The organism is Mycobacterium sp. D16Q16 (genome assembly GCF_002013745.1).
In the GTDB taxonomy this organism is placed as follows: Bacteria; Actinomycetota; Actinomycetes; order Mycobacteriales; family Mycobacteriaceae; genus Mycobacterium.
On record NZ_MAEY01000030.1, the window covers coordinates 1 to 57671 of the forward strand.

At 64.6% G+C, this 57671-nt stretch carries 55 protein-coding genes, 4 tRNA genes and 2 pseudogenes (1 of these 61 running past the window's edge); 39 read left to right on the plus strand and 22 right to left on the minus strand.

Annotated features, from left to right (window positions below; all coding sequences use genetic code 11):
- Positions 1–230 precede the first annotated feature (230 nt).
- Positions 231–578 (plus strand): hypothetical protein, encoded by a 348-nt coding sequence (locus B4394_RS24145; RefSeq protein ID WP_078312936.1) that lies wholly within the window; start codon positions 231–233, stop codon positions 576–578.
- Here the strand turns inward: B4394_RS24145 and B4394_RS24150 are convergent.
- Positions 535–1191, minus strand: coding sequence for a TetR/AcrR family transcriptional regulator (locus B4394_RS24150; RefSeq protein ID WP_078312928.1), 657 nt, complete (start codon positions 1189–1191; stop codon positions 535–537). The two genes, B4394_RS24145 and B4394_RS24150, sit on opposite strands and share 44 nt — an antisense overlap.
- 74 nt (positions 1192–1265) lie before the next feature.
- Here B4394_RS24150 and B4394_RS24155 point away from each other — a divergent pair, with 74 nt between their 5' ends.
- From B4394_RS24155 to B4394_RS24165, 3 genes are all read left to right on the plus strand, one after another.
- A complete protein-coding gene (locus tag B4394_RS24155) occupies positions 1266–2282 on the plus strand; it encodes an oxygenase MpaB family protein (protein WP_078312927.1) in 1017 nt (338 codons plus the stop codon).
- 103 nt (positions 2283–2385) lie between these two features.
- Positions 2386–3369, plus strand: a complete 984-nt coding sequence (locus tag B4394_RS24160; RefSeq protein WP_078312926.1) for an oxygenase MpaB family protein — start codon at positions 2386–2388, stop codon at positions 3367–3369.
- A 65-nt stretch (positions 3370–3434) separates the two neighbouring features.
- On the plus strand, positions 3435–4109 hold the full coding sequence (locus B4394_RS24165) for a GAP family protein (RefSeq protein WP_078316509.1): 675 nt from the start codon (positions 3435–3437) through the stop codon (positions 4107–4109).
- A 10-nt stretch (positions 4110–4119) separates the two neighbouring features.
- On the opposite strand, the gene B4394_RS24170 is transcribed toward B4394_RS24165, so the two are convergent.
- Together B4394_RS24170 and B4394_RS24175 are read right to left on the minus strand one after the other, a co-directional pair.
- Positions 4120–4977: an SDR family NAD(P)-dependent oxidoreductase gene (locus B4394_RS24170; protein ID WP_078316493.1), complete on the minus strand. Its 858-nt coding sequence runs from the start codon at positions 4975–4977 to the stop codon at positions 4120–4122.
- Positions 4978–5016: 39 nt separating this feature from the next.
- Complete coding sequence (locus B4394_RS24175) at positions 5017–5514, minus strand: anthrone oxygenase family protein (protein ID WP_078312924.1); 498 nt, start codon at positions 5512–5514, stop codon at positions 5017–5019.
- A gap of 102 nt (positions 5515–5616) precedes the next feature.
- Between B4394_RS24175 and B4394_RS24180 the strand changes: the two genes are divergently transcribed.
- Positions 5617–6081: a DUF2269 family protein gene (locus B4394_RS24180; protein WP_078316510.1), complete on the plus strand. Its 465-nt coding sequence runs from the start codon at positions 5617–5619 to the stop codon at positions 6079–6081.
- 50 nt (positions 6082–6131) lie between these two features.
- On the plus strand, positions 6132–7034 hold the full coding sequence (locus B4394_RS24185) for a DMT family transporter (protein WP_078316494.1): 903 nt from the start codon (positions 6132–6134) through the stop codon (positions 7032–7034).
- 7 nt (positions 7035–7041) lie between these two features.
- Here B4394_RS24185 and B4394_RS24190 read toward each other — a convergent pair.
- Positions 7042–8003: pseudogene (locus B4394_RS24190) on the minus strand (AraC family transcriptional regulator).
- A gap of 111 nt (positions 8004–8114) precedes the next feature.
- Between B4394_RS24190 and B4394_RS24195 the strand changes: the two are divergent.
- Positions 8115–8810, plus strand: coding sequence for an alpha/beta hydrolase (locus B4394_RS24195; RefSeq protein ID WP_078316495.1), 696 nt, complete (start codon positions 8115–8117; stop codon positions 8808–8810).
- A gap of 56 nt (positions 8811–8866) precedes the next feature.
- Here B4394_RS24195 and B4394_RS24200 read toward each other — a convergent pair whose 3' ends face one another.
- Together B4394_RS24200 and B4394_RS24205 are read right to left on the minus strand one after the other, a co-directional pair.
- Positions 8867–10153, minus strand: a complete 1287-nt coding sequence (locus B4394_RS24200) for an MFS transporter (protein WP_078316496.1) — start codon at positions 10151–10153, stop codon at positions 8867–8869.
- A 69-nt stretch (positions 10154–10222) separates the two neighbouring features.
- Positions 10223–10298: transfer RNA gene (locus tag B4394_RS24205), tRNA-Lys, on the minus strand.
- A 140-nt stretch (positions 10299–10438) separates the two neighbouring features.
- Here B4394_RS24205 and B4394_RS24210 point away from each other — a divergent pair.
- The 3 genes from B4394_RS24210 (at position 10439) to B4394_RS24220 (ending at position 10729) form a co-directional block, all read left to right on the plus strand.
- A tRNA-Glu gene (locus tag B4394_RS24210) sits at positions 10439–10511 on the plus strand.
- Positions 10512–10541: 30 nt separating this feature from the next.
- Positions 10542–10618: transfer RNA gene (locus tag B4394_RS24215), tRNA-Asp, on the plus strand.
- A gap of 34 nt (positions 10619–10652) precedes the next feature.
- Positions 10653–10729, plus strand: a tRNA-Phe gene (locus B4394_RS24220).
- Positions 10730–10822: 93 nt separating this feature from the next.
- On the opposite strand, the gene B4394_RS24225 is transcribed toward B4394_RS24220, so the two are convergent.
- The 3 genes from B4394_RS24225 to B4394_RS24235 all read right to left on the minus strand — a co-directional run bounded on the left by B4394_RS24225 (position 10823) and on the right by B4394_RS24235 (position 14177).
- Positions 10823–11266 carry a DUF2628 domain-containing protein gene (locus B4394_RS24225; protein ID WP_078312933.1) on the minus strand — a complete coding sequence of 148 codons (444 nt, stop codon included), beginning with the start codon at positions 11264–11266 and terminating at the stop codon, positions 10823–10825.
- A gap of 401 nt (positions 11267–11667) precedes the next feature.
- Entirely contained in the window at positions 11668–13122 is a 1455-nt protein-coding gene (locus B4394_RS24230) for a PPE family protein (protein ID WP_139360433.1), read from the minus strand.
- A 164-nt stretch (positions 13123–13286) separates the two neighbouring features.
- Complete coding sequence (locus B4394_RS24235; RefSeq protein ID WP_078316498.1) at positions 13287–14177, minus strand: alpha/beta hydrolase; 891 nt, start codon at positions 14175–14177, stop codon at positions 13287–13289.
- 107 nt (positions 14178–14284) lie between these two features.
- Here B4394_RS24235 and B4394_RS24240 point away from each other — a divergent pair, with 107 nt between their 5' ends.
- From B4394_RS24240 to B4394_RS24260, 5 genes are all read left to right on the plus strand, one after another.
- On the plus strand, positions 14285–15028 hold the full coding sequence (locus B4394_RS24240) for a 3-oxoacyl-ACP reductase family protein (RefSeq protein ID WP_078312917.1): 744 nt from the start codon (positions 14285–14287) through the stop codon (positions 15026–15028).
- A gap of 28 nt (positions 15029–15056) precedes the next feature.
- Entirely contained in the window at positions 15057–15494 is a 438-nt protein-coding gene (locus B4394_RS24245) for an SRPBCC family protein (RefSeq protein WP_078312916.1), read from the plus strand.
- Positions 15495–15566: 72 nt separating this feature from the next.
- Positions 15567–16166: a TetR/AcrR family transcriptional regulator gene (locus tag B4394_RS24250; protein ID WP_078316499.1), complete on the plus strand. Its 600-nt coding sequence runs from the start codon at positions 15567–15569 to the stop codon at positions 16164–16166.
- Positions 16163–16933: an SDR family NAD(P)-dependent oxidoreductase gene (locus B4394_RS24255; RefSeq protein ID WP_078316500.1), complete on the plus strand. Its 771-nt coding sequence runs from the start codon at positions 16163–16165 to the stop codon at positions 16931–16933. The genes B4394_RS24250 and B4394_RS24255 overlap by 4 nt, the downstream gene beginning before the upstream one ends.
- The gene (locus B4394_RS24260) at positions 16930–17742 is read left to right on the plus strand and encodes an enoyl-CoA hydratase/isomerase family protein (protein ID WP_078312913.1); all 813 of its coding nucleotides are present in this window, start codon (positions 16930–16932) and stop codon (positions 17740–17742) included. The genes B4394_RS24255 and B4394_RS24260 overlap by 4 nt, the downstream gene beginning before the upstream one ends.
- On the opposite strand, the gene B4394_RS24265 is transcribed toward B4394_RS24260, so the two are convergent.
- From B4394_RS24265 to B4394_RS24295, 7 genes and pseudogenes are all read right to left on the minus strand, one after another.
- Positions 17739–18383: a TetR/AcrR family transcriptional regulator gene (locus tag B4394_RS24265; protein ID WP_078312912.1), complete on the minus strand. Its 645-nt coding sequence runs from the start codon at positions 18381–18383 to the stop codon at positions 17739–17741. The two genes, B4394_RS24260 and B4394_RS24265, sit on opposite strands and share 4 nt — an antisense overlap.
- Entirely contained in the window at positions 18380–19165 is a 786-nt protein-coding gene (locus B4394_RS24270) for an enoyl-CoA hydratase-related protein (protein WP_078312911.1), read from the minus strand. The genes B4394_RS24265 and B4394_RS24270 overlap by 4 nt, the downstream gene beginning before the upstream one ends.
- The gene (locus tag B4394_RS24275) at positions 19162–20316 is read right to left on the minus strand and encodes a thiolase family protein (protein WP_078312910.1); all 1155 of its coding nucleotides are present in this window, start codon (positions 20314–20316) and stop codon (positions 19162–19164) included. Before B4394_RS24275 ends, B4394_RS24270 begins: the two co-directional genes overlap by 4 nt.
- Positions 20313–21387: pseudogene (locus B4394_RS24280) on the minus strand (thiolase family protein). The gene B4394_RS24275 and the pseudogene B4394_RS24280 overlap by 4 nt, the downstream one beginning before the upstream one ends.
- Positions 21380–21856, minus strand: a complete 477-nt coding sequence (locus B4394_RS24285) for a Zn-ribbon domain-containing OB-fold protein (protein WP_078316501.1) — start codon at positions 21854–21856, stop codon at positions 21380–21382. Before B4394_RS24285 ends, B4394_RS24280 begins: the two are co-directional and overlap by 8 nt.
- Positions 21853–22308: a DNA-binding protein gene (locus B4394_RS24290; RefSeq protein ID WP_078312907.1), complete on the minus strand. Its 456-nt coding sequence runs from the start codon at positions 22306–22308 to the stop codon at positions 21853–21855. Before B4394_RS24290 ends, B4394_RS24285 begins: the two co-directional genes overlap by 4 nt.
- 113 nt (positions 22309–22421) lie before the next feature.
- On the minus strand, positions 22422–23387 hold the full coding sequence (locus B4394_RS24295) for an ABC transporter substrate-binding protein (protein WP_078316502.1): 966 nt from the start codon (positions 23385–23387) through the stop codon (positions 22422–22424).
- 229 nt (positions 23388–23616) lie between these two features.
- Here B4394_RS24295 and B4394_RS24300 point away from each other — a divergent pair, with 229 nt between their 5' ends.
- The 6 genes from B4394_RS24300 (at position 23617) to B4394_RS24325 (ending at position 29686) form a co-directional block, all read left to right on the plus strand.
- Positions 23617–24603, plus strand: coding sequence for a hypothetical protein (locus B4394_RS24300; RefSeq protein WP_078312905.1), 987 nt, complete (start codon positions 23617–23619; stop codon positions 24601–24603).
- A 163-nt stretch (positions 24604–24766) separates the two neighbouring features.
- A complete protein-coding gene (locus tag B4394_RS24305; protein ID WP_286142457.1) occupies positions 24767–25618 on the plus strand; it encodes a hypothetical protein in 852 nt (283 codons plus the stop codon).
- Positions 25615–26379: a hypothetical protein gene (locus B4394_RS24310; protein WP_078312904.1), complete on the plus strand. Its 765-nt coding sequence runs from the start codon at positions 25615–25617 to the stop codon at positions 26377–26379. Before B4394_RS24305 ends, B4394_RS24310 begins: the two co-directional genes overlap by 4 nt.
- Complete coding sequence (locus B4394_RS24315; protein ID WP_078312903.1) at positions 26376–27410, plus strand: hypothetical protein; 1035 nt, start codon at positions 26376–26378, stop codon at positions 27408–27410. The genes B4394_RS24310 and B4394_RS24315 overlap by 4 nt, the downstream gene beginning before the upstream one ends.
- 43 nt (positions 27411–27453) lie before the next feature.
- Entirely contained in the window at positions 27454–28545 is a 1092-nt protein-coding gene (locus B4394_RS24320; RefSeq protein WP_078316503.1) for a CaiB/BaiF CoA transferase family protein, read from the plus strand.
- Between the two features lie 70 nt (positions 28546–28615).
- The gene (locus tag B4394_RS24325) at positions 28616–29686 is read left to right on the plus strand and encodes an alpha/beta hydrolase (RefSeq protein ID WP_078312901.1); all 1071 of its coding nucleotides are present in this window, start codon (positions 28616–28618) and stop codon (positions 29684–29686) included.
- On the opposite strand, the gene B4394_RS24330 is transcribed toward B4394_RS24325, so the two are convergent.
- The 3 genes from B4394_RS24330 to B4394_RS24340 form a co-directional block, all read right to left on the minus strand.
- On the minus strand, positions 29675–30856 hold the full coding sequence (locus B4394_RS24330; RefSeq protein WP_078316504.1) for a pyridoxal phosphate-dependent aminotransferase: 1182 nt from the start codon (positions 30854–30856) through the stop codon (positions 29675–29677). The two genes, B4394_RS24325 and B4394_RS24330, sit on opposite strands and share 12 nt — an antisense overlap.
- Before the next feature lie 22 nt (positions 30857–30878).
- The gene (locus B4394_RS24335; RefSeq protein WP_139360435.1) at positions 30879–31286 is read right to left on the minus strand and encodes a hypothetical protein; all 408 of its coding nucleotides are present in this window, start codon (positions 31284–31286) and stop codon (positions 30879–30881) included.
- A gap of 105 nt (positions 31287–31391) precedes the next feature.
- Positions 31392–31826: a hypothetical protein gene (locus tag B4394_RS24340; protein WP_078312899.1), complete on the minus strand. Its 435-nt coding sequence runs from the start codon at positions 31824–31826 to the stop codon at positions 31392–31394.
- Between the two features lie 216 nt (positions 31827–32042).
- On the opposite strand from B4394_RS24340, the gene B4394_RS24345 reads away from it, so the two are divergent.
- The 6 genes from B4394_RS24345 (at position 32043) to B4394_RS24370 (ending at position 43131) form a co-directional block, all read left to right on the plus strand.
- Positions 32043–33251 carry an acetyl-CoA C-acetyltransferase gene (locus B4394_RS24345; protein ID WP_070936623.1) on the plus strand — a complete coding sequence of 403 codons (1209 nt, stop codon included), beginning with the start codon at positions 32043–32045 and terminating at the stop codon, positions 33249–33251.
- Positions 33252–33266: 15 nt separating this feature from the next.
- A complete protein-coding gene (locus tag B4394_RS24350) occupies positions 33267–35426 on the plus strand; it encodes a 3-hydroxyacyl-CoA dehydrogenase NAD-binding domain-containing protein (protein ID WP_078312897.1) in 2160 nt (719 codons plus the stop codon).
- 567 nt (positions 35427–35993) lie between these two features.
- Positions 35994–37385 (plus strand): condensation domain-containing protein, encoded by a 1392-nt coding sequence (locus B4394_RS24355; RefSeq protein ID WP_078316505.1) that lies wholly within the window; start codon positions 35994–35996, stop codon positions 37383–37385.
- 51 nt (positions 37386–37436) lie between these two features.
- Complete coding sequence (locus B4394_RS24360; protein WP_078312895.1) at positions 37437–38636, plus strand: serine hydrolase domain-containing protein; 1200 nt, start codon at positions 37437–37439, stop codon at positions 38634–38636.
- Complete coding sequence (locus tag B4394_RS24365) at positions 38633–39997, plus strand: condensation domain-containing protein (RefSeq protein ID WP_078312894.1); 1365 nt, start codon at positions 38633–38635, stop codon at positions 39995–39997. The genes B4394_RS24360 and B4394_RS24365 overlap by 4 nt, the downstream gene beginning before the upstream one ends.
- A gap of 2 nt (positions 39998–39999) precedes the next feature.
- A complete protein-coding gene (locus B4394_RS24370; protein WP_078316506.1) occupies positions 40000–43131 on the plus strand; it encodes an MMPL/RND family transporter in 3132 nt (1043 codons plus the stop codon).
- On the opposite strand, the gene B4394_RS24375 is transcribed toward B4394_RS24370, so the two are convergent.
- Positions 43058–43726: a TetR/AcrR family transcriptional regulator C-terminal domain-containing protein gene (locus B4394_RS24375; RefSeq protein ID WP_078312892.1), complete on the minus strand. Its 669-nt coding sequence runs from the start codon at positions 43724–43726 to the stop codon at positions 43058–43060. The genes B4394_RS24370 and B4394_RS24375 overlap by 74 nt on opposite strands.
- A gap of 65 nt (positions 43727–43791) precedes the next feature.
- Here B4394_RS24375 and B4394_RS24380 point away from each other — a divergent pair, with 65 nt between their 5' ends.
- The 6 genes from B4394_RS24380 to B4394_RS24405 all read left to right on the plus strand — a co-directional run bounded on the left by B4394_RS24380 (position 43792) and on the right by B4394_RS24405 (position 51210).
- Positions 43792–45273, plus strand: a complete 1482-nt coding sequence (locus B4394_RS24380; RefSeq protein ID WP_078312891.1) for an FAD-dependent monooxygenase — start codon at positions 43792–43794, stop codon at positions 45271–45273.
- Between the two features lies 1 nt (position 45274).
- Positions 45275–46276, plus strand: coding sequence for an LLM class F420-dependent oxidoreductase (locus tag B4394_RS24385; protein ID WP_078312890.1), 1002 nt, complete (start codon positions 45275–45277; stop codon positions 46274–46276).
- A 144-nt stretch (positions 46277–46420) separates the two neighbouring features.
- The gene (locus B4394_RS24390) at positions 46421–48166 is read left to right on the plus strand and encodes a PA14 domain-containing protein (protein ID WP_078316507.1); all 1746 of its coding nucleotides are present in this window, start codon (positions 46421–46423) and stop codon (positions 48164–48166) included.
- 42 nt (positions 48167–48208) lie between these two features.
- Entirely contained in the window at positions 48209–48694 is a 486-nt protein-coding gene (locus tag B4394_RS24395) for an SRPBCC family protein (protein ID WP_078312888.1), read from the plus strand.
- A gap of 23 nt (positions 48695–48717) precedes the next feature.
- A complete protein-coding gene (locus tag B4394_RS24400) occupies positions 48718–50067 on the plus strand; it encodes a PA14 domain-containing protein (RefSeq protein ID WP_170915080.1) in 1350 nt (449 codons plus the stop codon).
- A gap of 27 nt (positions 50068–50094) precedes the next feature.
- Complete coding sequence (locus tag B4394_RS24405) at positions 50095–51210, plus strand: acyltransferase family protein (protein WP_078316508.1); 1116 nt, start codon at positions 50095–50097, stop codon at positions 51208–51210.
- Here B4394_RS24405 and B4394_RS24410 read toward each other — a convergent pair.
- Positions 51207–52859, minus strand: a complete 1653-nt coding sequence (locus B4394_RS24410) for a DNA repair helicase XPB (RefSeq protein WP_078312930.1) — start codon at positions 52857–52859, stop codon at positions 51207–51209. The two genes, B4394_RS24405 and B4394_RS24410, sit on opposite strands and share 4 nt — an antisense overlap.
- A gap of 64 nt (positions 52860–52923) precedes the next feature.
- Here B4394_RS24410 and B4394_RS24415 point away from each other — a divergent pair, with 64 nt between their 5' ends.
- Positions 52924–53322 (plus strand): DUF2628 domain-containing protein, encoded by a 399-nt coding sequence (locus B4394_RS24415; protein ID WP_078312885.1) that lies wholly within the window; start codon positions 52924–52926, stop codon positions 53320–53322.
- Positions 53323–53340: 18 nt separating this feature from the next.
- On the opposite strand, the gene B4394_RS24420 is transcribed toward B4394_RS24415, so the two are convergent.
- Positions 53341–55566 carry a helicase-associated domain-containing protein gene (locus B4394_RS24420; protein WP_139360436.1) on the minus strand — a complete coding sequence of 742 codons (2226 nt, stop codon included), beginning with the start codon at positions 55564–55566 and terminating at the stop codon, positions 53341–53343.
- Positions 55567–55629: 63 nt separating this feature from the next.
- On the opposite strand from B4394_RS24420, the gene B4394_RS24425 reads away from it, so the two are divergent.
- The 5 genes from B4394_RS24425 to B4394_RS24445 form a co-directional block, all read left to right on the plus strand.
- Positions 55630–55803, plus strand: a complete 174-nt coding sequence (locus tag B4394_RS24425; protein WP_099051525.1) for a hypothetical protein — start codon at positions 55630–55632, stop codon at positions 55801–55803.
- Positions 55804–55805: 2 nt separating this feature from the next.
- Positions 55806–56318 carry a cyclic pyranopterin monophosphate synthase MoaC gene (moaC, locus tag B4394_RS24430; RefSeq protein WP_078312884.1) on the plus strand — a complete coding sequence of 171 codons (513 nt, stop codon included), beginning with the start codon at positions 55806–55808 and terminating at the stop codon, positions 56316–56318.
- Entirely contained in the window at positions 56303–56788 is a 486-nt protein-coding gene (locus B4394_RS24435) for a MogA/MoaB family molybdenum cofactor biosynthesis protein (RefSeq protein WP_078312883.1), read from the plus strand. Before moaC ends, B4394_RS24435 begins: the two co-directional genes overlap by 16 nt.
- Positions 56785–57213 (plus strand): molybdenum cofactor biosynthesis protein MoaE, encoded by a 429-nt coding sequence (locus B4394_RS24440; RefSeq protein WP_078312882.1) that lies wholly within the window; start codon positions 56785–56787, stop codon positions 57211–57213. Before B4394_RS24435 ends, B4394_RS24440 begins: the two co-directional genes overlap by 4 nt.
- A gap of 87 nt (positions 57214–57300) precedes the next feature.
- On the plus strand, positions 57301–57671 hold the 5' end (the start) of the coding sequence (locus B4394_RS24445) for a lipase family protein (protein ID WP_078312881.1). The gene runs 937 nt beyond the window's last position; the window shows 371 of its 1308 coding nt (coding positions 1–371); it begins with the start codon at positions 57301–57303; its stop codon lies off the right edge, out of view.

Below are 57671 nucleotides of genomic sequence, written 5' to 3' on the forward strand. Positions count from 1 at the left end.
GAATTCCTTCTGCATGGACACGTTCCTCAGGTCTCGACAGAGTTATCTGTATCTGGAAGTTGCAGTCAATATATCTGTAAACGGCGGTTGCACACAAGTGGACGGATCATGACGCACAAATACCCTTCCGCGCGCCTTCCGACGTGCGGATCGATGCGTTTCTCGCTCGGGCTGCGAGGGCGCTACACCCGCAGTATGATTGCCCACATTCCAAGGTGGAGGTGTATCCAGTGAAGTCGGTAGTCAACGCGACCATCGTCGCGGTTGCGGGTGCGGGTTTCTCGTTGGCGATGGCCGGGATGGCCCATGCCGGTGGCCCGACCGATACAACCGGGCAGTTCTACTCCGACGCCTCCTCCACTCTTAAGGGTGAGGGCTACACGGTCGTCGTTGCGGGTCGCTCTGGTGATCAAGTGGGCCTCGACAATTGCCTTGTCGCGCATCAGGAAGCGTTCACCGTCAAGAAGGGGCAGGACGACCGAGGAAAGATGGTCCACGTTACCCTGCGTTGTTACAAGGCAGAGGTCGCGGCGGCTAAGAAGGCTGCTGAGGATAAGGCGAAGTCCGCAGCGACGTAGTCGGCCCGGTCGCCCCGGTTGGTGGCGTCGCGGTAGCGCCCTGCAGCAGTATCTGCACGCAGTAGTCCACGAACCGCTGCCGACCCACGTTCAGCTCCTCGTTCAGGTATCCCCTGAAAAGGCTCGTCAGCGCGCCCACCAGGCTGGTTGCCACCAATTGCTGCTGCACCTCGTCGGCGAGGTTGGTACTGAGCTTTCCCTGTAGCAACGCGACGAATCGCGGCAGCCAGTCATAACCGGATTCCGAGAGCGTCGGCTCAAAGGTCGGCGCTATCAGCAGGACTCGCCCCATGGTGGGTTCGTCCACCATGAGCCGGACAAAAGCGTCGACACCCTCGTGTGCGGATCGGGCGCCGCTGAGCGCCTCGATCGCGCGAAAGCCCACGTGGTCGTAGACCGCACGGACAAACGTGTCGCGGTCGGAGAAGTTCTCGTAGAAGTACCGCTCGGTCATGCCCGCGGATCGGCATACGGCCCGGACGGTGACGGCCGGCCGGGGGCTGAGCCCCAGCAGTCGCACGCCGGCCGCCATGAGCTCGCGCCGCCGTTCATCTGCGCGCTCGGCCGCTGAGACGCCCGCCCAGCTACGCCGCTGCGCTTGACCGTTCGCCACGGGCCTCCTAATCTGATATCAAAGTTGACAACCTTGATTGTCACTATACGTCGAACTGCAATGGAGCGTTCCGAATGGTCAACGATATGTCCGAGGTCGCCCAGACGCAGCCTGTCGCCGAATCCGGCACCTTCGTGTCGGGCTGTCCGGTGAGTCACGGGTCTGGTTCGTCGGTAGCGGTGCCGCTCGGCCCTGAGTCGTTGACGTGGAAGTACTTCGGCGATTGGCGGGGGGTGTTGCAAGGCCCCTATGCCGGGTCCATGCAGAACATGCATCCACAGCTGGGCGCCGCCGTCGAGCAGCACTCCCTGTTCTTCCGGGAACGCTGGCAGCGGCTCCTGCGCTCGCTGTATCCGATCGGCGGCGTCGTATTCGACGGGGATCGGGCCCCGGCGACAGGCGCCGAGGTGCGCGACTATCACGTCAACATCAAGGGGGTTGATGATCAGGGGCGCCGGTACAGCGCACTCAATCCGGACGTCTTCTATTGGGCGCACGCGACCTTCTTCATGGGCACGATCGTCGTGGCGGACTGGCTCAGTGGCGGTATCGGCGAGGCCGAGAAGCGCCAGCTCTTCGACGAGCATGTCACCTGGTACCGGATGTATGGCATGAGCATGCGGCCGGTGCCCAAGACCTGGGAGGATTTCCAGGAGTACTGGGATCACATGTGCACCAACGTCTTAGAGGACAACAAGGCCTCGCGGGATGTGCTGGACCTGACCACTCTGGCGGTGCCGCCGTTTGCGCCCTGGATTCCCGAGGGCCTGTGGCGGCTCCAGCGACGGTTGGTGGCGCCGATGTTCGTGTGGCTGACCGTCGGGCTGTATCACCCTGCCGTCCGAGAACGCTTCGGCTACACCTGGTCTGCGCGCGATGAATGGTTACACCGCAAGTTTGGGCAGGGTGTCAACGTGCTCTTCAAGTTCGTGCCGGAGCGCAAGCGCCGTCACCCCCGGGCTCGCGCGGGGTGGGATCGCGCCGTCGGGCGTATCCCTGCCGACGCCCCGTTGCCACAGACCCCGGACCGCAACCTGCCGCCCCGGGATACTTGGGGCAGTCCCAACCATTACAACCCCAAGGTCTCCTGAACCCGGCTTTTTGGTGCTTGACGTCACCACATCGGTCCCCCTAGTGTCGGCGTGTAACTGAATCGCAATTCAGTTTCTGGAATGGGCGACAACGGAGTGGGTTATGACCGACGGCGAGGTCGATTCTCTGACGGCGGGGTGTCCGGTCACCCACGGCTCGGATCGGTCCATACCGGTGCCGCTGGGACCGGAATCGCTGACGTGGAAACTCACCGCGGACTGGTCCGGGATGTTGATGGGCTCCTACGCCACCGCGATGCAGAACATGCACCCGAAGCTCGGTGCCGCCGTCGAGCAGCACTCCACCTTTCTGCGTGAGCGGTGGGAACGGCTCCTGCGGTCGCTGTATCCGATCACCGGCGTGGTCTTCGACGGGGATCGTGCGCCGATAACGGGCGCCGAGGTGCGCGGATATCACGCCGGCATCAAAGGTGTTGACAGTCAAGGGCGCCGGTACAGCGCGCTCGACCCCGACGTCTTCTATTGGGCTCACGCAACCTTTTTCAAAGCGTTGTTGCTCTCGGTGGAGCGGTTCGGTGCGGGACTTACCGAGGGGCAGAAGCGGCAGCTTTTCGATGAGCACATCGTCTGGTACCGGATGTACGGGATGAGCATGCGGCCGGTGCCCAAGACCTGGGAGGAGTTTCAGGACTATTGGGATGACATGTGCGCCAACGTCTTAGAGGACAACAAGGCGACGCGTGATCTGCTGGACTTTGCCAAGTTGCCCAAGCCGCCGTTCCTGCCGCTGATGCCGACCTGGATGTGGCGCTTAGCGCTTCCCCTCTTCACCCGGTTCTCCGAGTGGGTGATGGTTGGGATGTTCGATGATCCAGTGCGAAAACGCCTGGGGTACACGTGGACCGACCGCGACGAGCGGCGTCTTGAGCTACTGGGGCGGGTAAACCACGCGATCTTCCGCCTGGTGCCGTTCCGGTGGAGGAAACATCCGCGCGCACGGGCGGGGTGGGACCGGGCGACCGGGCGGATGCCCGCCAACGCGCCGCTGCCGCAGACTTCAGCGCGCTACCTGCCTCCGGTGGCGCTGCGCGACAGTCCCCATCACTACAGCCCCACGGCGTCCTAACCGGCGGGCGGCCCTTCTTTACTTTTCGCCGGTGACATCGTGTTCAGGGTGCGAAGATGCTGCTCATGGCAGGAAGTTGGGGTTCTGTCCTCACCGGGCTTGTTCCGCTCGGGCTGGTTATCGCGCTGTCGCCGATCACGGTCATCCCGGCGGTGTTGGTCTTGCAGGCGCCGAGGCCACGGCCGAGCGGTCTCGCCTTCCTGGCCGGGTGGCTATTGGGCCTGGTCGCGCTGACGGCGCTGTGCGTCGCGGCCACCGGCCTACTCGGCGGGCTACACCGATCGGTGCCGAACTGGGCCTCGTGGGTGCGCGTGGTGCTTGGCTCGGCGCTGATCTTGTTCGGTATCTATCGGTGGCTGACTCGGCATCATCACACCGAGTCGCCGGGCTGGATGCGCTCGTTCGGCACGATCGGCCCGGCACGGGCGGCGATAACGGGGGCGGCTTTGGTGGTGGTACGGCCCGATGTCCTGTTCATTTGCGTTCCGGCCGGATTGGCGATCGGCGCCAGCGGGCTGGATATCGCAGATCGCTGGACGGCCGCGGCGTTCTTCGTCGCCGTCGCCGCATCGACGGTCGCTGTCCCGATACTGGCCTATGCGGCCGCGGGGCACCGCCTCGACGGCACCATGCGCCGGCTCAAGGATTGGATGGAGAAAAACAACGCGGCCTTGATGGCGGCAATCCTGGTGGTGATCGGTGTGATGGTGCTGTACAACGGAATTCACGCCGTGACGTGAGAAAGGCCTGCTATCTGCGCACCGGAAGCGGCTCGACGCCGACCAGCTCGCAGCTCTTGGCATACAGGTCATCCTGCGCCGCCAGCTTTTTCGTGTAACGCCGGACCGGGCTCGGCTTTTGTGCGGTGAGGTACTCCCCATTGTGCCCGCGGTGCTCCTCCGCCACCGCCATGTCGGTGATCAGCTGACTGGGCCGCTCCGGTGTGATCAGCGCCAGCATCACCAACGGCCGGATGGGCTGCGGTATCTCACGCCAGATCTCGGATCTGACGTTGCCGGGATGTAGCGCGTTCGAGGTGACTCCTTCGGGGAGTCGTCGGGCAAGGGCATTGCTGAACATCAGATTGCCCATCTTCGACTGGGCATAGGCGGAAAAGGTGAAGTAGAAACGCCGTCCACGCCAAGTCTTTTCATTGATCCTGCCCACGCTGTGGGCGACGGAGGCCAGGTGGATGACGCGGGCATCGCCGGTTCGGGCGGCCTGCAGCTGCGGAAGCAGCAGGTGCGTCAGCAGGAAGGGTCCTAGATAGTTGGCCCCCCACTGCAGTTCGAAGCCGTCCTCGGTGCTGGACTGGCGCATTGGTGAGGCGCCGGCATTGTTGATCAGCACGTCAACCTGGGGATGCTGTGCGGCTAGCTCACCGGCGAAGCGGTGGATGTGCTCGAACGAGGACAGATCCAGTGACATGACGTCGACGGGAGCGCCGGGCGTTGCGGCCAGGATTTCATCGCGGGCTGCCCGGGCCTTCTGCTGATTGCGGCAGGCCATCACGATGGTGTGCCCATCGGCGGCCAGCCGGTGCGCCGTGGCCAGGCCGATTCCGGCGTTCGCACCGGTGATGACCACTGTCCTTGGGGTGCTGGACATGCAGATCTCCTCGTTGAGACGTTCGGAACAGGGGAAGCTTCACACGGTGGCGGTCGGGTGTCGACCGGAGGACTGCCAGACGAGGCGCAGGGCTCTCATGGCGAACAGTAGCGCGATCGCGGTGAGAACCACGCGGACGAGGTTCAGCATGTTCCATTGCAGCGCGAGCTGATGTAGCTCGCTGGGGGATTCGCCCAGAGCGCCGAAGAAGAGTGTCATGTTGAGCTTGACGATGACATAGACGGACAGGACGACGGCCGCGATCTCGACGAGGCAGGCCAGGAACAGCGAGAGTTTCTCGGGGGCTCTGCGCGGGGTGCGCACGAACCAGACGATCAGGGTGATGGCGGCGATCTGGGTGAGCGGGATGTAGTAGTACACGGGATTGGTCACCTCGGTGAACTGCTGAAATGCCTTCAGCTGCTCCTTGGTGTCACCGGCGATGTTCGGTCCTATCACGATGGCCTCGTAGAGGTTTCCGAAGAACCACATCGCGATCCCGAACACGGTGAAGTACATCAGTATTCGACGGCCCATCGGCACATACTCCCAAGATTGGGGAACGATACGGCCGAAAGTCGTCGAAATATGGCCAGCGGCGGGCTTTCGGCGCCGCGGCGGGACCGATACCGTCTGCGCGTGACCAAGGTATTGCTCTCGATCCACGTGCTGGCGGTGATTCTCGCGGTGGGCCCAATCGCCGTGGCAGCCAGCATGTTTCCAGCGTTCGCACGTCGCGCTGCGGCCTCGCCCGACGGCGCTGGTGAGTTGGGAAGCTTGCGCACCCTGCACCGGGTCTGCCGGGTGTACGCGGCGGTGGGGATCGCGATTCCGATGTTCGGTCTGCCGCTGGCAGATTTGATGGGTGTCCTGGGCACCCCCTGGCTGATCGCATCGCTGGTGCTCACGGGGGCGGCCGCGGCGGTGCTGGTGTTTGTGGTGTTGCCGCGACAGCAGCGGGTGTTGGCCCAGCTCGGCGAAGGTGAGTCGCTCGATGGGCGGGTGTTCGCGCGGTTAGCGATGTTCACCGGGATCTTCAACCTGCTGTGGGCGGTGGTCACCGTGCTGATGATCGTGCGCCCCGGGTCTAGTACCGGGGTGTGACGGCGGAAAACCGCTAGCGCCGGTGGCCGGTAGTCCTGTGCAATTGCTCGGTGGATACCGCGACCGTCGCTCCGGCCCGTAATCGCTGGCTCCCTCTTCAGTTCGCAGCTCTCGCCCTGGTGTGGGGCGCGAGTTTCCTCTTCATCAAGATCGGTCTGCAGGGGCTTTCGGCGCTGCAGGTGGCGGCAGCGCGCCTGGATTTCGGCGCGCTTACGCTCGTCTCCCTGGTTCTGCTGCTGCGAGTTCCGCTGCCGCGCCAGGCCAAGGTGTGGGGACATATCGGCGTGGTCTCGCTGACGCTGTGTGTTGTTCCGTTCGTGCTGTATCCGTGGGCCGAGCAGACCATCGACTCCGGGCTGGCGAGTATCTACAACGCGGCAACTCCCTTGATGACCACTGTGGTGACACTGGTGGCGCTGCGGGCCGAGCGCCCCGGCCGGATGCAGCTGCTCGGATTGGCGGTCGGGTTCGTGGGTGTGTGCGTGGTGCTGGCTCCATGGCAGCTGCTCGGTCACGGGGGCCCGGTGCTCGCACAATTCGCCTGTCTTGGAGCGACTCTGAGCTACGGGATCGGTTTCGTCTACATGCGCAAGTACGTCACGCCGCTGGGTCTGCCCGCGCTGGCGGTCGCCGGTATCCAGGTAGGTGTGGGGGCGGTGCTGATGACCGTCGTGGTGGCGCTCGTGGACCGTCACCGGATGGACGCGACTCCGGCGGTGGTGTCGAGCATGGTGGCGCTGGGGGTGCTGGGGACCGGGTTGGCCTACGTCTGGAACACCCGCATCATCAACGGATGGGGTGCCACCGCGGCCTCGTCGGTCACCTACTTGACCCCGGTGATCGGGGTGCTGCTGGGCGCCGTGTTGTTGGGCGAGCGCATCGGCTGGCATGAACCACTGGGCGGGGCGATCGTGATCGCCGGAATTGTGCTGAGCCGCAGGGGTAGTCGCTGACCTGAGGTCATTGAGGCCGGTGTCGCATGCGCCAGCGTAAGGGCGGCTCGCCGAATCGGCGCTGGAACGCCCGGCTGAAGGCGGCATCCGAGGTGTAGCCGACGGCCCTGCCGACCTGGCTCACCGCCTCGGTGCTGAAGCGCAGGAGATGGGCTGCCCTATCGAGCCGCCGCTCGGTGATGTAACCGGCGGGCGGCTGTCCCAGCAGTGCGGTGAACCGCTGCGTGAAGGCCGAGCGTGACTGCTGTGCGTGCTTGGCGAGCTCTGCGATGGACCAGGGGTGCTCCAGATTGTTGTGTATCGCGGTGAGCACAGGGGCCAGGCGCGGATCCATGGACGCGGTGAGCCAGCCGGGTTCGGCGCGATCGGAAGTCGACCACTCCCGCAGCGCGTGGATGAACAGGAGGTCCAGGATCCGCGACAGCATCACCCAGGATCCAGGGCTGGGCGTGACGACCTCGGCCAGCACGAGCTGAAGAGACAGGGAGAGCCATTCATGGCCGGGCTGGTCGGCCCGAACGACGATGGCCGGCGGCAAGACCGACAGCAGCGGATCGGCGGCTGTCTTTCCGCGGTGAACCGCCCACTGACCCAACGGGTTGCCGTCGAGGTGTCGCGCGCATCGACGTGCCCGTCCGCCGCAGACAGGCTTCGCACGCAGCAGGGCTCGCCCTTGGCGAGGCGGTGTGCGGTACCGCGTGCCAGGAGCACCATGTCTCCTACGCCGAGGGTGTACTCAGGGTCTCCGTCGATATGCACGCGGAGCCCCGGGGTCTCCGCGATGTGGAGTACGCGATCGCTGGACGGAAGGGCGATATCGAAGGGCGGCTCGGAGGAGCAACGCATCACAGTTTCGCCCCTCAACCCTATCGCGGAGAGGACGCTGGAGAAGGCGTCGATATCTGTCGAGTCTGAGAACCAGCTGTGCGATTTTGGCCGATCGGCAAAATATTCAGGATGATCGGTCATACCACTTGCTCCATAGTCCAAATATGTTGGAGGAGCCCCGGTAAGTCAACAGTGCCGCCGACGGCGGACACGACGGGGTTGGGCTCGTCCAACATCTACTGAGAGGCAGATATGTCCAGCAAACCGGCCATCGTCTTGGTCCACGGATTCTGGGGTGGCGCCGCACATTGGGGGAACGTGATCGTCGAGCTGCATAAGCGCGGCTACGGGGAGCTCTACGCGGTCGAGAACCCATTGACGTCATTGGCCGATGACGCCGCCCGCACGCGGCAGATGGTCCAGCAGATCGACGGGCCGGTGCTTCTTGTCGGGCACTCGTACGGCGGCGCGGTGATCACCGAGGCCGGCGATCTTCCGAACGTGGTCGGCTTGGTCTATGTCGCAGCGTTCGCCCCCGATGCCGGTGAGAGCCCGGGGCAGCTGACCGAACAGCTGCCGCCCGCCGCCGCGGCCAATCTGGCACCTGACAGCGATGGTTACCTGTGGATCAAGCAGGACAAGTTCCGCGAGAGCTTTGCTCAGGACCTGTCCGAGGACGCGGCACTCGTCATGGCCGTCACTCAGAAGGCGCCGCTGGCATCGACATTCGGGGACGCCATCACCGCGCCCGCATGGCGGGTCAAGCCCTCCTGGTATCAGGTATCCACGCAAGACCGGATGATCAACCCGGAGAACGAACGCAAGATGGCGCAGCGGATCAACCCCCGCAAGACCATCGAACTGGATGCGAGCCACGCCTCGCTGGCGTCGCAGCCCGTTGCCATCGCCGATCTCATCTCGGAGGCCGCTGAGGAACTCGCTGGCTGAGAGATGGCGCGAGTGGGGGCATCGGCACATGCTGCCGGTGCCCCCATTGGTGTTCGTTAGGGGGCCAGGTCTTCGGTAAAGGCCTCGTCGGCAAGGTCTTCGAGCTCCTTGCCCTTGGTTTCGGGTCCCAGGAGGTATCCGATAATTGTCAGGATCCACAGGCCGCTGAGCGCCAGATAGGGCGTTTGGATTCCGTACTGCGTTATGGCCCAGCCCACCAGGGTGGGCGCGGCGATGGAGACGACGCGGCCACCACCGACTGCGATACCGAATCCGGTGCCGCGCAACACGGTGGGGAAGAGCTCGGCTACGTAGGTATCGCCGACGCCCCACAGCCAGCCGAGTGTGGCGATAGAGATGGCGCCGAACACCAAATACTGCGAGAGCGAGTCTGAGGTGGCTCCCAATGCGGTGGAAGCGATTTCGATGACCGCGGCGAGGATGGCCGAGGGGCGTCGCCCTATCCAGTCGGCCAGCGCGGTGCCGATGAACACGAACACGGCTTGCAGCAGAAAGAAGATCAGGGCATAGCGGATCGCTTCTACCGAGGTGGCGTGGAATTTCTTGACGATGTAGGTGGTCAGGAAGAGTGTCATGCCCCAGTAGCCGACCGCGTTGGCGGTGTAAACCAGCCATCCGACCATGAGGCGCCGTCGCACGCCGGGCAGATGCCACAGCGTGGGTTTGGTGGCGCTACGTTCGACCTTGGCCCGGGTCGCTGTGTAGCGGTGTGATTCCTTGATGCCTTGCCGGGCAAGGAAAAGCACGATCGCCGGGACGATCGCGACGATGAAGGCCGCCTGCCAGCCGAAGCGAGGAACCAGCACCAGGGCAACACCGGCGGCCAGGACGTAGCCCAGCGAGAAGAGTGAAAAGATCACGCCACCAACGCCTATGGCTCGGGTCTTGGCCGGCCATACCTCGGCGGTGTAAGGGGCCCCCACCGCGAGCTCACCGGCCCCGCCGACACCCGTGAGAAACCGCAACCCGGTGAAAGCGGCGACGTTCGTCGTGAGACCTGCCAGGGCGGTCGTGATGCCGTACAGCAGGATCGAGGCCCCGAGCGTTGTTTTGCGCCCCCATCGGTCGGCGGCAAGGCCGAATCCGATGGTGCCGATCGTGTAGCCGAGGAGAAAGATCGAGCCGATGTAGCCGGCTTGAGCCTCGGTGATGTGCAGGGTCTTCTTGATCTCGGGCAGCACCAGACCGTAGATGTTCACCGCGTACGAGTCGAAGCCGTACCCGAGCCCCGCCGTCACGGCGACGAAGAACGCCTGCCGGAACGTCACGGGCTGGGACTGAGGCGCTGCTGTCTCGGTGGTGTTCTGGGCCGTCGACGTCATTTTCCGAACGGTAGGCAGCGGGAGAGGGCCTGATAAGGCTCCTGCTCCCGCTGATCGCAACCGGCGCGCTGGTGCCCCCCGTAGGGCTCGAACCTACGACCTGCGGATTAAAAGTCCGTAGCTCTACCAACTGAGCTAGAGGGGCGTGCCGAGACAGAATACTGGTCGGAGCGGCGAGCCAGCACCGAGGTAATCCGGTTTGGGTTCTGGGGAGGTTGTGCCCTAAGCTAGGCGAGCTCCCAACGTGACCACGTTGACGAGTACCCCGGAGTGATTCGGACATGGGCCCCCATCGTCTAGTGGCCTAGGACGCCGCCCTTTCACGGCGGTAGCACGGGTTCGAATCCCGTTGGGGGTACGCAACCAGTTCATACTGGGAGCAGAGTAAGGCCCTGTGGCGCAGTTGGTTAGCGCGCCGCCCTGTCACGGCGGAGGTCGCGGGTTCGAGTCCCGTCAGGGTCGCCAGTACGGCGAGGCAGTTTCTGTGGATCTGCCGTCCGGCCAGGTAGCTCAGTTGGTACGAGCGTCCGCCTGAAAAGCGGAAGGTCGCCGGTTCGATCCCGGCCCTGGCCACCATGAGAGCCCGCTGGTGACAGCGGGCTTTTCCGTATTCGGGGCACGCGCGTCCATGCCGGGGGCGTACACGGTCCCATTCCGCTGTGGACAGACCTACTTGCGGCGCTGCGCCCAGGCTTCGCGCATCTCACGGTTGAACCGCCAGCCGATGCCGTCGAGCGGATTCCACGACCGGCTGCCCTTGGCCCGATGCCGGTAGTAGGCCGGGCCCGCCAAAATCATGTACACGGCGCCGTTGGTGCCGAATCCTCCGAATCCCAGCCCCGGGAAGGCGAGGTACACCACCACACCAAGGAGTAGGCCTAGCAGCATGATGGTTACGGCTTTCCGCCACATGCCTTTCACGATGAAGTAGATGGGCCCGAAAAACAGTGCAGGCAGATTGATGGCCGACCGCATCCTGACCGCGAAGGGTCTGGCTTTCGCGGCGGCGACCGCTTCCGGCGTAAATCTCGTCCCGTAACGGTCATAGAAATCGAACTTCAGCCGCCAGTACGCTGACAGGTCGCTGCGGTCATCGATCGTTGCCACGGCCAGCAACCTAGCAAATTCGTAAAGGCGGTGTTGCATAGTGCCGCGCGCTGCCCTGACGCGGGCGCGCCGACTCGGGTCAATTAGCCAAGTCCAGGTTGGCCGTCGTGCGGAATGCCCATAATTCCGGTGCCTTTTGGCATGACCCAGGCCAACGATGTTTGCTGCTGCGTTTGAGTGAACTCGGTGACGGTATCGAGCTCGCAGCGTGGGGCGCCATGCCAGTAACCGTCGTGGAGCTCGATGGCTCGATGAAGCGGTTCTCGGAGCCGGTGTTCGCGGGGATCGCTGCGCCTGGAGCCGTTGCCGGGGCGCTGAGCGTGTGTGGGGTGTCTCGTGGCGGCTGCGATTATCGAGACTGTTCCGCCACGGATCATTCTCAATGACCGCGGCCGCGTCGATGGTAGTCAGCGCGGATCACTGCCATCCGGATCCCAGGTGTTCGGAATCATCGGCGCACGAGCCCCCTCGCTGAGATCGTCATTGCGACCCAATGTCGCCAATCCCGCTGCCGCCGTGTCTTGTCTGGATGCAGTACCGGTGAACCCCATCGGTCCGGCACCGCGGCGTGAAGCCGTTGCGGAAGGCTCGTCCCAAAAGGTCGCGGTGGCGTCCATATCCATGTATTCGACAGCGCGGCCTTCGTCCTTGCTCCGATCCCGTCGTCGGCGTGCCTGCCGTGCTGCCGCTGTCGCGGCCGTTGCTGCCCGTTCTGATGCTGAATTCCATGCTGTAGCGCTCGACCTCGTGCGAACCCGGCTCGTCAATGCCAATCCCGCGCCGATGCGGGGTCCGCCACCCACGGCATACGGGAAGGAGAAGCCTGGGTCGCCGACAGGCGGCGGAGGCGACGGCGCGGGCGCAGTGCTGGTGACGGTCGGCGCTGGTGCACCGGAAGGGGCCGATGCCGGAGCTGACGGAGATGGACTGCTCGTCGGTGCCGACCCTGCGGCCGCCGCTGTCGGAGGCTCCTGAATGGGATCCGGTTCCGCGGCAAGAGCATCAGGCGATGGTTGAATCCCGGACAGGCCGGCGAGCCCGGCCACCGAACCCAGGCTGGCGATCGCCAGAGCCAGCGCGGGCTGGATCAAGGCGGGGGCGAACTGGCCGATTGTCGAAGCCAGTTGTGCGGCATGAAAAGCCACGTCCGCCAGCACCAAAGGAAGGTTGGTCAACAGTGCGGCCGGATCGGTCAGCAGGTTGTTCCACAGCAGCTCAATATGCTCGACCATCTCACCGGCGACGTGCACCCACCACTCCGGGTTGGTGGGGTCCAGGTCCCCGTGACCGTGGTCGTCGCCGTGCTCGTGGTCGTGATCGTGGCCGTTCAGGATCGGCGGTGGCGGCGTAGCGGGCGGTGTGGACGCCAGTGCGACATCGGAGGCCGTTTGGTACGTCGCCATCGTGGTGGCGGCCTGCACCCACATGCGGACGTAGTCGGCCTCGGTGGCCACGATGGGAATGGTGTTGATACCAAAGAAGTTTGTGGCCATCAACGCCGCGTGTGTAGCGTGATTGGCGGCTAACTCGGCAAGGGTAGGCATGATCGCGAGTGCCGAGCTGTAGGCGCCCGCCGCGGCCCCGTGCTGAGCGGCCCGGCCACTACTTTCGACGGCACCTTGGGTCAGCCACTCCAGGTATGGAACGTGCGCCGCCACATACATGTCCGCGCTGGGGCCCTGCCACGCTGCGGCATGGGTAGCAGCCAGAATTGCGCGAAGTTCGTCGGCAGTGGCGGTGTAATGCGCACTCAGCGAAGACCATTCGGCAGCGGCTGCGAGTAGCGGTCCGGGGCCCGGACCTCCGCTGAGCAGGGCCGAATGCACCTCCGGCGGAGACGCCATCCACACCGGCATAGCCATTCCGCACCCTCCGCAGCACTAATGACAACGATAACGATATTCATTTACATTAGCGTGTGAGGTTCTAGGTCGTGCCGGTACCCCGTAGGCGTTCGGTGCATTCGGTGCACGCTCGACAATATCGACGCCTCAGAATTCGGAGATATGTTCTCGGCGAACGCAGTTCAGATGAGCGCATGCTGCAGGCTGCGGCAGGCCCTGGCCACGAAGTCCTTCGATACCTGCGCCCACGGCGCGAATCTGCCGAAACCGTGGAAGGCGCCCTCGACCACTTCCAACTCGCACGGCACCCCGGCGGCTTGCAGGCGTTCGGCGTAGGCGAGGTCTTCGTCGTGGAACAGGTCGGCGGTCCCGATGCCCAGCCATGCCGGCGCCAACCCCGCCAGATCGGGGCGGCGGCCCGGCACCGCGACATCGGGGTCTGCGTTGCCGAGATACGAATCCCAGCCGAACCGGTTGCTTTTGTTGCTCCACATCCGCAGCGTGGTTTCGTCGACATCGGTGCGCGCGGCGGTGCGGTCATCGAGCATCGGATAGACCAACAGCTGCATGGCGGGGGCCACCTCGCCGCGATCGCGTGCCAGCAGCGCCAGTGCCGCGGTCAGTCCACCGCCGGCGCTGGCACCGCCGATGGCGATGCGGGTCGGGTCGATCCAGCCCTGCACGGATAACCAGCGCAGCGCGGCATAACAGTCCTCGATGGGGGTGGGGTAGGGATGTTCGGGCGCGAGGCGGTAGTCGACGGACACGACGGGAAGTCCCGTCTCCCGCATCACCTTGCGGCAGAAGAGATCGTCCTGGCGGGCGGTGCCCATCACATAGCCGCCGCCGTGAATCCACAACAGCGCTGGGGACGGTTCGTTGAGGTTCTTGGGAACGTGTGCGCGTACGGTCACGTCGTCGTTGACTGCCATGGTCCGTATCCCGAACCTCGGGAGCAGCCCCGAGGCGCGGATAACCGCGCGCAGCGTCGACAGCGTTCGCGGAAGGCCGACCTGCCGTGGAAAAACCTTGGCGGCCAAGCGGAGACTTGGATGAATGTCAGCGGACGACACACAGCGAGTATGCCGGGGGTACGGGCATACCGTGCGCGAATCGGACAGGTGGGAATGTTTCGGACCCCGGTCCCCTTGTCTTCTGAGTACCGACCGAAGGGATTGACATGACTCAGCCACTCACGGGCCGCCGCGCGTTCGTCACCGGTGGATCGCGCGGAATTGGCGCGGGCATCGTGCGCAGGCTTGCCGCCGACGGCGCACGTGTTGTCTTCACGTTTTCAAGCTCAGCGAAACAGGCCGCCGATGTGGTGGCTGATGTGAAGGCAGCAGGTGGGTGGTCGCTGGCTATCAAGGCCGATGTCGCCGACCCCGATCAGCTTGCCGCCGCCGTCAACGAGGCGACGGAACACCTTGGGGGACTGGATATTCTGGTCAACAACGCCGGGATTGCCAGTTTCGGCGATGTCGAGACAGCCAGCCTGGAGGACTTCGACAAGATTGTCGCGGTGAATGTGCGCGCCGTCTTCGCCGCGATCAAGGCGGCCTCCCCGCATCTGCGGGATGGCGGCAGGATCGTCACCATCGGAAGCATCAACGGTGACCGCTCGCCCACGGCCAATGCGTCGCTGTACTCGATGTCGAAGGCCGCCGTCGCCGGCCTCACCCGGGGGCTGGCACGCGAGCTCGGGCCCCGCGGCATCACCATCAACAACGTTCAGCCGGGCCCGGTGGCCACCGATATGAACCCCGAGGACGGCGCGCTGGCCGAGATTCTGCGTCCCAACATCGCGGTCGGACGCTATGGCCACCCGCGCGATGTCGCGAGCCTGGTGAGCTACCTGGCGTCCGAGGAGGCGTGGTACATCACGGGAACCGCCATCAACATCGACGGGGGATTCACCGTCTAGCAGTAGGAGGGTCGCTAGGGTCAGATCCATGGCCACTAGCGACAGCCGGGAAATCGTCATCGAAGCGACCCCCGAACAGATCATGGACGTCATCGCCGATTTTGGGGTGCTGCCGAAATGGTCTTCGGCGCATCAGAGTTCGACGGTGTTGACGACGGGGGCGGACGGGCGTCCGCATGAGGTGAAGATGAAGGTGAAGACGGCGGGTATCACCGACGAACAAACCGTTGCCTACAGCTGGGGTCCCGACACCGTCAGTTGGACGCTGGTGAAGGCCAGCCAGCAGCGCCGTCAAGACGGCAAGTACACCTTCACGCCCAAGGGCGACAAGACGCACGTCAAGTTCGAGCTGACGGTCGATCCGCTGATCCCGCTGCCCGGATTTGTGCTGAAGCGGGCCATCAAGGGTGCCATGGAAACCGCGACGGACGGGCTGCGCAAGCAGGTTCTCGCCACCTATCGATAGGGCCTTCCCTCCACCGGGGCCGCACTAGTATCGTTATTTTCAATATCGAAACTAAAGGGGGACGGTCGGAGAGTGGATAGACGCCAGGGCGGACGCCCCCGCGACCCCGACAAGGACGACGCGGTCCGTGAGACGGTGCGCCAGATGCTGGCCACCGAGGGTTATCAGGGCACCACTATTCCGGCGGTAGCGCGCGCCGCCGGAATCGGTGCACCCACGATCTACCGGCGTTGGCCCACGCAGGCCGACATGGTGGAAAGCGCGATCGCCGACCGCCCCTGGCCCGCGGCGCTGGCCGAGCCTGCCGAATTTGAGGACCACCTGCCGGTTGTGGTGCGTTCCGTGGTCGAATACTTCGCCGATCCGGCCACCCGTGCGGCGATGCCGGGACTCCTCGTCGAGTACTACCGCGAACCCAGCCGGTATGCGGTTCTGGTGGAGCGCACCGAAACGCCTCTGCGCGAGACATTTCGGGCGGCACACACCGAGGCTGTCGCAGTCGGCCGGTGCGCGGGCCAGCCGGGGGCAGACGCACTCTTCGACACGATCGTGGGCATGGCCGTGTACCACGGCGTGCTGCGCGGCACCGCCGACGACGCGCTCATCGAACAGATTCTTGGCGTCGTGCGCGCCGCGAGTTTTGTGGACCAGCGAAAAGTGAGGGAACGATGAACCGGGAAGCCTTCTCCAGCCTGTTCGACCTCACCGGGCGTACCGCGATCGTCACCGGCGGCACCCGTGGGATCGGACGCGCACTCGCTGAGGGCTATGCCTGCGCGGGTGCCAATGTCGTTGTCGCAAGCCGGAAACCAGATGCCTGCGCCGAGACTGTCGAGCACCTGCGCGCGCTGGGTGGGCGGGCGCTGGGCGTATCGACACACACCGGTGACATCCAGTCCCTGGAACATTTGGTGCGAGCCACCGTCGAAGAGTTCGGCGGTATCGACATTGTGGTGAACAACGCCGCCAACGCCCTCACGGAACCGGTTGGCGCCTTCACCGTCGACGGCTGGGACAAGTCCTTCGGTGTGAACCTGCGCGGTCCGGTCTTCCTGGTGCAGGCCGCGCTGCCGCATCTGGTGGCGAGCCCACACGCCGCCGTGCTCAACGTGGTCTCAGTGGGCGCCTTCATGTTTGGGCAGGGTGTCTCCATGTACTCGGCGGCCAAGGCTGCCCTCGTCTCCTACACCCGTTCCGCAGCGGCCGAGCTCGCCGCGCGGGGCGTGCGTGTCAACGCACTGGCGCCCGGCGCGATCGACACCGACATGGTGCGCAAGACACCACCCGCGGAGGTGGAACGCATGGCGAACGCCAACCACCTCAAACGGCTCGGGCTCCCCGACGAAATGGTGGGCACCGCTCTGCTTTTGACATCCGATGCGGGTAGTTACATCACCGGTCAGACCATCATCGCCGACGGCGGGCTGGTGGCCCGATGATCCGTACCGAGCAGCGAGAGAACGGAATCCTGGTCGTCACCATCGATCGCCCGGAGCGCCGCAACGCGTTGGATCCGCAGACCGTGGCTGAGCTGCATTCGGTGATCGAGAAGGTCGATGGCAACCCAAAGATCCGTGTGGTGGTCCTCACCGCGGTCGGCGCATCCTTTTGTGCCGGTGCCGATCTGAAGTCGCTGCCCGCTGATTTCACCAATACCGGTGTCACCTCGACGGCCGCGCTGCTCGGTGCGGCCGATTCGGAGCTGGTCCGCACCCTTGCGGCCCAGGAACTCATGGCTTCGCTGTTTGAACGAATTCACCGGATGCGTCAGCCAGTCATCGCGGCCGTCAACGGGCACGCGGTTGGTGGCGGATTCGCGTTGGCCCTGGCCTGCGATATCCGGTTTGCCTGTCCGGAAGCATCTTTCGGTGCCGTGTTCATTCGTCACGGGGTGTCTAACTGCGATATGGGCACCAGCTATCACCTACCGCGGCTGGTGGGTGCGAGCCGCGCCGCTGAGCTGATGCTGACGGGACGGGTATTCGGTGCCGACGAGGCCCTGCGGATCGGCCTGATCTTCGACGTGGTGCCTGCCGAGAACCTGCTGTACGCCGCACTGGCTAAGGCCGAAGAGATCGCGGTGCACTCACCCTTGGCAGTGTGGATGACCAAGGAGACGATGTGGCAGACGGTCGACGCGCCGAGTCTGCGACACGCACTCGATCTGGAGAACAGGACGCAGGTGATGTGCACTGCCACAGGGGAATTGCGCCGGTCCTTCGACGCATTCCGGGAGGGGCACGCCTAGTCCTCGCTAGGAGGTCCGGCCAGGATGGCGGTCACCATGTCGACAAGCTGCGCGTTCATTTGCCCGTCGTCAAGGTAGGTGCCGCTCAAGGACATCAGACGATTGGTGTGTGGGATATCGCCGAGAACCACACAGGTCAGCGTCACCGCGTGGGTGACGCCGAAACGGATTGACGGTAGTGATGCGTTCGGACGTAGCCGCACGATGAGTTCCTGGAGACGCGCGGCCTGAGGCTGGAAACTCACACTCATCGGGATCAACGCGGGATGGCCGCTGATGAGCAGCTTCCCCAAGGTGGATAGCCATGCGGTTCCGCCTTCTTCACCGATCTCTGCCAGCGGGACGACGATCGCCTCGGCGATGGCGCGCAGTGTGCCGGCCTTTTCGGCGACATCCAACAACGCGAACCGGCGCCTCTCTAGCTGGTTCAGGTACTTGTCGAGCAGCGCCTCGATGAGACGCTCCTTAGATCCGAAGTGATAGTGCACCGAGGCGACGTTGGTGCCGGCCGCCGCCATGATCGCGCGGAGAGATACCGCGTCCACACCGCGCTCGGCGAATAATCGCTCGGCGGCACCGAGTAAGCGCTGATCGGTGGAATCGTGGTCAATACCAGTAGGTTCTGCTGCGGTGTTGGTCATTGCCCGGTGAACCGTGCCTCTCGTTTCTCGCGGAACGCGGCCAATCCCTCGCGCGCGTCGGCGGAGGTGATCACCTGCCGGGTAAGCCGAGCCTCGATGGCGCGGGCGTCTTCCTCGGCGATCCATCCGCTGCGCACCACGGCCTCCTTGGCGTTGCGTACGGCCAGCGGGCCGTTGCGGACCACGCGCTCGGCGAGGCCGCGCGCCTTGTCCAATGCGGTGCCTGCCGGTGCCACGTGCCCCACCAATCCGAATTGGTATGCCTCCTGGGCGGTGAGTGGATCGCCGGTGAGGATCATCTCCATGGCCTTGGTGTAGGGAATCTGGCGCTTAAGCCGGACCATGGACCCCGCACCGGGCACCAGTCCGCGTTGTACTTCCGGAAGACCGAAGGTTGCGTTCTCGTCGGCAACACGGATATCGGTCTGTTGCAACATCTCACAGCCGCCACCGAGGCATGCCCCGTTGACCGCCGCGATGAGTGGTTTGGTCAGGGTATGGGTGAGCAGCAGACCCTTGCCGATGGCGGCGGGGTCCAGCGGCAGCGCTGAGCCGTCGCGAACCATCCAGCCGTCACTGAGATCGCCCCCTACGCAGTAGGCGGCACCGGCGCCCGTCAGGATGGCCACCCGGATTCCGTCGTCTGCGTCGATCTCGTCCCAGGCCTGAGCGAACTGCCGGACCATAATGGTGGACAGTGCATTCCGCCGATGCGGACGGTTCATGGTCACGATGACGATGGGGCCGTCACGCTCGACGAGAAGTTCTGGCTCCGCGTTCACGGCCTCTCGCTTCCCACTACCCAGAGTGCGTGGAACTGCGATGCTCCGCCCATGGCGTGTCCTATCGCGCGTCTGGCGCCGTCGACCTGATGTTCCCCTGCCAGTCCGCGTACCTGCAATGCCGCCTCGGCGAACCGTAGGAGACCCGTCGCACCGGTGGGGTTGCCCGAGAGCACACCGCCTGACGGGTTGATCGGATGCCTGCCCTCGAACGCGGTGTGGCCCTCGTCCACGGCGCGCCAACCCGACCCTTCCGGGGCCAGCCCGATGTTCTCCATCCACATCGGCTCGTACCAGCTGTAGGGGATGTAGAGCTCGGAAACATCGACCTCGTTGGCGGGATCGGTGATTCCCGCCTCGCGATACGCCTCGGCAGCGCACTCCTGTCCGGCGCGTGGATTCACCTCATCGCGGCCTGCGAAATGACCTGTCTCGGTGCGCCATCCGGTGCCGTGAATCCAGGCCGGCGGTCGCGGGGCATGCGTGGCCAGCAACTCGGAAGAAATGACGACGGCACATGAGCCATCCGATGACGGGCAGGATTCCAGGAATCGGATCGGATCCCACAGCATCGGGGAATTGCGCACTTCCTCGACGGTGATATCGGGTTTGTGGATGTGCGCGTACGGGTTCCGGGTGGCGTTGAGGCGATGATTCACGGCGACCTGCCAGCCGATGTGCTCCGGCGCCTGCGAGCGGCGAATGTACTCGCGGATCACCGGTGCGAAATGCCCGCCCGCGCCCGCGCCCAGCTGGACGCTGAACGGCAGTGGCCGTGACAGTGCCCAGGTGAAATTTCCTTCTGACTCCTTGGAATACGCGACTACCAGTACTCTGCCGGCGAGTCCGGCCTGTACCAGGTGCGCGGCGTAGATGGCCGCGTGCCCGCCCACACTGCCGCCGGTGAACACCCGGGTGACCGGCAGGCCACGCGCGCCCATCGCGTCGGCGAGGTACAACTCGGGATTCATCACCCCGTCGAAAAGATCAGGGGTCTTGGCGAGCACGATCGCGTCGATATCCCCGAAGGTCAGCTCCGCATCGGCCAGTGCGCCGTCCACTGCCTCGCGGACCAGTGCCGCGATGCTGACATCACGCTTCTTGGCTTGCTTGCTTTGTCCGACACCGACTACCGCAACCCGGGTGCTCACGTACTCGCCTCCATCAGGCACACCAGGTTGTGCTGCAGTGCGGGCCCATTGGTGGCGTGGGCCAGTGCTCGGGTGGCCCGCCCCTGCAAGATGGTGCGGGCGGATTCACCGATGCGGATCAATCCGGTGGCGGTAGCGGGCGCACCCGCCAGCGGCCCTCCGGATGGATTGACGAGCGTGTTGTTGTCGATGCCAAAGGTCTTGGTGAGCAACGTTTCCGCGTAGCTGTATTCGGTGTGCAGCTCGGCGACCTCTACACTCGAGGCCGTAAAACCGGCCATGGCGGCTGCCTTCTCGGCGGCGATCCGGGCCGAATCGAGCACCGCGAGGTCCCGCGAGCCGGGATGGTGCGTATCCATCCGATGATCGATGGCCCGGGATCCACGCCGGTCGCCGGACCAGTCGCCGTGCCACGTCGCCGGTGGCCAGGATGAGCACCGCCGCGCCGTCCCCGACCGGTGCCGCATCGTGCGGGCGCAGCGGTGCGGCGATGTACGGCTCATCCAGCAGGGTTTCGACCCCTGGGGCACCGGCCTTGAGCGCAAAGGGATTTGATAGGGCGTCGGTCAGTGATTGGTTCACCACATCGGCCATCGCGCGCTCCGTGGTGATACCGGCTTCGATGACGGCGGCCGCCTGCAGCCCGGCGATCGCGTGCCGGTGCGGATGCAGGGGAGCCAGGTAATAGGGATCCAGCGAAGAGGGAAAGACCTGATCGAGGTCGGCGGGTAGCGCTCCCCGGCCGACGCCGTAGATCAACGCGATATCGCCGTGGCCCAATTGGAGCCATGCCCACGCCTCGTAACACGCCCACGCGGCGTCCATTTCGACGTGGGATTCCGATATCGGTGGCCAGGCGCCGACGGCGTCGAGGGATTCGATGTACGCGAAGGTGCGGCCCTCGAAGAAGTCATGGCTGCCCGAGGCGTAGAAGTCGATATCCTCGCGGCGCAGCTCCACCTGCTCAAGGGCTTCGCGAACCACGGGAAGAAGGATCTCGGCCATATCGTCGCGGAGATTAGCTGCAGTACAAGGTGATTGAGCAAAAGAGACGACGGCGACCTCACGCATGGGCGGCCTCGTTCGGTACCGGGCGGAAGTAGCGGATGCTCTGCATGGTGGCACCGAGATCCTCGTCGGATACCCAGACCGGCTCGACCGTCATACCGATGTGAACGCTGCTCGGCGCGGTGTCCCCGATCATGTGCATAAGCCTGGTATCGGCGCCGTGCAGCTGGATGTGTGCGACCGCGTACGGCGGGGTGAACACCTGCCCCGGAAAGGGAAAGCTGACGATGCAGAAGGTCTGGACCGTGCCGGTTCCCGCAAGTGGGTACGGTGCGCCCAGTTCGCTCAGGCATCGCGAACAGAATTGCGGCGCAGGACAGTACACGCGTTCACAGTTCGGGCATTGGCGCGCCAGCAGGCGGCGCTGCGTCAATCCGCGGAGGAAGACCGAACGGCCGATTCCGGCGACGTACGTGTAGTCCATGTGGAACGGACTGGCGATCGAGGTGACCGGTTCGGGCAATGTGGTCACGGCTGACCGATCGGTTCGAAGCAGACGATATCGGTGATGGCGCCGACGCGGTCGGTGCGCCAGCGTGGGGCGACCGGAAGGCCGGTCCTCATCACCGCGAGGTTTCCGCCCACATCGACAGCATGAAACATCGAGTTGGCGGTTCCGTTGATGCGGATGAGCGCCCACGCGAAACTCGTATCGATCTCATCGGCGGGCCGCGGAGATACCCAGGTCCATTGCAGCACAATGCCCTTCGGCTCAAGCTCTATCAACTCGCCGGTTGCGCTGGCATCCGTCGGATCGAACTCGAGCACCGGGCACAACACCTGGCCGTGGGCCGTCCGCACTCCGAACAGGCGCGCGTCGCGCAGACCGCCGAGGAAGGTGCCGATCTTGGGGCCGACGGTGCGTTCAAATCCGAACTCGATCGTGTACGGAGCGCGCAGGGACTCGGCGGATTGGTCGGTCACAGCCCTCCCGACAAGGTGTCTATCAGTTGATTCAATCGAGCGATAGGACCGTAACACGGCGGTGATCGAGGCCACAGACCTTCGTCGACACCGATGCGAGGGGGAGGCGGCGCTTATCGCGGAGGAGGTGGTTTCAACGCCCTTTCGAGCTGGGGTGTCAGTTGTTCAAGGGCATAGATCCGAGCCAGCGGGCCGCCGAGCCGAAGCGCGTTCACTACTGGGCTGTCCGCCGGGATGTAGACCGCGCGCCCCTCGGTGACGGCACGCAGATCGGCAAGGCCGCCCATGGACTTTGCCTGCTGCTCGGTGGCTCCCACCACGACCAGGAGGTCCTGATCGGCTTTTGCCTTCAGCTCGCTATCGGGCACCGGGCCGGAGTATCGCTGGCTCAGGAACCCCAGCCCGTCGAAAACCGCTCGGCGCGGATCGCGGAAACCCACCAGGAAGGTGTCCTGTCCGTCGGCGACCCAATCGACGACGGCGGTGCGGTTGACCCAATGCTGGTGCCCGGTGCGTATCTGGTTGTACCGAGTGCCAACCTCTTCGGATCGCATGCGTGCTTGATCGGACTTGCCGAGGGCTCGCCCGATGGTGAAGAGCTGTGTATACCAAGGGGTTTCGGCACGGTCCAGGCGGTCTTCGGAGACCACGGTTGGCGCGATCTGGGCGAGCCTGTCGTAGGTGGGCCTGTCGATATCGGCGCCGGTAGCCAGAATCACATCGGGCTTGGCGGCGGTGATGGCCTCGAAATTCAGCTCCGTGCCAGAGACGACGGCCGGATACGAGACCTCCGGAACCACCCAGGGGTACATCGGGTATTCCGGCAGTGTGGACCGGACGCCGACGGGTTTGGTGCCCAACGACTGCACGAGGTCTTGGTCATTCCATCCGAGTGTGACCACGCGGTTGGGTCGCGTCGCGAGGAACGCGCCGCCGTACCTATGCGGGATGCTGAGGGGGAAGCCGTCGGGAGACAGTGTCGGCGTGGTCGCAGGCGGCGGACTGTGATTGCGGGAACATCCCGTGAGCGCCAGCAGCATCAGGAGCGCGGCAATAATGCGCCACCCGGCTGTTGCCATGCCGAGCAAACTACCACCGGCCGGTGACGGCAAACGAATGTGACCCCCAATCGGCTCGGGGTGAATCGAACGGCCGACGGTTGGGTTGCACGTCCACCACCTGCGGGAACGCCACCAGGCGGGATGTCATTTGCTGGGCGTTGCCATTGACGCCTGGTCGGGCCCTTCATACGTTTGCGCCGTTCCCAGCTCGTGCTACGGGTCAGAGCAACAGTGCACTAGGAAGCCGATGATTAAGCATCTCACCCGCCGCGCGACGGTCGCCCTCGTCGTGGCAGCCGCGGCGATGTCGCCTGCCGCCTATCCGGCGGTGGCCGATACAGCGACGCCGCTCAACGGCCTATTCGCGTTGGCGCCGGGAAGTTGCGCGGAGGGTCGCGCCACGGGCTCCTATTTCCGCATGATCTTGCCCGCCGGTGATGCGTCCGGCCCATACCTCGCCAACGGCGATTCGACGTGCTCGGACAACACGGTCACTCTGCTGGCGCCGGGTACCGACGGTGGCCTGAAGTCGGGCGAGTATCAGCCGCAGCCTGGCAACGCATTCGATGGAAACGGAAATGCGGTGTCCGGCAGTATCACTCAGCCCGTCAAGTTCTACGGTGTGGGGTTTGCCACCGCGTCCAACCAGACCGATCCGCAGACGGGTCAGGGCACCGCGACTCCGCAGATCACGGTAAGTGGTAACAAGCTCGGCGGTGATCTCAGCGCCTTCGGAGTGACCTGGAACAACCAGGTGTTCAACCAGGGATCGCCGAAACCCGGTGGCGCATTTCCCGGTAAGACCACGCCGGTGACCGGCACCTACGACCGCAACACCGGGGCCTTTATCGTCGAGTGGACCAGCCAGATCGTGGGCGGTCCGTTCAACGACTTCACCGGGCTGTGGCACCTAGTCGGCAAGGTCGGGGGCGGGCCCGGTGGCGCAGCAGTGGCCGAACCGCCACCCCCTCCGCCGCCCGGTGCGCCACCAGCGGCGGATGCACCGCCCGCCGTGGCCGCGCCGGCGGCCCCCGGGCAGGTTGTTGTGCAGGCTGGGCAACAGCTGGCGGCACCGCCACCGCTGTCGGCCGGCCAACAGCTCATCGCGCTGCCCGTTGATGACAATCCCCGCACGATAACTCCGCCGTGGGTCATCGCACTGCTGGTGTTCGTGGCGATCGGCGGCGGAATCCTGTTCGTGGTGGGGGAGCGGATCTTCAGCCGTGGCCGCTGAGCGGTTGGCTGAGACAGCTCAGTCGGCCCTGCCCTCGTATGCCGATATCGTCGGTGAGGAAGCCGTCGTCGCCGAGGCCGGAACGGCCCCCAGGCCCCGGTGGCCGTTTGTCGCACTCATCGCCCTTGGTGTGCTGCTGTTCGTACTGCCGGTGGTCACCGGGATGTTCACACGTGCCGCGGGCGGTCAGCAGATGCTCACCGAGTTCCGCCCCTTCGTATCGTCGGAGATGCTTGCCAAATTCCGCGGTTACCTCGATACCATTGATGCCGCTCGTGCCGATGTGCAGGCGACCCGGCCGGTTGCGGGCGGACATTACGAGCGACTGGATGTCTTTGTCGCGCAGTATCCGTCGATTCGGCAGGATATGAACGGCCTACTCGACGCGGTCGGCGGTCAGGTGAACAACTACGGGCAGTTGCGCGCCGTGGGACCGTTCGACGTCTTGCCGTTTCTGCTGGCAGTGCCTGGGCTGATCCTGCTCGGTGCGGGTGTGTGGGGCCTTCGGCGAACCCGTGATGGCGAAAAAGCACTTGGAGCAAGGATTCTCGCGGTTCTCGCGGCGGCGGTGCTGATCGCGGTGCCGTTCGCGGACGGACTCTTTTCGCGTGCCCCGGCGGGTGCCCAGCTCATTGATGCGTTCACTCCGATCATGACCCACGAGCGAGTGGCTGCGGTGCAGCGCCATTTCGTGGTGCTGGTCGCCGCGGAGGGGGAATTGGACACACAGTTCCTGGGAGATCTGCGACAGCATGATCCAGCACGCGCGGTTCCGGGTATCGACGCCTTCGTTTCCCAATGGCAGCCGATGACAGCGGATTTCGCTTCGCTGATCGGAGTGATGGCCGACAACGTGGATAACTTCGGCAGGGTGGTGTCGCTCGATCGGATCACCGCCCCCCTCGGATTCCGATCATTCGACTATTTCGGGTGGTTTTTCCTCGTGCCCGGTGCACTGGCGGCCGCTGCCGCTATTGACGTGAAAGGAGCCGCACGGTGGCCCAGAAAACGATGACGCGCAGCACTCTCTGTGCGGCGCTGGCGGCGGCGGTGCTGGTGACGGCTCCGGCCTGTGGGTCCGAGAAGCCGGCCGAGTCCCCACTGACCGGGCTGCTGGCCTTGCAGCCCGGCACGATCGACGGCAACAAGCTCAGCGGCACCTGGTTCAAGATGGTGCAACCGGGCGGCAATCCCCAAGAGGGCCCCTTCATGCCGAATGCCAATTCTCCTGTGCCGCAGGGGGCCGCAACACTACTTGCGCCGGGCACGGATGGCGGGCTGGTTCTGGGCGACTACCAGGGCGAGCCCAATCCCGCGTTTGACGAGGCCACCGGCTACTCGCTGGCCTCCCGCGTAACCCAGCCGACGAAGTTCTTCAACATCGAATTCGGCATCTCCACCAACAAGATCGACCCGCAGACACAACGTGAGCTCTTGGCGCCGTCGGCCACGGTATCGGGCGACAAGATCTCGGCCGATGTGTCCGCATGGGCCGCCTCGTGGAACCGTCAGGAGTTCAATCAGGGCGCGCCGAAGCCGAAACCCAAAGAGCAGGCGCAAATTCCGGGAGAGGCACGTGCCAAGCAGGTGTGGGAGTTTGTCGCCGGGCGCTGGGTCGGCCGCGATTCCGTGGACGGCGAAAGCCCCAAGGCCACCGGTACATACGACAAGGACACCAAGAAGTTCACGCTCGATTGGACCAGTCTCATCGTGGGCGGCCCGTTCAACAGCTTCACGGGCGTCTGGCACCTCGAAGGCGTGGTGAAAGACCGATGACTACGACCCCCGCAGAAGAGACGGCTCCGCTTGCTTCCGCTCACCGGAGGCCTACGAAGGAACGCGTATTCGGTATCGCGGTAAGGACGTTCGCCGCGATTACCGTGATCGGCAGCGTTGCCGCCATTACCCAGCTGTCGTATTCGCCCGCGCGCGCACCCATCGTCGGGTACCAGATCGTGAACCGGGACGGATCGATTCCCGAAGGTGCTATCCCGATCCCGGTGCCGCCACCGGGGCCGCAGTTGATCGCGCCGTTACCGCGTCCTCAGGTGCCCTCGCATCCACCGGGTCAGGCCGCAGGACCATTTGGCGCACTGCCCTCGGTGACCGACCGTGGGCTTCCGATCTCCGTCGCCCAGCCTTGCCCCTTCGGCTGGCCGGCACCAGGCCCGGACGAGCAGGGCGGGTTGGCCTCGCTGATCGATGTGGCGCCGGCGGCCGGCGTGTTCTCCTCGGAGGCCTTCGCCCCGGCGACGGCCTATGAACCGATCCTGAAGATGATGGGACCGGTACTGGCCCGCATCTCTCCGCTGCTGTCCCGCCATCCGTGGGCGATCGACCAGTTCGTCACCCGATTCCAGACCGTCATGGTGCGCGTCCTCGAAGCGATCCTGCCGTACTACGGGCCGTACCGGAACGATGTCCTCAAGGCCGAGGGTGACCTCGCGAAGGCGTTGACCCCCTTCCTGGAAAGCCTGTACAACACGCCCACGGCGCAATGCCTCGTCGCGTGGGAGGCGCAGCGTATTCGGGACGCGCGGGGAGGCCGTCCACCGGCCCTGCGGCTGCACGATCTCGGCAAGGTGATCGACCTGTATCGCTCGACGCACTGGCGTGAGGGCGATGACGATCCGCCACCCGCTCCGCTGCCTGCCTACGAGTTCACGCCACCGCCTGCGCCACCGCCGGCGTCGGACGCTCCGGCGGCACCGAGCACGTCGCGACCGGTGATCCCCAACTTCCCGACCCCGACACCGGCTCCGGCACCCGCGCAAACCTCGTCACCGGCCATCTCCTCGTCGCTCTAGCCACACTTCCCAACCAACGGGTTGACTGGTTAGGGTGACCCCCATGGCTGACACTGGCGTCAAGACAGGGCCCCTTGCGGGCGTAAAGGTGATCGAGCTCGGTGGCATCGGCCCCGGGCCGCACGCGGCGATGATGTTGTCCGACTTGGGTGCAGACGTCATTCGGGTCCGTCGCCCCGGCGGGCTCGCGATTCCCGCCGAGGAGACCGATCTCTTCCATCGCGGCAAGCGCCTGGTCAACCTGGACGTCAAGAAGGACCCCGAAGCGCTGCTGGCGCTCGTCGACAAGGCCGATGTACTGCTGGACCCGTTCCGGCCCGGCGTGTGCGAGCGCATCGGAATCGGCCCCGAGGAGTGTGCCAAGCGCAACCCACGGCTGATCTTCGCCCGGATGACCGGCTGGGGCCAGCACGGCCCGATGGCGGAGCGCGCGGGGCACGACATCAACTACCTGTCGCTGACCGGCGCCCTGGGCTCGATGGGCTACAAGGACCGCCCGCCGATGCCGCCGATGAACTTGGTCGCCGACTTCGGTGGTGGCTCAATGCTTTTGGTGCAAGGCATCCTGGCCGCGCTGTATGAGCGTGAGAAGTCGGGCACGGGGCAGGTCATCGATGGCGCAATGGTCGACGGTGTCAGCCAGCTGGCTCAGATGCAATGGACGATGTACAACAACGGTCTGCTGTTCGACGAGCGTGAGTCGGGTCTGCTCGACGGCGGGGCGCCGTTCTACGGCACCTATGAGACCTCTGACGGCAAGTACATGGCGGTGGGATCGATCGAGCCGCAGTTTTTCGCGATCCTGGTACAGGGCCTGGGACTGGATCCCGAGAGCGTTCCGTTCCAGCTGGACAAGGCGCGCTACCCCGAGATGCGCAAGATGTTCGACGACGCGTTCAAGACCAAGACCCGCGACGAGTGGACAGAGATCTTCATCGGTACCGACGCGTGTGTGTCACCGGTTCTCACCTGGGGCGAGGCCAAGCAAAACGGGCATTTGCGTGATCGCGCCACCATCGTCGACGTCAACGGAGTGACACAGGCCGCGCCGGCCCCGCGCTTCTCGCGGACGCCCAGCGGGCCCATCGAGGCGCCGCCGAAGGACACCACGGAGCTCTCCGATATCGGCTGGTGATTTAGCCGAGATTGCTAGTACTAGGTACTGGTAGTCTCGCTCCAAAGCAATGACGCTATGAGGAGGCTCGATGACCAGTGCCCGACATGCCGCCGAATCCCGGTTGGCCGACGTCACCTATGCGGGACCGGAGTGGATGGGCAAGGCCAATTGGCATTCGGTGGCCGAGACGTACCTGTTCAAGGCGGTGGGTAAGCCGGGTCTCTACGCGCTGACTCGGCTGATGCTGGCCGTCAACCGTCGGTTCCCCGATGCCCTGCTGAATCGGCGGTATGACGGGCTCGAACGTGTCATGGGCTGGGTGCCGGGAGTGTCCGGAACCCGCACCGAGCGTGTTCAGCTGCCGAATTGCGAGGCCGAATGGACCTGGAACGCCAAGAACGAGCCGGGTCCAGACGCCCCGGTGGTCATCTACTTCCACGGGTCGGCATTCATCGCGTTGGGAATCAACAGCCACCGGCCGTTGGTGAGCCATATCGCGCGTGATTCCGGTGCACGGGCGCTGAGCGTGGGCTACCGGTTGTGCCCGCGCAACCTGGTCGAAGATGCCGTCGCCGACGGTGTCGATGCGTACCGCTATGTGCTGAGTCAGGGTGTCGATCCGGACAACATCGTGCTCGCGGGAGATTCGGCCGGAGGATTCCTGGCAGCCATGACCGCTATCGCGGTGCGGGATGAGGGCTTGCGGCCGCCCGCGGGGTGTGTGCTGATCTCGGCGGCCACCAACAACGACATGGAGCCGAAATACGCTGCCGCCAAACGCATCGGCGATGCGATGTTCCCCGTGAACTTCCTGAAGATGATCAACGACGTGTTCGTGCTGCGCAACGGCGTGCGCGTGCCGGGAGCGTGCCCGGCCGACTCCGACCTGACCGGACTGGGCCCGTTCCTGCTGCAGGTGGGCTCGCAGGAGGCGCTGCGACCAGACTCCGAACTGTTGGCGGAACGGCTTGTCGCGGCAGGGGTTCCAGTACGGCTGCAGATCTTCGACCGCGCGATTCACGTGTTTCAGGTGTTCGCGGCGACGAACCCGGACGCCCGGCGTGCGGTGGGAGAGATCACCGAGTTCATCAAGATCCTGCCCGGCCTGGCCAGGGCGCGTCAGCGCCCGGGCCCCGTCGCGACGGGCCTAACCTCCTAGTCGGGCCAGGCGGGATATCGCCTCGTCGATCACCGCGTCGCGTTTGGCGAAGGTGAACCGCACCAGGTGATTCCACTGATCGGCCGTGGCGGTAGTGGGATCGCAGAAGGCGCTTACCGGAACCGCGGCCACGCCCACGGTTTCTGGCAGGCGCCGACAGAGCTCGGCGCTGTCGCTGAATCCCAGTGGCCGCGGATCCGCGCAGACGAAGTACCCGCCCTCACTGCTGTGCACTTCGAACCCCAGGTCGGTGAGTGCCTCGGAGAGGCGATCGCGCCTGCGCTGCAATGACTCCCGCAGGTTCTTTACCCAGACCTGTTCGGTGTCCAGGGCCACCGCCACCGCGGGCTGAAACGGCGCACCGCCGACATAGGTCAGGAATTGCTTGGCGGCGCGTACACCCGTGACCAATTCCGCTGAGCCACAAGCCCAGCCGATCTTCCAGCCGGTGCAGTTGAACGTCTTGGCGGCGCTGGAGATCGTGACCGTGCGATCGGCCATCCCGGGCAGGCTGGCCATCGGGGTCTGCGTGCGCCCATCGAAGAGCAGTCGCTCATAGACCTCATCGGAAATGACCAGCAGATCGTGCTCGACCGCGAGCTCGGCGACCCGTGCCAGCTCGGCGTCGGTGAATACCTTGCCGGTCGGGTTGTGCGGGGAATTGATGACCAGAGCCGCGGTCCGGGGTGTGATGGCGGCGGCGAGCGCCTGGGTATCCAGCGCGAAGCCCGCACCGTCGGGGACAAGCGGCACCGGGACGCGGACGGCGCCTGCCATGGCCACCACGGCCGCATATGAGTCGTAGTACGGCTCGATCAGAATGACTTCGGAGCCGGGTTCGACGAGGCCCAGGAGCGCACCCGCGATCGCCTCGGTGGCGCCGACGGTCACCAGAACCTGTGTCTCCGGGTCGAGCTCCTCGCCGTAGCGGGCGAGCCGATCGGCGGCGATGGCCCGGCGCAGTTCGGGTGTGCCGAGCCCGGGCGGATACTGGTTGAGGCCGGAACGGATGGCCTGCTGCGCCGCATCGAGCATGGACGCGGGGCCGTCTTCATCGGGGAATCCCTGGCCCAGATTGATCGCGTCGTGGCGGACGGCGAGGGCCGACATTTCGGCGAAGATCGTTGCGCCGAAAGGGCGCAACCGGTTGACGGTCTTCCCCGGCTTCATGCCGGGCAGCCTACCGCTGGACTTAGCAGCTGGGCGGTTCGAAGGACAGGTCGGTGTCCGGGATGGGACAAAAGTAGTGACTGAGGCCGGGATTGTCCCGGTTACGGCTGTCCACGAAGACCTCCACGTCCCGGTCCGCGCGGTACACCCGGTAGTACGTGGTGGTGTCCTCGAGGAAGAAGTTCGCGATCGTGGTCACCAGTTCGGCACCGGTGCCAGCGGCGCGGGCCTGGCGCATGCAGGTCAGATAATTCGGGGGGATCTCGTGTGATGGCGGCAGCATGCGCAGCCTGCCGCAGTTCTGCAGCGGTGGCCGTTGCTCGAACGCGATGTCGGGGTTGAGCGGTTCCGGCTCGGCCTGTGCCAGCGGCGGGGATCCTGCCGCGATGGCAGTCAGGATGACCGACGCGGTGCAGAGTCTTTTGAGCATCGCTCCAGACTTGCCGCCTTCGGGTCGACCGCGGAAGATTTCGGGGAAATCTCGTCGAAAAGCACCGCAAAGCGCACCTTGGACTGGGGTCTGACCCCAGGAGGGCTATCGATCGCGCGGGTCTGCCAGGGATGCGCAGCTGGGGTCGGGTGGGTAGTTGAGCGGAACGGCCCAGCAGAAGAAGTGACTCCAGCCGGTGTTGCCGAAGCGGTCCGTACTGGAGTCCACGAAGACCTCAACCCGCTGATCCGGGGAGAACACCCGGTAGTAGGTGGTGATGGGATCACCCTCGATGGTGGGCTGGACGACCGTCAGTTCGCCGCCGAGGCCCGAGGCCCTGCCGTTGTTCATGCAATCGCGCTGGGCGGCGGGTAGCTCCTCGTGGAAATGCTTATGCGTCCCGCAGTTCGGGAGAGCGGCCCGCTGTGTGAATGAGATGGGCGGGGGCGCCGGCCTGCGGTGGCCCGGACCGTCGGTGGTCCAGTTCCAGGCCCACCACACGGCGAATACCGTCAGGGTTGCAATAGCCCCGATGAGCACGCGTCTTAGCGGTCGAGACCGAGTCCACAGCACACTTCGAGCGTACCGGCACCATATTCCCAACCAACGGGTTGGGAGGGCTGCTTACCACGGGGACGCCACCCTGGTCTAACGTAGGGCTGTCTCGGCGAAACTGACCCGGAGTCAACCCGGATTCACAGGCCGCGGCGCTTGCACCACATGCCCCATACGCACCCCCTATAAGGACGTATACCCATGACTGAAGCATTCATCTACGAGGCCATCCGCACGCCTCGCGGTAAGCAGCGCGGCGGCGCCCTCAACGAGGTCAAGCCGCTGAACCTGGTGGTTGGCCTGATCGACGAGATCCGCCGCCGCTTCCCCGACCTGGACGAGAACCTGATCAGCGACGTCGTGCTCGGCGTCGTGGCACCCGTTGGCGACCAGGGCGGCGACATCGCCCGCACCGCGGTGCTGGCGGCCGGCCTGCCCGACACCGTCGGTGGCGTGCAGCTCAACCGCTTCTGTGCCTCCGGCCTGGAAGCCGTCAATGTCGCGGCCCAGAAGGTCCGTTCCGGTTGGGACGACCTGGTGCTCGCCGGTGGTGTGGAGTCCATGTCGCGCGTCCCGATGGGCAGCGATGGCGGCGCCTGGGCCTCGGACCCGGCCACCAACTACGACGTGTCCTTCGTGCCGCAGGGCATCGGTGCCGACCTGATCGCCACCATCGAGGGCTTCACCCGTGACGATGTCGACGCCTACGCCGCCCGCTCGCAGGATCGTGCCGCAGCTGCGTGGTCCGGCGGTTACTTCGCCAAGTCCGTGGTGCCGGTGAAGGACCAGAACGGTCTGCTCATCCTGGACCACGACGAGCACATGCGTCCCGGCACCACCGCCGCGGACCTGGGCAAGCTGAAGCCGGCCTTCGAGGGCCTGGCAGCTCTGGGCGGGTTCGACGACGTGGCGCGCATCAAGTACACCTACGTCGAGAAGATCAACCACGTGCACACCGGTGGCAACAGCTCGGGCATCGTCGACGGCGCCGCTCTGGTGCTGGTGGGCTCCGAAGAAGCCGGTAAGTCGCAGGGTCTGACCCCGCGTGCCCGGGTCGTGGCGACCGCCACCACCGGTAGTGAGCCGCTCATCATGCTGACCGGCCCCACGCCGGCCACCCAGAAGGTGCTCGACCGCGCCGGACTGACCGTGGACGACATCGATCTGTTCGAGCTCAACGAGGCCTTCGCCTCGGTGGTCCTGAAGTTCCAGAAGGACCTGAACATCCCGGACGAGAAGCTCAACGTCAACGGCGGCGCCATCGCCATGGGCCACCCGCTGGGTGCCACCGGCGCCATGATCACCGGAACCATGGTCGACGAGCTGGAGCGCCGCGGCCTCCGTCGCGCCCTCATCACCCTGTGCGTCGGCGGCGGCATGGGTGTGGCCACCATCATCGAGCGAGTGTAGGGAGAACCAGAACCAATGAGTGCAAACACAATTCAGTGGGAAAAGGATGCCGACGGCATCGTCACTCTCACCCTGGACGACCCCAATGGCTCGGCCAACGTGATGAACGACGACTACAAGCAGTCGATGGCCGCGGCCGTCAAGCGCCTTGTGGAAGAGAAGGATTCGATCACCGGTGTAGTGATCACCAGCGCCAAGAAGACCTTCTTCGCCGGTGGTGACCTCACCAAGATCATTCAGATCCAGCCAGAGCACGCTCAGGAGGCATTCAACGAGGTCGAGGAGATCAAGAAGGATCTGCGCACGCTGGAGACCTTTGGTCGCCCGGTCGTGGCGGCCATCAACGGCGCCGCCCTCGGCGGTGGCCTGGAGATCGCGCTGGCCACTCATTACCGGATTGCCGCAGATGTCAAGGGATCTCAGATCGGCCTGCCCGAGGTATCGCTGGGTCTGCTGCCCGGCGGCGGCGGTGTCACCCGGGTTACCCGCATGCTCGGTATCCAGAACGGCTTCGTCACCGTGCTGGCGCAGGGCACCCGCTTCAACCCGACCAAGGCCAAGGAAGTCGGCCTGATCGACGAGCTGGTTGGCTCCGTCGACGAGCTGATCCCCGCGGCCAAGGCATGGGTCAAGGCCAACCCCGAGGCCGTGCAGCGCTGGGATGTCAAGGGCTACAAGATTCCTGGCGGCACCCCGGCCACCCCGGCGCTGGCGGCCATCCTGCCGTCGTTCCCGTCGAACCTGAAGAAGCAGCTCAAGGGCGCGCCGATGCCGGCCCCGCGGGCCATCCTGGCCGCCGCGGTCGAGGGCGCCCAGGTGGACTTCGATACGGCCAGCCGTATCGAGAGCCGCTACTTCACCAGCCTGACCACCGGCCAGGTCGCCAAGAACATGACGCAGGCGTTCTTCTTCGATCTGCAGACCATCAACGGTGGCGGATCACGTCCGGACGGCATCGCCAAGCGGGAGATCAAGAAGATCGGTGTGCTGGGTGCGGGCATGATGGGTGCCGGTATCGCGTACGTCTCGGCCAAGGCCGGATATGACGTCGTTCTGAAGGACGTTTCGCTGGAGGCGGCTCAAAAGGGCAAGGCCTACTCGGAAAAGATTGAGGAGAAGGCTCTTTCGCGTGGGAAGACCACCGCGGAGAAGTCTGCGGCGCTGCTGGCCAAGATCACCCCGACCGCCGATCCTGCCGATCTGGCTGGCGTCGACTTCGTGGTTGAGGCGGTCTTCGAGAACACCGAGCTCAAGCACAAGGTGTTCCAGGAGATCGAGGACATCGTCGAGCCCAACGCGCTTCTCGGCTCCAACACCTCCACCCTGCCCATCACCGGGCTGGCGTCGGGTGTGAAGCGTCAGGAAGACTTCATCGGTATCCACTTCTTCTCGCCGGTCGACAAGATGCCGCTGGTGGAAATCATCCGCGGTGAGAAGACCTCCGACGAGGCGCTGGCCCGGGTGTTCGACTACGTGCTGGCCATCAAGAAGACCCCGATCGTTGTCAACGACAGCCGTGGCTTCTTCACCTCGCGCGTCATCGGCACCTTCGTCAACGAGGCCGTCGCGATGCTGGCCGAGGGCATCGAGCCCTCGACCATCGAGCAGGCCGGCAGCCAGGCCGGATACCCGGCTCCGCCGCTGCAGCTGTCGGATGAGCTGAACCTGACGCTGATGCAGAAGATCCGCAAGGAGACCGTCGAGGCCGCCAAGGCCGAGGGCAAGGAACTGCCGGACGATCCGGCGGGCCGTGTCATCGACACGCTGGTCGAGGCGGGCCGTCCGGGCCGCCTGGGTGGCGCTGGTTTCTACGATTACGTGGACGGCAAGCGCACCGAGCTGTGGCCCGGCCTGCGCACGACGTTCAACACCCGTCCGGGATCCGACGCGGCCAACCCGCCGCTGCAGGACCTCATCGAACGCATGCTGTTCGCGGAGGCCATCGAGACGCAGAAGTGCTTCGACGAGGGCGTGTTGACCTCGACCGCTGACGCCAACATCGGCTCGATCTTCGGCATCGGCTTCCCGCCCTGGACCGGCGGTGTGCACCAGTACATCGTCGGATACGAGGGTCCCGCCGGTAAGGGCAAGGCCGGGTTCGTGGCTCGCGCAAAGGAATTGGCCGCCAAGTACGGCGACCGCTTCAACCCGCCCGCGTCGCTCCTGGACGCGTAAGACAGGGCTCGAAAACACCTCAGCCGCTCACCCTTCGGGGTGGGCGGCTGAGGTGCGTTGTGGGGCCGAATTTTTCGTGAGACTCGGGTGCCGACACACCCCGCTCGGTGTCAACAACCGTTGAACCCCTAGCGAATTCGGAAGTTTTAGAGATAGCAGCCAGAAATGTCGCCGCGCGCCGCGTGGCGTACGCCACAGTGCGGGTAGCCGAGGGTGGTAGCCCACAGAATTTGTGAGCCATCACGTAGGTTCTCTGGTGACACTACAAACATAGTTATTGGTACTTCGCGTAACCAGACATGTATTGCCTGGTCATAGGGTATTTCGATACGGTAGTTATATTTGCTGGAATTGGTTTACCGTAAGACTTTCGAGAAGTTGCTGAAATAAGGCGTAACGCGACGTTACCCACAGTTCACTCGCTATTTCTTTGATGGAACGTACCTTTGCGAGATATTTGTTCGCTACGCTGCCCGCAATGAGTAAAGTCTTTGCCACTCGCATTGTGGCGGCTAGGTCGAATTTGGTTCGGCTCGTATTCAAGATCGCTGAGCAGGGATAGGGACGATGGTTGCACTCGGAACGATCCACGATTGGCGCCCTAAGCCGGGAACCGTCATCTCCTGGAGTGCTTCGCCACGCGCCCGCCAGGTCGCTGCGCAGGCGCCCGCCAGCCTGGTCCCGCCGAGCTATCAACAAGCCCAGCATGTGCGCTCATACCGGGATCTGGCGCGCCAGGACCGTGAGATGGCACGGTTGGGCATCGGATCCTGGGATGTTCCCGGTGTCTGCGATATCGATGCGATGACCGCGGCGATCAACGCGCACCTGCGTCGGCACGACACCTACCATTCATGGTTCGAATTCGACACGGCTGACAACATCGTCCGGCACGCGATCGAGGATCCGGAGACCATCGACTTCGTGCCGCAGGATCATGGGCTGCAGGGGCCCGATGAGATCCGTGCACACCTGCTGCGCACGTCGGGCACTCCGCTCTCGTGGGACTGCTTCACCTTTGGGGTGATTCAGCGCGCGGACCACTTCACGGTGTACATCAGCGTCGATCATCTGCATACCGACGGCATGTCGACGGGGATCATCTACGTCGAGATCCAGTTGATGTACGCCAGCCTGGTGCACGGGTCAGCACTGCAGCTTCCACCTCCCGCGGGTTATCTGGATTTCTCCGCCCGCGAACGTGCGCACAACCAGGCCATGACCCTGGATTCCTTCGAGGTGCAGACCTGGCTTCGGTACGCGCGGGACAACGGCGGCACTCTGCCGGACTTCGTTCTGCCGCTCGGCGACCGCTCCGTGCCGCACGTCGGTGGCATGGTCGCTGCTCCTCTACTGGACGCCGAGGAGACGGTGGCGTTCGAAAAGGCTTGTGAACAGGCGGGCGTGCGCTTCAGTGGTGGCGTATTCGCGTGTACCGCACTGATCGACCGCGAGCTCACCGGCGCCGATACCTTCTATGGCATCACCCCGTACGACACTCGCGGCACCGCCGAGGAGCAGATGTCGGTGGGTTGGTACGCGAGCTTCATTCCCTTCGTGGTTGATCTCTCGGAGGCTTCCTTCGCGCGGGTCGCGCGGTCCGCCCAGAAGTCGTTCGACGAATGCCAGCCGCTGGCGAAGGTTCCCTTTGAGCGTGCATTGGAGCTCGCGGGTCCGGAGTCGGGGCTGACCGCCCCGGACTACGTGGTCCCGATGGTGTCCTTCTTGGACGCGCGCAAGATCCCGGTCAGTGCCGAATGGGATCGTATTAATGGCGGAATCTACGGGGACAGCCGTTCTTCCGATCAGGTGTGCATGTGGGTCAACAGGTTTGAGAACGAAACCAACCTGACGATCTCGTTCCCCGACAACGCCGTCGCCCGTGAATCTGTGTCGCGCTATCTCGAAGTGGCCCGCATGGTTTACCAGCGTGTCGCGCAGTCACAGTTCGTTTCCTGAAACCGCGGCATCGCGGCCGCACTCGAGCAGCAGTGAAAGGTTGGGATTGTCATGAGCACAAGCCTTGACATCGCGGTGAATGGAACCAGCTCACCGGATTTCGACAATGTCCGGCGCGCATTCGCACTGAATTTCCTGGAGAACGACGAGCTGGGCGCCGCGGTCGCGATCTGGGTCGACGGTGAACTCGTCGTCAATCTGTGGGCGGGCTGGGCCGATGAGGCGCGCACGCGTCCCTGGACTGAGGACACCTTGGCGCCGGTCTACTCCGGGACCAAGGGATTGATGAGCACCTGCGTCCACATGCTCGTCGAGCGGGGCGTGCTCGATCTGCATGCGCCGGTCGCACGGTACTGGCCCGAATTCGGCCAGGCCGGTAAGGAATCCATCACGCTGGCCATGGTGCTCGGGCATCGGTCGGGCGTGATCGGACCACGCACCCGGCTGACGCCGGAGCAGGCCGCCAACTGGGATGAGGTGTGCGAGCACATCGCGAGGGCGACGCCGTGGTGGGAGCCCGGAACCGCGCAGGGTTACCACATGGCGACGTTCGGCTTCATCCTGGGCGAGGTCGTCCGCCGGACCACCGGTCAGACGCTCGGGCAGTTCCTGCGTACCGAGATCGCCGAGCCGTACGGGCTGGACGTACATGTCGGACTGCCGCACAGTGAGCACCACCGGTGCGCGGAGTTGATCAACAAGCCGTACTTGCGCGACGTATTCCGCGGTGCTCCTGGCGAATTCGATTGCATGAGTGATCACCCACTGGCGGGCCCACTCATCTCGGGTGATTTCATCCCCGACGACGAAATTGCCCGTAAGGACATTGCGCTGTGGCGCGCGCTGGAATTCCCCGGGACCAATGCCCACGTTTCGGCGCTGGGTCTGGCCACCTTCTACAACGCGATGGCGCTCGGCAAGCTGCTCAGCCACGACCACATGGATGTGGTGCGGGTGTCGCAGGGCGGGTTCGATCCCGATGTCGTGCTGGGCCCCCGGGTCGCCAACCACGGATGGGGACTGGGCTACATGCTCAACCAGCGCTGCTATGCCGGGCCCAACCAGAAGACGTTCGGGCACGGGGGGTCTGGTGGTTCGTACGCCTTTGTCGACCTGGAGCACCGCATCGGCTACTCGTACGTGATGAACCAGTTCGATGTGACCAAGGCGGATGCCGATCCTCGTAGCGTGCGGCTGATCAACGAGCTCTACAGCACGTTGGGGGTGTCGCCGGCGGGAGAGTCGCTGTGACGGCGACGATCCCGGAGGTGCACGCGCCGCCGCGCACCACAAACCTGCCGATCCCTCATTTGGACTTCGTCGATCAGGCGTCCTTCCTGGGGCTGCGCGCCACCGAGCTGTCCACGCTGGGACAGATGGTGTGGGTGTACGAACGCGATATCGACACCGACCGGTTACGCAGATTCCATGCCAACCTCGGCCACGGACTGCTCGGCCGCCGAATCGAACGTTCCCGGGTGCCTTTTGGCCGTCATCGCTGGGTGCTCGATCCCGCGTGCCATCCCATCGATGTCGAGCTCGCGCCACTGCCGCGGGCCGAACTGCAGGATTGGGTGCACCGGCATGCCCAGCTCCCCATCGATCCCGAGCACGGTCCGTCCTGGCGACTTGGTGTCACCCGGTTCACCGATGGTGCCACCGCGGTGAGCCTGGTGGTCTCGCACAGCATCGCCGACGGCGTGGGCATGTGCCGGGCCATCGCCGATGCGGTCAACGACGCGGCAGTCCCGCTGGGCTACCAGACACCACGGGCACGCAAGCGCTTGCATAGCGTGCGGGAAGACTTGCGGCGTACCAGGCGTGACCTGCCCGACACCGCACGGGCCTTCCGTAAGGCCACCAAGATGTTGAGCGCGCGGCGCCAGGACATCAAACACGCGGGCCGGCCCGCGGCCGAGGTGCACATCGAACAGATCCCGGCGGTGACCGTGTATCTGGACGAAACCCATTGGGACACACACGCGCGTGGTCGTGGCGGTACCAGTAACTCGCTGGTCGGTGCGTTTGCCGCTCAGCTCGCCCTCAAGGTGGGCAGGCTCGGCCCGGATGGCCGGGTGACTCTCTCCATGCCCGTCAATGAGCGTACTGACGGTGATTACCGTGCCAACGCCATGACCTCGGTGATGTTCGCGGTCAACACGGCGGATCTGACCACCGATCTACGCGGAATCCGCAGTGCCACCAAGGAGGTGCTCTCCGGCCTGCAGGACGCACCCGACGAAAAATGGGCGCTGTTGCCGCTGACTCCATTCATCCCCAAGGCTGCCGCGCGCCGATTGGCCGATGTGGCACTGGAATACGGTGACTATCCGGTGGGGTGCTCGAATGTCGGGCCCCTGGATCCCGATGTGAATCGCCCGGACGGGACCCACGCCGATTACGCCTACTGCAGACTGGCCGAGCAGCGGGTGCGGCCGGACAAGGTGCTGAGCACCTACGGGCAGCTCTTCGTCGCATCCGGGAGAGTCAACGAAAGGATCTTCCTGGCAGTTGTCGCGTACCAGCCCGGTGTGGTCGAGACACGCGCTGATCTGACCAGCTTGCTGACCGAGACGCTCGACGATTTCGGTATGCACGGGGTGATCGAGTAGTCGTGGCGGACAACACAGGTGGTATCTACGGACTGATCGCTCGGATCGTCCGGAGGGCCCCTGTCGCCGTCATCGGGGTATGGATCGGCCTGGCCGCCATTTTGGCGCTCACCGCGCCCTCGCTGCAGAAGGCCATCGAGGACCACCCGGTCGATCTGCTGCCCAAGGATGCTCCCGTCATGGAGACCACGCGGCAGATGGTCGAGTCGTTCCAGGAGTCCGGTGCGCAGAACATCCTGCTGATCGTCCTCACCAACGAGAACGGTCTGACACCCGCCGACGAGCAGACCTACCGGGTTCTCGCGGCGCGAATGCGTGAAGACACTCGCGATGTGAGCATGGTGCAGGACTTCATCACCAAACCGATGCTGCGCGAGATGATGTCGAGCACCGATGGCAAGGCCTGGTACCTGCCGGTGGGATTGCAGGGCGAGCTTGCCACCCCCGAATCCGGTAAGGCGTATGTGGGGGCCCTCAAGATCATCAAGGACGCCACCGCGGGCACCACGCTAAAGGCCTTTACGACGGGGCCGACCGCCACCGTCGGCGATTTGACGGTGGTGGGAGAGCGTGACCTGCACAAGGTCGAAATAACCACGGCTGCTTTGGTTCTGCTCATCTTGCTGATCGTCTACCGCAATCCGGTGACGATGATGCTGCCGCTCATCGTGGTGGGTGTCTCGCTGGGCATCGCCCAGGCGGCCGTCGGGGGACTGGCGCAGATGGGTCTGAGTATCTCGAATCAGACGCTGACATTCATGACCGCGATGATGATGGGTGCGGGTGTCGACTACGCGGTCTTCCTCATCAGCCGGTATCACGAATACGTCAAACAGGGTATGGATTCCGACAGTGCGGTGACCGCTGCACTGGAATCCATCGGCAAGGTGGTCGCGGCATCGGCGGCGACGGTGGCGGTGACCTTCCTGGGCATGGGCTTTACCAAGTTGGGGATCCTGTCCACCATCGGTCCGGCGCTGAGCGTGTCCATCCTGATCGCATTCGTGGCGTCGGTGACCTTCCTGCCGGCGGTGCTGATCCTGGTGGGACGCCGCGGCTGGGTGAAACCGAGAAAGGCTTACGCCAACAAGATTTGGCACCGCTCGGGAATCAACATCGTCAAACGTCCGGGTACGCATCTGGCGGTCAGCCTGGTTATTCTGATCATCCTCGCCACCTGCGGAGCGATGGTGAAGTTCGGATATGACGACCGCAAGAACCTGCCCTCCTGGGCCGATAGCAATCAGGGTTACGCCGCGATCGAGAAGCACTTCCCGGTGAATTCAACGCTGCCGCAATACCTCTACATCAAGTCGCCTCATGATCTGCGCACCCCGCGCGGGTTGGCCGACCTGGAGCAGATGGCCGCGCGGGTGAGCCAGGTGCCCGGTGTCGACAAGGTGCGCGGTATCACCCGGCCCACGGGTGAACCGCTGGAGGAGGCCAAGCTCTCCTACCAGGCCGGTGAGGTCGGCGGGAAGCTGGGCGATGCGTCGAACCTGATCGATGCCCGCACCAGGGACTTGGACAAGCTCGCCGCTGGCGGACACACGTTGGCGGACAAGCTTGGTGAGGTCCGCGACTCGGTGAAGAACTCGTTGGGCACGGCGCGCGCACTGGTCGAGGTGCTGGCTCAGCTGCGGGGCAGTGGGAGGACGGGCACCCTCGCGGATCTGGACTCGGTGGACAAGCTGGTCACCAGCATGCATTCCCTCGGCGATGCCATCGAGGCCAACGCCCAGAGTGCCAGTGAGGTGTACGGCTGGATCGAACCCGTCGCCCGTGTGTTGGTCGGCAACCCGGCCTGTGAGATGGACCCCGCGTGCCGCTCCTCGCGAGATGAGATGAACAAGTACCTGGAGACCAAACAGGATGGCACCAGGGACAGAATTGTCGAGCTCGGTCGTGAGTTGAAGTCCGTCGACAATGACAAGCAGATCAGCTCGACCATTGCCCGGCTGCGCACCGCGCTGAACGCCATCGACACGAACCTGCGCCGGTTGGGTCTGTCCGACTCCTACGGTATCCAGCAGAAGTTCGCCGAAGTCCTGACCGGAGTCAACTCACTGGCCGATGGCAGCGCACAGCTGGCCGAGGGTGTGCAGATGCTGGTGGACCAGACCAAGCAGATGGGCGGCCAGTTGGGTGATGCCTCAACGCTCTTGGTCGCCGCCAAGCGTGACGCGGCACCCGGATCGATGTCCGGCTTCTATATACCGCAGCAAGTGCTCACTCAAGATTCCTTCAAGACCGCTGCGGCAGCGTTCGTTTCGGCCGACGGGCATGCGGTGCGCTATCTGGTACAGAGCAACCTGAATCCGTTCAGTCCCGAGGCGATGGATCAGGTCCGCGCCATCCAGGATGCGGCGCACAGCGCACAACCCAACACCACGCTGTCCGATGCGTCCATCTCGATGGCCGGGTTGTCGGCGATGTACAACGACATCCGCAACTACTACAACCACGACTTGCGGTTCATCATCGTGCTGACGGTGATCGTGGTGCTGCTGATCCTCGTTGCGCTGCTGCGGGCCATCGTCGCACCGCTGTATCTCATTGGGTCGGTGATCATTTCGTATGCGTCGGCGGTGGGCATCGGGGTGATCGCGTTCCAGTTCATCGGTGGACAGCCGTTGAGTTGGAGTGTGCCGGGTATGGCGTTCATCGTGCTGGTCGCGGTGGGCGCGGATTACAACCTGTTATTCATCTCGCGCATTCGCGATGAGTCACCCGACGGCATCCGCTCCGGGGTCATCAAGACGGTCAAGTCGACCGGAGGTGTGATCACCTCTGCCGGAGTGATTTTCGCGGCGTCGATGTTCGGCTTGCTGATCGGCAATCTACAGTCGATGGTCGAAGCGGGCTTCATCATCGGGATGGGCCTGCTCCTGGACACCTTCCTGGTGCGCACTATCACCATTCCCGCTTTGGTGGTGCTGTGTGGGCAGGCCAACTGGTGGCCCTCGGCGATCGTGGAACCCTGGTTTCAGAAACATTTTTCGCGGTCCAAGGCCGACGTTCCGGATGCGGCGTCTGAGGACGTGGACGAGCCCGATTGTGCTAGCGGCGATCCGTTACTCGAGGAGCCGCTGATTTCCGTTTCCCGAGAAGCCGAGCTCGCAGGCCGTCGATGACGATCGCGAGTCCGTCCTCGAAGTCGGCATCGAAGTCGGGCTCGTAGAGCTCCGAGAAGACCTCCAAGATCGCGGGATACTTCTGCAGATCGAGCTTGGCGATCAGATTTTCTTCGGTGTAGGGATTGGGCCCTGGATATTCGGAGCCATCACGGGCCTGCTGCTCGATGGTGAATCCGATGGTGTAGTGGTGGATCACGGGTGACAGACGGGCCGCTTCGCGAACAGTGAACCCGGCAGAAGTCATGGCATCCAACATCGGTTCCAGCATGTCGGCGGCATTGGTGACGAAGGTGCCGGCCAGGATTCGGGCACCCTGGTGGTAGCGCAGCATCGCCCGCCGCAAGGCGCGAGCGCCGTTGGCCAGGAAGATATCCCATGGCGCAGCCGTATCGACGAAGGCATCATAGGCATCGCTCATGATCGCCTCACCCATGAGGTCGATGAGCTCGCGCCGGTTCTTCACGTGCCAGTACAGGGCCGGTGCCTGTACCCCGAGAGATGCCGCCAGTGCACGCATGGTGAGGCCGTCGCTGCCCTTCTCGTCCAGCAAGGCCAGGCCGGCGCGCGCGATGGTTTCCCGATTCAAAATCACATTGACACCTTAACATTGTTAAAGTAATTATTGATGCAATGCCAATAACAACGTTAAGGAGCACTATGACCGAGCATGCAGTGGTCATCGCGGGCGGGGGCCCGACCGGACTCATGTTGGCCGGTGAGCTGGCCCTCGCTGGTGTCGACGTTGCGGTGTTGGAACGTCGGGACAGCCACGAAGAGGTGGGATCTCGTGCGGCGGGAGTGCATTCACGCACGATCGAGGTGTTCGATCAGCGAGGGATCGCCGAGAGGTTTCTCTCCCAGGGGATGACCGGTCAGGTGACCCACTTTTCAGGCATTTTCATGAGCATCGAGGACTTCCCGACCCGTCACCCGTACGCGTTGGGTCTGCTTCAGCATTACACCGAGAAGACGCTCGCGGCCTGGATCGCCGAACTCGGGGTACCGATCTATTACAGCGCCGAGGTGGTCGGATTCACCCAGGATGACTCCGGTGTGGACGTGGAGCTTGCCGACGGGCGCGCGATGCGCGGGCTGTACCTCATCGGATGCGACGGCGGACGCAGTGCGATCCGCAAGGCCGCGGGGATCGGGTTTCCCGGCCATGACCCGTCCTGCTCGGCGATGCTGGTCGATGCCGAGATCACTGAGCAACCGCTCGAGTTCGGACTGCTGCGCAAACCCGGTCAGGCCTTCCTGGCCATTCTGCCGTTCGAGGAGGGGTGGTGCCGGCTGGTCTTCAGTACCGACCTCTCCCGACTCGGCGCCGAACCGACCCTGGAGGAGGCGAAGGAAGCGCTGATCGCCATCGCGGGTACGGATTTCGGTTTGCACAGTCCACGCTGGATGTCCCGGTTCTCCGATATGACTCGCCAGGCCGACCGGTACCGTGACCGGCGCCTGTTCCTGGCGGGCGATTCCGCCCATATCCACTTCCCGTTCGGTGGACAGGGACTCAACACCGGTGTCCAGGATGCGGTGAACCTGGGTTGGAAGCTTGCCGCGGTGATCAAGGGAGAAGCCCCGGACGCACTGCTGGACACTTATCACTCCGAGCGTCACCCGGTGGCGGAACGGGTGCTGCACAACACCATGGCCCAGACCCCGCTGTCCGAGGCGAGCCCGCGGATCGATGCGTTGCGTGACATCATGTCCGATCTGTTGGCCATGGACGAACCGCGCAAGCGCATCGCCGGCATGATGAGCGGCCTGGACATCCACTATGAGGTAGGTGGGCATCAGGGCACGGCGCATCCACTGCTGGGTCGCCGCATGCCGGACCTCGACCTGGTGACCGCGGAGGGGCCGACGCGCGTCTACCCATACCTGCACACGGCCCGTCCGCTGCTGTTCAACTTCGGAGAGTCGCAGAGCCTGCACATCGACGGATGGACAGACCGAGTTCAGCTGGTGGACGCGAAATACTCAGGTGCATGGGATCTTCCGGTGCTGGGCGAGGTGACGGCACCGGATGCGGTGCTGGTGCGCCCCGACGGCCATGTCGCCTGGGTGGGCGAGGGCTCCGACGCCGGCCTTATCGAGGCCCTCACCCAATGGGTGGGATCGCCCGTCCCGGCGTAATGTGGCGCGGGTGGCCGAGACACTGGAGTTCGGAGTCTTCATCCCGCAGGGCTGGCGCCTGGATTTGGTAGGCATCGCGCCCGAGGATCAATGGACCGCCATGCGCGATCTAGTCCAGTACGCGGAGGACGGTCCGTGGGACTCGGTATGGGTCTACGACCACTTCCATACCGTTCCGGTGCCCACCGACGAGGCGACCCATGAGGCGTGGACACTGATGTCCGCTTTCGCGGCCGTGACCTCGCGGATCAAGCTGGGGCAGATGTGTACGGCCATGGGATACCGAAACCCGGTGTACCTGGCCAAGATCGCTGCGACAGTGGACATCATCTCGGGCGGGCGCACCCAGATGGGCATCGGCGGCGGATGGTATGAGCACGAGTGGCGCGCGTATGGCTATGGCTTTCCCGGTGCCGCCGAGCGCCTCGGCAGGCTGCGCGAAGGGGTGCGCATCATGCGCGACGCCTGGCGCGACGGGCGCGTCTCTTTGGACGGCACCTATTACCAGGTCGATGACGCCATTGTCGCTCCCAAGCCCTTGCAGTCCAAGGGAATTCCGCTGTGGATCGCGGGTGGCGGCGAGAAGGTGACATTGCGGATCGCGGCGCGATATGCGCAATACACCAACTTCGGGCAGTCTCCCGAAGAATTCGAGCACAAGTCGAAAGTGCTTGCAGCGCATTGCAAAGACATCGGCACCGACTTCGGCGCGATTGTCCGGAGCGCCAACATGAACATCGTCATCGGAGCCGATGGCGCCGAGGTGGCCGATCGGCTGGCGGCCATCAAGGCGCGGCTGGTCCCGGTCATCGGCGAGGACGTCGCCCAGGTCACGGTCGGGAACCTTGCCGAAACGGCGGGAACCCCGGAACAGATCGCCGAGCGTCTGGCGGAGTTCCGCCGACTGGGGCTGGGTTACGCGATATGCAATTTCCCGGAAGCTGCCTATGACCGTTCTGGAATCGACTTGTTTGTTCGCGAGATAGTCACCAGCAGTTCATAGTTGAGCCTATTGGTCAGTCTGTCTATTGCAGATTCATCGCCGGAGAATATCGCTTGAACGAATGCCCTGGTGAATTGATTCAACCCGGGAGTATTTTGCGCGTGAATCGTTTTGCGTCTGCTATCGGACAGGGTATTCACGCTCATGAGAGTTCTGCGGTTCTTGGCTGCCGTGGCCGTCCTAGCGGCCATGGGGATAACATTTCCCTCTGTCTCCCAAGCGGATACGGCCATCGAAGCGGAGTCGATGTCCTACTCGAGCGGGGGCGCGGGCACCTGGGCGGACGCCAGCGCATCCGGCGGAACACTGTTGGGTCTGTATGGCCAGAATGCGGTTGCTACCCACACGGTGTGGCTGCAGGCCTCGTCGAGAATTGTCATTCGGGCACGCGGGCAGCAATGCCTGGGTGCACCGGCGATGCGCGTCAGCGTCGACAATGCCGCGGTGGGAAACTTCACGGTATCGGCAAATGCTTTGACCGAGTATTCGGTGGATTTGTCTATCGCTGAGGGGTCGCATTCCATCACCATTACCAACAGCGCGGCATACAGCACGTTCCTCTGCGGGCGAATGCTGGTGCTGGACAAGATGACGGTGGTGTCGACCGCACCCACCACGATCCCGACGACCCCACCGTCGGATTGCGCCGTCAATGAGTACCAGGTCAGTTACTACAACAACACCGCGTTGAGCGGATCCCCGGCGGTGCGACAGTGTGAGACATCGGTGGGTGGCAACTTCCGAAGTGCCGCACCGGTATCCGGTGTCAATACCTCGAACTGGGGCGCCCAGTATGTCGGGACAATCCACTTTCCTGTCAACGGGAACTACGTGTTCAGCGCGGACACCGGAAATATGGCGGTGCGCGTGTGGCTCGACGGACAACTGGTCATCGACAAGGGGGCGGTGAGCTGGGGCCGCAATCTGGCCGCCAAGGACGTCGCCGCGGGCGATCACACGGTTCAGGTCGTCTTCTGGAAAACGTCGGGCGATTCCTTCGAGTTCTTCTCGGTCTCACAAATGGGGCCGGGCACGGCCAGTACCAACGGCAACTACTACTCGGCGGACTCCTTCTGGAACACGCCCATCCCCGCCGATGCCCAGATCGATCCTCGCTCCGACGGCTGGGTGACGATGCTGGGAAATCAGAACGGCATCTCGCTGAACAGCAGCACGTGGACCCAGCCCATCTACGTCGCGCCGCCCGGCACTCCCACCCGTGCCATCCGGATCACCAACTCGAGTAAGTACCTGACCGTTCCCTATCTGCCGTCCTACAAGGCGAGCCCTGACGGCGACAGCGCGCTGATCATCGTGGATCAGGCGAAGGGATGCGCGTACGAACTGGAGATGTTCAACAATTCGTCTTCGGCGGTGGCCTCGGCCTCGTATCACGCGTACACGGGCACCGGTGGGCATACGTCGGGGCCGGCTCACGCCGGCGGCGAGCTGTCCTGGCTTGCCGGGCTCATCAGATCGGCCGAGGTGAACGCGGGCGGCATCAACCATGCGCTGCGATATGCGCTGCCCATCGGCTCACCACGATTCGCGTATCCGGGCACCCGTTCCGACGGCAGCACGCCCAATGGAATTCCGCAGGGAACGAGAATGCGGCTGGATCCGAGCCTCAATCTGGACCAGTTTGGGCTCACGCCTTTCCAGCAGATGGTGGCCGTCGCGTTGCAGATCTACGGCGGCTACAACGCCGACACCGCGGGAGTGCTCGCCGTCGCCACGGAGAACACCGCGGCCTCGGCGCCGTTCAACGTTGCCCTCGCGGGCCTGCCGCAGTCCCTCATGCAGCACCTGCAGTTCCTCAAACCGACTGTGGCGTCGACGGACATCCGGCTGGACGAGCAGGCCGATCAGACGTGCGCCCAGCAGCAGTAGGGCCCATTGTTTACGACCCGACCGATACCGTAAGTTACGGGAATGCCTTCGCTTGACGCAGTCGATGAAGCCTTCCTGTCCAGCGCTCCCGTGAGAGCGAGCCACACCATCTCCGTACCGGTGTCCGCCGACACGGTGTGGCGTGAGCTGACCAACGACACCACGTTGCGGTGGTTGGCTCCGGGTATCAGGGTCGTGTGGGGTAACCCGCGCGCCGGTGTGGGTGCTGTCCGCAAGATCGGGCCCGCTGTGGGACCGAAGGTGAATGAGCACTACTTCCTCTGGGAAGAAGGGCGGCGGAAGGCGTTCTACGTCACGAGCATGCCGGTGCCGGTGCCTGGCCTGCGTGCCTTCGCCGAGGACTATGTGGTGACGCCGACGGATCGCGGCGCCGACTTCACCTGGGCATGGGCCATCGACGGCACCGGACCGATTCGCAATGCCACCCCCGCGGTGAGTGCCATCGTCGGTTTCTCGATGAAGCGCACCCAGAGATACTTCGACAAGATCGCCGCCGCCGGAAGGTAAGCGTTCGCCCGTACAGTGAATCCGTGCGCACGCTCGCCCTGCTTACGGTGATCCTGCTGGTGGCCGCCTGTGCGCCCGCCCGGAACGAGACGGATGCGGCGGCCCAGAACCCTTGCGATGTAGGTCAATACTGGACGCGCTACTACAACAACACTGATCATTCCGGCACTGCGGTGCTCGCCCGATGCGAGTACTCGGTCGGCGGGAACTTCGCGGCATCTCCAGCGCCGGGTGTGCGGTCCGACGGATTTTCGGTCGATGCCGTCGGTTCGCTGCGATTCCCCGTGACGGGCGAGTACCAGATTGCCGCGATGAGCGGTGGCGTTGTCGGGCGGGTATGGCTCGATGGCGAGCAGATCTTCGATCACGCCAACACCCGTGACTGGGGGGCCGATCTGGCCACGCGCACCGTCCAGGCTGGTGTGCACGCGGTCCGGGTCAGCTACTCCAGTGCGAGTGGCCCTGTGGTACAAGAGTTCTCGGTGTCTCAAGTCGCGCTGGGCCCGGAGTCTGCGAACGGCAACTTCTTCGCGGCTAACTCATTCTTGAATCAGCCGCTGCCGCCGAACCCGGCGATCGACCCTCGGTCGGCGAAGTGGATTGCCGCGCTGATGCATCACCCCGACGTCAAGGCAATCGACGTCAACGAGGACATCTGGACTACCGCCGTCTATCACGCACCCGCGGGCACTCCCACCCGGACAGTCGCCGTCCGCAACAGCGGGAAGTCGATCGACATCCCGTATCTGCCCCATTACCTGCCCACGCAGGACGCCGACGCGCATCTGGCAATCATCGACGACACCAACGGGTGTGAATACGAGTTCCAGTCCTTCAGACCGGATTCGATGTCGGCGATCGCGCAGGCCACCTATCGGGTAAACACGGGATCGGGCGGGCATGTCAGTGGACCCGCGCATTCGGGAGGTGAGCTGTCCTACCTCGCGGGGCTGATCACGCCGGAAGACGTACAGGCCGGAGTGATCGATCATGCGCTGCGGTTCGCGATCCCGATCAACGCACCCACCTATGTGTACCCGGGTACGCGGTCGGACGGCACGAATCCCGATGGGGTGCCCGAGGGGATCAGAATTCAGCTTGATCCGTCCCTGGACTTGCGAACGTTGAACCTAACGCCCTTCCAGCGGATGGTCGCGGCGGCGCTGCAGAAGTACGGTGCGTTTGACGCCGACGTCGCGAAGACCTTCTCGCTGACCGCGCGCAGCGTGATCGACGGCACCCGCTATTCCACCCGGATCGACGATCTGCCGCGGGAGCTCATCGGACATATTCGGTTCCTGACGCCCTCGATCAGCTCCACGGATATCCAGCTCGACACCGCCGCGGATAACGGATGCCGGCAGCAACACTGATCTGGTAACGCTGATACCCTTCTTTCGGTGTCGCGACGGGCTGTGGCTGCTTACGAATCGTTTCTCGTCACGAAGAAGTTCGGGGCGCTGGACGGCTTGCGGGCACTGAGTGTCCTGGCGGTGATCTGGCACCATACGTCCGGAACGCCCGGTCCAAGGATCTCGCACAGCGGATTCATGGGCGTCGACTTCTTCTTCGCGATCAGTGGCTTTCTCATCACCACTCTTCTTGTCCGCGAGCGTGATCGCACTTCCGACGTATCGCTGCGAAACTTCTACGCACGCAGGGCATTACGCATCTTCCCGCTGTACTACGCGGTGCTGGCCCTGTACGTCCTGCTGGTGCTCGCCACCGAACGCGATACGCCAAAGGGCGAGCGATTCTTTGGGGACTTGCCGGCATTCTTGACCTATACCGTCAACTGGTTCGTGGACCTGTCCACGGGCGCGTCGGTGCCGTTCTACTTTTCCTGGTCGCTGTCCACCGAGGAACAGTTCTATCTGTTGTGGCCGCCGCTGTTGGTCGGGGCCCTGGTGTTGAGCAAGGGAAAGGTCTGGGCACCGTTCGTGGTGCTCTTCGTACTGGTAGCGGTTTCGACCGGAACCGGCGTCTTCTTCGATGCGCGGGTATTGCCCTGGCGCGTCCTGGCGAGCTTGTCGTTGCCCATCCTGCTCGGCGCGGCTTTCGCGATCGTCGTCAACACCCGCCGTGGCTACGCACGGGTCGCCGCGGTGCTGGGCTGGTGGTGGTCGGCCCCGGCGGTGTTCGCGGCGATGATTGCCGCGTTGTGGTTCGGTGCGCCACCCTGGTCGATCCAGGTCCTCATGGTCGTCACTGTCGTCGCCGTCTCCATCCGCGAGGACACCCTCATGCACCCGGTGCTGAGCTGGAGACCCCTCGCGTTCATCGGCGTGATCAGCTACGGCATCTACTTGATGCACATGTTGTGCGCCAACGTCGTACGCCGAATAGCCCATGAGGAGCAGGGGCTGGCACTGTGTGCTGGAACGACGATCCTTGTCATCGCCGTTGCCTACCTGAGCTTTCGATACTTCGAGACGCCCCTGCTGCGCATCAAGCGCCGCTTCGAATCATCCCCGGAGCGGGCCGGAGACCAACTCTCCAGGGTCTCGAACGATTAACCGATCGCGGGTCCGAGAAGATCGTCGGCGTCGGTGATCCGGTAGCCATAGCCCTGCTCGGCCAGGAACCGCTGCCGATGTGCCGCGTACTCGGCATCGAGGGTGTCGCGGGATACCACCGAATAGAAGTAGGCCTGTCCGCCGTCGGCCTTCGGGCGCAATAGCCGCCCAAGCCGCTGCGCCTCCTCTTGGCGTGAGCCGAATGTTCCCGAAACCTGAACCGCTACAGCTGCTTCCGGCAGGTCGATGGAGAAGTTGGCCACCTTCGAGACCACCAGTGTGGCGATCTCGCCGCGCCGGAATGCGTCGAAAAGTGCTTCACGTTCGGCGTTCTTGGTGGAGCCCTGGATCACCGGGGCATCCAGCTCGGTTCCCAATTCGTCGAGCTGATCCAGGTAGGCGCCGATGACCAGAGTCGGCACGCCGGGATGGCGGGCGAGAATCGACTTCACCACGTTGATCTTGGTGTGGGCCGTCGAGCACAGTTTGTATCGTTCGTCGGCCTCGGCGGTGGCGTAGATCATCCGCTCGTTGTCGGTGAGGGTGACCCGCACCTCGATGCACTCGGCGGGGGCGATCCAGCCTTGGGCCTCAATGTCTTTCCATGGCGCGTCGTAGCGTTTGGGGCCGATGAGGCTGAAGACATCGCCCTCGCGGCCGTCCTCCCGAATGAGGGTGGCGGTGAGCCCGAGGCGGCGCCGCGACTGCAGATCTGCCGTCATCCGGAACACCGGAGCGGGCAGCAGATGTACCTCGTCGTAGACGATCAGGCCCCAGTCCCGGCTGTCGAACAGTTCCAGGTGGCGGTACTCGCCCTTGGTACGCCGGGTGATCACCTGGTAGGTGGCGATGGTGACCGGCCGGATCTCCTTGCGCTCACCGGAGTATTCGCCGATCTCTTCTTCGGTCAAGGAGGTTCGCGCGATGAGTTCGCGTTTCCACTGCCGCCCCGCGACGGTGTTGGTGACCAGGATCAGGGTGGTCGCCTGTGCCTTGGCCATCGCGGCGGCGCCCACCAGGGTCTTACCGGCCCCACAGGGCAGCACCACCACGCCGGAACCGCCCGCCCAGAACGAGTCGGCCGCCATCTGTTGGTAATCCCGGAGCTCCCAGCCATCCTCTGCCAGGCTGATCGGGTGGGCTTCGCCGTCTACGTATCCGGCGAGATCCTCTGCGGGCCAACCGATTTTGAGCAGCATCTGCTTGACGCGGCCACGCTCACTGGGGTGCACCTGCACGGTGTCGTCATCGATGCGGGTGCCAAACATGGGGGCGAGCTTTTTGTGTCGCAGGACCTCTTCGAGGACGGCGCGATCCAGGCTCACCAGCGTCAGGCCGTGCGCCGGATGTTTGATGAGCTGGAGGCGCCCGTAGCGGGCCATGGTGTCGACGATGTCCACCAGCAGCGGTTGCGGTACCGCGTAACGAGAGAAGGTGACGAGGGCGTCGACCACCTGCTCGGCGTCGTGCCCGGCGGCGCGGGCGTTCCACAGCGCCAGCGGGGTGATGCGGTAGGTGTGCACGTGCTCGGGGGCGCGTTCGAGCTCGGCGAAGGGGGCGATAGCCTGGCGCGCCGCATCTGCCTGGTCGTGATCGACCTCCAGCAGCACGGTCTTATCGGACTGGACGATCAGCGGTCCATCGGTCATTCGGTCCAGGATAGTGACCCCTGCGGACATTGGCGGGTGCTGTGTGTCCTGGTAGATTGCTGCGGTGACGACACCTCAAGACCGCAGCACCCTGGCCGAGATCTGGCAGCGCCGGTTCGCGTTCTACGACCACTACGCCGCGGCGCCGACGAAAGAAGAGGCGAATGCCATCTTCCGTGCGGGGTCGTTTTGGGAACGTATCCGGTTAACCAGTAATTTCCTTGCCTTTTTCTTTGGTCCGATCTACTTCTTCGTCAAGGGAATGTGGCGCAAGGGCCTGGTGCTGCTGGGGATCAGTGTCGGTCTCGGCGTCGTGCTGGGAGTGGTGGGCGCCTCCGACAGCGTGACGCGCGCGTTCTCCTTCGGCTTTGCTGCGCTGTTTATGGGGATCGCCAACCAGGCCTACTACTTGCACTGGGTTCGCCATAGCGAGTCATGGAATCCGTTCGAGGGCGTCCGCTGACGCGGAGCTGATCGACGGTCAGGACGGCGGCGAGACCGCGGTGATGCGGTGAATCGCGAAGTCGCGGATCCGCCCCGCCGCGGTGTCGAAGGCTGAGAGCTGCCCACCACGAACGCTGATCGGATTGACCACTCGCGAGGACGCCACCCCGGCCGGGTCCACGTACCCGATGAGCACGCTGGTCTGGGCCTTGGCGGACTGCTGCAACAGCGCTACCGCATGCGACGGCTCGATGCGGACGCCGTCGTGATCGCCCGCCGCGCGCAATGCCTTGACCACCGCCGCCGCCGCGGGCTCACTGAGCACCGGTGGCGTCCAGCCCATCCGGTGCGGCTGGGGAGTCACCCGGGCGCGGTGTGCCCGGAGTTCCACGATGGTTCCGGTGGCGTCCTCGGCGGCGGGGGCGAAGCCCGCCGCGCGCAGCCCAGCCACCAACTCGGCCAGCGGGGCCAACGACACCGCGACGGTTGGGGCCAGTAGCCGCAGCCCCAGATCCTCCGCCAGAACCGACGCCATCACCTGCGTCAGCAGGGCCACGTCATCGCAGCGCAGGAACGAGCTGGCCACACCGGCCCGAAGCTGTCCATGCCGTCGCGCGACATCGTCGATGAGATAGGTCAGCGATTGGGGGACAGGGGTTTTGGAGCGCGAACCGAAGAAGCTGTGCAGCGAGGTGGCGGTCCGCCCCGAATCCAGCGCACGCCGGATACTGGCGTCGCTGACCCGGAAAACACTTGCCGCCCCCGCTGATTCGAGGTCCGCCATCGCGGCCAGCTCGAGCTCCACGTCGCGTATCAGTGGGCCGGGTGCGACGACCGTCAGATCGGCCTGCACGAGGAAGTGGTCGATAGGAGCGGGTAACGCCTTCTCCATCGCGGTCAGCGTGGCCGCCTCGTCGCCACTGCTGTCCAGGAAGGTACGCACGTGTGTCGTCAACGCGCCACGCCCGATCACACCCAGCGTCGTCGCCTCGAACAACAGTGCCGTCACCGGCTCCACGCCCAGCCGTGCGCCCCAGCGCGGACGGCGCCACCGCATCACCCGGGATGTCTCTTCGGCCCGCAACCCCTCGCCGGGCTTCAGCTCGCCGAGGATCTCCAAGAGCAGCTTGCGGTCATGGGGCGCCGCCGTCGACCGTAGCGAATCCGAAAGGGCCGCTATCGGTTTGTCCTCGCTAGTGCGCTTTCCGATCAGATCGGGACGGGCCGCCAGCATCAACCACGCCGACATCAGCCGAAACCAGCGGGTCGCGGTCGGCAGTTCGGCGAAGCGGTCGGCCTGCGTGGTCGGCGCCCAATGCCAGCCCTCGGCGTCTGTCTGCACATCGGGGTCCCCCACTGCGATCAGCTCGGCGGCCGCCAGCACCTCCAGCAGCAGCCCCATCCGGGTGTCATCGATACCCGTCGCCTTCGCCAGTCTTTTGACCTCGCGCACGCCCAGGCCACCGCTGCGCAGCTGAGGAGCGGGGTTGACCCCGAGCTCATCGAGAAGTAGGCCCACTTCACGCAGCAGATCAAGTGCCGCCCCCGCGGCAGCGGCGTTGGCTTCGGCCTGGGTGGCCGTCGTCGTCTCGGTGGTCGGTGGCTGCAGCCGGTCGGGCTCCTCACCGCGGAGCAGCTGTGCCACGAACCGGGGCAACAGCACCGTCTCGTCGTCGATCCGCTGCAGCAGGCCGGCCGCGAGCAGCCGCTGTACCGGACGATCAGCCGGGGCATCGGGTGCGGCGTCCCGGGTTCGGCCGATGGGAGATCCCGTGATGAGGGCCTGCAGCAGCTCCATTCCGCGCTCGTCGGTCGCCGCCAACGCGGCGCGGGCCGCGTCGTAGGACTCGGGGGTCTGCTCGCTGATCACCTGGCCGACCACCCAGGGCAGCCCCAACCGTGTCTCTCCCGCCAGGTGCAGCTCGCGATTCCCCCACACCAGTGCCAGCTCGCGCAGCCGGTCCAGGGTGGCACGCACCTGCAGTTCAGTGGCGCGACCATCGACCTGGGCGAGCACCTCCGAGATCGGAGTGCCGGTGACGTCTGCGCGAGCCACTAGCAGCGCGTCGAGGACTGCCAAGGTCAAAAAGTCCAGGTTGTCGGTGGCCGCGCGTACCGACTGGCGCGACAGCGCCCGGCCCGCGAGGGCCGCCAGTGACCCCGGAGGTGGCGAGGCCAAATCGGGTCGCAACCGGACCAGCCGCACCAACTGTTCATCGGGCAGCTGGCGCAGCCAGGTAGCCAACGCCGCATCGTCACTCATCAGACACCAGCGTAGAGGCGGGTTGGGTTCGCCGTCGTGCTCCCGGCCTGCCACAATGGCTTCGTGGCTGACAAGAAGCAATACGTCGACAACGGCTGGCCCGCACATGTGGACGGTGAGCATGCCGTCTCCGAACTCGCGGCCGACCGTACCGGAGCCCTGTCACCCTTCGGCGACATCGAGTTCCCGGTGCAGTCCGTGCCCTATGTGCACCCCGTCACCGTCATCAACAAGTAACGGTGTCCGACGGTCTTCGCGATAGCGGCTCATCACCGCCTGACCGTCTCTCTCATATCGACGAGCACGGGTCCGCACACATGGTCGACGTCTCGGCCAAACAGGCCACCGCCCGCGAGGCGGTCGCGGCCGGACGCTTCGTCACCACTCCGGAAGTCCTGAAGCTGTTGGCCGACGGCACGCTGCCCAAGGGTGATGCCATTGCCACGGCCCGGCTGGCTGCCATCATGGCCGCCAAACGCACCAGCGAGCTCATTCCGCTGTGTCACCAGATACCGCTCACCGGTATCGACGTGGACTTCGAGATTGAGGCCAGCGCAGGATCCCTTCAGATCACCGCCACCGCGCGCACCAACGACCGCACCGGGGTCGAGATGGAAGCGTTGACCGCCGTGACGGTCGCCGCCTTGACCTTGCACGACATGGTCAAGGCCGTCGACCCGGCATCGCGCATCGACGACGTCCGAGTGTTGCGCAAAGAGGGCGGCAAGACCGGAACATGGACCCGACCCTGAGGTCTGCGCGGGTGATCGTGGCCTCCACTCGGGCGGCCACCGGTCAGTACCCCGACAAGACCGGACCAGTCATCGTGGAATGGCTTGGGGCACAAGATTTCCGTGTGGAGAAACCGATCGTCGTGCCCGACGGCGGCGCGGTGGGAGCGGCGATCCGCGCCGCGGTTTCCGACGGAGTTTCGTTGGTCATCACCACCGGCGGTACCGGGCTTTCACCCACCGATGCCACACCCGAACAGACCGCTCCACTGCTGGATTACCAGATTCCCGGGCTGGCCGATGCCATCAGACGCTCCGGGCTGCCGACCGTGCCCACCAGCATCCTGTCCCGGGGCGTGTGCGGAGTCGTCGGCCGCACCCTGGTGGTCAACCTGCCCGGCTCCACCGGCGGGGTGCGTGACGGACTTGCGGTGCTCGACGGCGTGCTGGGCCATGCGCTGGACCAGATAGCCGGGGGTGATCACGTATGAGCGCTAGCGTCTCCCGTGCGCTGCTGACCGCGGAACGCATCTCGCTGATTGAGCACGAGCAACTCGTCGATCACGAATCTGCCGGGGCCACGGTCGGATTCGTGGGCAATGTGCGTGACCACGACGGCGGCAAGACGGTGCTGCGGCTTGAGTATTCGGCACATCCGTCGGCCCAGCAGGTGTTGACCGACGTGGTAGAGCGCATCGCCGCCGAAGCAGAGGATGTGCGCGCGGTGGCGGTGAGTCACCGCATCGGCGCCCTGACGGTCGGAGAGGCGGCCTTCGTGGTGGCGGTCAGTGCCGACCATCGACGGCAGGCATTCGTCACGTGCCAGCGCCTCGTCGACGAGGTCAAGGCGGCGCTGCCGGTATGGAAGCACCAGTTCTTCGCCGACGGCAGCAACGAATGGGTGGGGTCGGCCTGAAAAATTCGGGCCCCGATTGGGGTCTGGTACCTAAAAACCCAGATCAGGGCGTTGGGGGTGCCGTGTGTGCGTTAGCTTCCTTAGTTCATGAGCACTTCCGTGCAACCGAAACACCGCGCCGCGGCGCCGGCGCCGCAGATCTTCCCGCACCCGGGTAAGCGCCCGGCACATCCCGCCGGTGATCCCTTCCACGTTCCGCCCGTCGGCTTCGAGGATGCGGCACCGGGAACTGTTCTGCATGCGCGCCCTGTGGACATCGGATTCTTGGGACTGCAGCGTCAGCGAGTGACCGCGTGGCAGCTGCTCTACCGGACTACCGATCCGCATGGTGTGCCAGAGGTTTCGATCACCACCGTGCTGGTGCCCGCCGGGCATGATCCGCGCTCGCCACGTCTGCTGGCGTACCAATGTGCGATCAACTCGAGCGAGCGATCCTGCTTTCCTTCCTACTGCCTGCT

Bases quoted from the DNA above. Each gene is read 5' to 3' on its own strand.
- B4394_RS24155 (WP_078312927.1), top strand. From the start codon at position 1,266: ATGGTCAACGATATGTCCGAGGTCGCCCAGACGCAGCCTGTCGCCGAA.
- B4394_RS24160 (WP_078312926.1), top strand. From the start codon at position 2,386: ATGACCGACGGCGAGGTCGATTCTCTGACGGCGGGGTGTCCGGTCACC.
- B4394_RS24165 (WP_078316509.1), top strand. From the start codon at position 3,435: ATGGCAGGAAGTTGGGGTTCTGTCCTCACCGGGCTTGTTCCGCTCGGG.
- B4394_RS24170 (WP_078316493.1), bottom strand. From the start codon at position 4,977: ATGTCCAGCACCCCAAGGACAGTGGTCATCACCGGTGCGAACGCCGGA.
- B4394_RS24175 (WP_078312924.1), bottom strand. From the start codon at position 5,514: ATGGGCCGTCGAATACTGATGTACTTCACCGTGTTCGGGATCGCGATG.
- B4394_RS24195 (WP_078316495.1), top strand. From the start codon at position 8,115: ATGTCCAGCAAACCGGCCATCGTCTTGGTCCACGGATTCTGGGGTGGC.
- B4394_RS24200 (WP_078316496.1), bottom strand. From the start codon at position 10,153: ATGACGTCGACGGCCCAGAACACCACCGAGACAGCAGCGCCTCAGTCC.
- B4394_RS24230 (WP_139360433.1), bottom strand. From the start codon at position 13,122: ATGGCTATGCCGGTGTGGATGGCGTCTCCGCCGGAGGTGCATTCGGCC.
- B4394_RS24240 (WP_078312917.1), top strand. From the start codon at position 14,285: ATGACTCAGCCACTCACGGGCCGCCGCGCGTTCGTCACCGGTGGATCG.
- B4394_RS24245 (WP_078312916.1), top strand. From the start codon at position 15,057: ATGGCCACTAGCGACAGCCGGGAAATCGTCATCGAAGCGACCCCCGAA.
- B4394_RS24255 (WP_078316500.1), top strand. From the start codon at position 16,163: ATGAACCGGGAAGCCTTCTCCAGCCTGTTCGACCTCACCGGGCGTACC.
- B4394_RS24260 (WP_078312913.1), top strand. From the start codon at position 16,930: ATGATCCGTACCGAGCAGCGAGAGAACGGAATCCTGGTCGTCACCATC.
- B4394_RS24265 (WP_078312912.1), bottom strand. From the start codon at position 18,383: ATGACCAACACCGCAGCAGAACCTACTGGTATTGACCACGATTCCACC.
- B4394_RS24295 (WP_078316502.1), bottom strand. From the start codon at position 23,387: ATGGCAACAGCCGGGTGGCGCATTATTGCCGCGCTCCTGATGCTGCTG.
- B4394_RS24300 (WP_078312905.1), top strand. From the start codon at position 23,617: ATGATTAAGCATCTCACCCGCCGCGCGACGGTCGCCCTCGTCGTGGCA.
- B4394_RS24305 (WP_286142457.1), top strand. From the start codon at position 24,767: ATGTTCACACGTGCCGCGGGCGGTCAGCAGATGCTCACCGAGTTCCGC.
- B4394_RS24310 (WP_078312904.1), top strand. From the start codon at position 25,615: ATGACGCGCAGCACTCTCTGTGCGGCGCTGGCGGCGGCGGTGCTGGTG.
- B4394_RS24315 (WP_078312903.1), top strand. From the start codon at position 26,376: ATGACTACGACCCCCGCAGAAGAGACGGCTCCGCTTGCTTCCGCTCAC.
- B4394_RS24320 (WP_078316503.1), top strand. From the start codon at position 27,454: ATGGCTGACACTGGCGTCAAGACAGGGCCCCTTGCGGGCGTAAAGGTG.
- B4394_RS24325 (WP_078312901.1), top strand. From the start codon at position 28,616: ATGACCAGTGCCCGACATGCCGCCGAATCCCGGTTGGCCGACGTCACC.
- B4394_RS24330 (WP_078316504.1), bottom strand. From the start codon at position 30,856: ATGAAGCCGGGGAAGACCGTCAACCGGTTGCGCCCTTTCGGCGCAACG.
- B4394_RS24335 (WP_139360435.1), bottom strand. From the start codon at position 31,286: ATGCTCAAAAGACTCTGCACCGCGTCGGTCATCCTGACTGCCATCGCG.
- B4394_RS24345 (WP_070936623.1), top strand. From the start codon at position 32,043: ATGACTGAAGCATTCATCTACGAGGCCATCCGCACGCCTCGCGGTAAG.
- B4394_RS24350 (WP_078312897.1), top strand. From the start codon at position 33,267: ATGAGTGCAAACACAATTCAGTGGGAAAAGGATGCCGACGGCATCGTC.
- B4394_RS24355 (WP_078316505.1), top strand. From the start codon at position 35,994: ATGGTTGCACTCGGAACGATCCACGATTGGCGCCCTAAGCCGGGAACC.
- B4394_RS24360 (WP_078312895.1), top strand. From the start codon at position 37,437: ATGAGCACAAGCCTTGACATCGCGGTGAATGGAACCAGCTCACCGGAT.
- B4394_RS24380 (WP_078312891.1), top strand. From the start codon at position 43,792: ATGACCGAGCATGCAGTGGTCATCGCGGGCGGGGGCCCGACCGGACTC.
- B4394_RS24390 (WP_078316507.1), top strand. From the start codon at position 46,421: ATGAGAGTTCTGCGGTTCTTGGCTGCCGTGGCCGTCCTAGCGGCCATG.
- B4394_RS24395 (WP_078312888.1), top strand. From the start codon at position 48,209: ATGCCTTCGCTTGACGCAGTCGATGAAGCCTTCCTGTCCAGCGCTCCC.
- B4394_RS24410 (WP_078312930.1), bottom strand. From the start codon at position 52,859: ATGACCGATGGACCGCTGATCGTCCAGTCCGATAAGACCGTGCTGCTG.
- B4394_RS24420 (WP_139360436.1), bottom strand. From the start codon at position 55,566: ATGAGTGACGATGCGGCGTTGGCTACCTGGCTGCGCCAGCTGCCCGAT.
- B4394_RS24435 (WP_078312883.1), top strand. From the start codon at position 56,303: ATGGACCCGACCCTGAGGTCTGCGCGGGTGATCGTGGCCTCCACTCGG.
- B4394_RS24440 (WP_078312882.1), top strand. From the start codon at position 56,785: ATGAGCGCTAGCGTCTCCCGTGCGCTGCTGACCGCGGAACGCATCTCG.